Consider the following 52,691-nt stretch of genomic DNA (forward strand, 5'->3'; position numbering starts at 1 on the left):
GGGCGGCCGTTCCCGCGTTTCGGGTAGTACGGCTCGACCACCGCGCACAGTTCCGCCCACGGCACGAGCCTGTTCATCTCATCGAGAAATGCTTCACGTCGCGTTGGCTTACGCTGGGCGCCGAATCCCGCGCATTGATCGACAGCCATCGCCAGTGTCAGTTGCTTCATCGTTTTTTGCTTTCGCCGTTGCATGTCCACGCTATAACGCACGACAGCCATGAGCGGCGGACTTGATCAGCATTGCCCTAGACGAAAAAAACCATTTCGGCCCCATCAATCGCACCATTGTTCATCATCGCATCCGGGGCGACGGGGACCCGTTCCAACTATGCTCAGAGCGTCGAGCGCGCACTCGCCGATGAAGTGAAGCGGATCCAGCGTTCACCGCTTGATTTATTCCGCAACGGAATTTTAGCTATCGCCGCCAACCGCTACCCGACGAGACGCCTCGATGGAATGCTTCACGGCGCGACTCATCCAGGAGGAAAGCAGCGTGAACAGACTTCAAGGCAAGACGGCTGTCATCACCGGCGGCAGCAGTGGAATCGGCCTCGCGACGGCGCAGCGGTTCGTCGACGAAGGGGCCTTTGTATTCATCGTCGGCAGGCGCCAGGCGGAGCTCGACAAGGCGCTCGCGCAAATCGGCCGCAACGTCACCGCCGTGCAGGCCGACGTCACACGCCCGGATGATCTCGATCGCCTGTTTTCGATCGTCAGGGAGCAACGTGGCCACGTCGATGTCCTGTTTGCCAATTCCGGTTCGATCGAGCATCGGACGATCGATGAGATTTCGCCCGAGCACTACGACGCGACGTTCGACGTCAATGTTCGCGGCCTGATTTTCACCGTTCAAAAGGCTCTGCCACTCATGCCGCGAGGGAGCAGCATCATCCTCACGAGCTCGATCGCCGGCGTGAAGGGCCTGCCGTCACACGGCACCTATAGCGCAGCCAAGGCCGCCGTCCGCTCGCTGGCGCGGACCTGGACCATGGAACTCAAGGATCGCGCAGTCCGCGTCAATGCAATCAGCCCTGGGGCGATCGACACACCAATCATCGATAGCCAGGTCTCGAACTCCGCAGAAGCCGACGAACTGCGCGCGAAGTTCGCCGCGGCCACGCCGCTTGGGCGGATCGGCCGCCCCGAAGAGATCGCCTCCGCCGTGCTGTTCCTCGCATCGGACGACAGCAGCTTCGTGGCGGGCATTGATCTATTTGTCGATGGCGGCATTGCGCAGGTGTGACACCGCTATCTGTTCTCGTACTCACTTTTCCCAAAAGGATCGCCTCATGTACCACGTCCACGCTTTCTCGACGCCCAACAGCATCAAGGCACTGATCGCGCTCGAGGAATTGTCGGTCAACTATGAACTCCATCCCGTCAATGTCCGCAAGGGCGAGCAACAGAGCGAAGCGTATCTGGCGCTGAATCCGAACGGCAAGGTTCCCGTTCTCGTTGACGATCACTTCGTGTTGACCGAATCCGCGGCCATCCTCGTCTATCTGGCCGAGCAACACGGCCGATTGCTGCCGCAGGAACCGCCTGCGCGCGCCCGCGTCTTCGAGCAACTGTTCATTCATGCCTCGGGGCTGAGCCCCGCGTTCGGTCAGGCGGGATACTTCCTGAAGACTGCGAAGGAAGGCAATGCACATGCGATCGAGCGGTTTACGACCGAAGCGAAACGGCAGTTGAAGCTGCTCGACGGTGTGCTCGCCTCGCACCGCTTCGTCGCCGGCGATGCCTATTCGATCGCCGATATCGCGCACTTCGGGTGGATCTGGCGCCGCAGCTATCCGGAGCTCGACCTCGCCGGCCTGCGCAACGTTGCGCGCTGGTACGAAGACGTGCTTGCGCGTCCGGCCGTGGCGCGCGCCATCAAGCGTGCCGAGTCCCTCGTGCCGGTTTCCGCGTAAATGTTCCGCCTGCGGTTCCGCGCCGCTGCCATAACGCGCTCGACGATGTCTCCTGGCGTCGCCAGTTGCAGTTCGTTGGCGAGCACGCGGCGATCGCAGAACCCACCGCATCTTCCCTTGGCCGGTGCCCGGATGCACTCACGAACCTCGACTTCGTCTACGCAAGAGCCTTCCGCACGCCGCCGCACGACTAACCCGCTTTCTCGCATTCGCACTCTGGTCGCTGCTGCGCCTATTAGGTGTTGGACCGTTAATACGGGGCCTCAACTCACTTACACGACCAAGGAATTATTTCAATGAAGTATCCCGTCATCAATGTAGCCGTTCTCGACGACTATCAAGGTGTTTCTCTCAGCCTGGCCGACTGGTCCCTGTTGGACGGACGCGCAAACGTCAGCGTGTTCAATGATCACGTTAGCGATTCTGGTGCTGTAGTTGAACGTCTAAGGCCGTTCGACGTCGTATGCGTGATGCGCGAGCGTACACCATTGTCACGCGACGTACTTGAAAAGCTTCCTAACCTCAAACTTATCGCTTCGACGGGACTTGCGAACGCGTCCCTCGATGAAGAGGCAGCCAAAGATCTTGGTATCGAGATTCGCCACACGGGATACTCGTCTACCCCCACGATCGAGTTCACGTGGGCCCTCCTTTTGTCGATGGCACGTAACGTTGTGCAGGAAAATCTGTCATTGCGCCAGGGTGGATGGCAACGCTCTGTGGGAGACGAACTGGCTGGAAAGACGCTGGGGCTGTTGGGCCTCGGGCGGGTCGGGTCGGCAGTCGGTGTGATCGGGCGCGCGTTCGGAATGGATGTCGCCGCGTGGAGCCAGAACCTGACGGCGGAAGCCGCCGCAAGACACGGCGTAAGGTACGTCACAAAAGACGAGTTGTTCTCGACGTCCGATTTTCTGTCCATTCACGTCCGTCTCAGTCCTCGCACCCATCATCTTGTCGGTACCGCTGAACTGGCGAGGATGAAGCCGACGAGCCGGCTAATCAATACCTCTCGTGGCCCAATCGTCGACGCTAGCGCACTGATCGAGGCGCTCAGGACTAACCGAATCGCCGGCGCGGCGTTGGACGTCTACGACGTCGAGCCGCTCGATAACCCTCATCCGCTGCGCCAGTTCGACAACGTGCTGGCTACGCCACACATCGGCTACGTCTCAAAGGAACAGTACCGCACGTTTTATGGTGATACCGTGCACAACATTGTTGGCTGGCTCGACGAAACCTTTGGAGTAACTAGATTGGAATCCGGAAAATCAACCAGATAACGTCCGAAATTGACAGGTTCCAATCATAAATCTTCCATCGTCCTGGATGGTCCTCATCATGCGTTGCAGCTAATCAACGGGAGCGCCCGTGGGCGCTCCCGGCCATGAACGTGCAAATCGAACGACTCATCGCTGAGCCGACGCTGTGGTGCGATGTCGTGCTCCAACTGGACCCTACGCGCAGATGCCATGCGCGTTCATGAACGGCTCGAACGGTCACCGAGGAGGTAATCGATTGAGATGAGGCCGGGTCCCCAAGCCGCAATTCCCAGGGCCATGGCGGCCCAGGTGATGTGGACTGGCCAGCCGTCCGGGACGGTCAGTTCGATGATGCACGTCATCAGCAGTAGCCCCACGGCGGCAAACCGCGTACCGATACCAAGTACGAGCAGAACAGGAAAGCCCACCTCGCCGCAGGCCGACAGGAACGCAAACACAGCTGGCGCTGGAAACGGGTACGGCCCGCCCGGCAAATGCAGCATGAATTCGTCCGTGAAAAGCGTGATTGCCGTATCGCTCAGATGAAAGAAGCCGTGCCATTTGAGGATACCGGACTTCCAGAACGGGACTGCCAGTGCAATACGTAACGCTAGTTGCACCAGCCACGGCTGCGCGAGCCGTTCGACGAGACGTCGGACGCACACGACGCCCGTTGCAGCAATACGCCGGACCGAGGGTCTGGGGTTTTCGGTGGTAGACATCATGTTCACACTCTGGGTTTGCTGAATGATATGGAATCCGAAATTAGCCTCGAGGCGCGCTTCTACTGTTCATTTCCTTGGACTACCGAACGGATGAACGACCTGGATCCAGGCGACTAAACTTCTGCCTCGTGGTGTGAGTTGGGGACGAGCTGCAAGGGTATGCATGCCGCCATGCAGGTGCAGTCCCGCATGGTCGTCCCCGCTCCTCTCGCTGATTGTCGGGGTGATCAGGACTTAATCGCTGTGAGCGAGCCGTGTCCGCCGCCTGGCACCTGGATGCTCGTGCAGGTGCCGCCCTGAACGAACTTCCAGGAGTTACCCTGGAAGTCCATCGTCGAGGTGCCCTGGCAGGTCGTTCCGGGACCGGCCGCGCAGTCATTCTGGCCCTTCAGCGCGACGCCGAAGCATTTCTCCTTGTGTGCCGCGATGGCGGCGCTCTCTTCAGCTTTGGTCAGCGGCGCGGCGTGAGCAACCGATGCAATCAGGCTCGCAACAGCGCTTGCGAGCAGGGCGGATGTGACAGTAGCTTTTGCGGACATGGCATATCTCCAGTAGGGGCTTGGGATGAAAGTACCCGCAGCGGGTACGCGTGTTAGTACGTTGGCGCCGGGGTACTGGTTACAGAGAGGCTCATCTTTTTACCTGATGCGATTGGTGGACCTGTATTGAGTCCAGTGCGTGAGCGGTAATCGCCGACGCCCGACGAGGTCGCAACACAAGGCGCGCCTTCGACTATCGGCGCGCAGGTCAACCGATGTTGGTTGGTAGAGCGGCGTGCCGCAAACAGCCGCTTGCCGGTTCGTCAACCTGGTGTCACAAGTCGTTTTCTGATGAGGTCGTGGTGATCAGGCGGGAACTGTGCCGATACGTGAGATAGGCCCAGAGCCAGTCGAGAATGACGGCAAACCGGTTGCGGCCTCCCACAAGGAAGGCGATATGCGCGGCCCCCCAGAACCACCACGCCATGGCTCCTGATATACGGATGCCACCGACGTCTGCGACCGCAGCCTGTCGTCCGATTGTCGCAAGGCTACCCAGATGCCGGTACTGGAACGGCAACGGGGAACGTAGACGACGGATCCGCGCGGTGATCACACGCGCGACGTATCGCCCTTGTTGCTTTGCTGCGGGAGCGAGTCCCGGCGCCGGCTTGCCGTGCCAGCTCAGGGTCAACGCGGTGTCGCCGATCGCGTAGATGTTCTGCAGTCCGGGTACGGACAGGTCGCTCCCGACGATCAATCTGCCCGATGCGTCGGCTGGCGCCCCGAGCCACCTGGCTGCGGGTGACCCGGTGACGCCTGCGGCCCACAACGTGGTACGCGCAGGAATGTATCGATCACCCGCGACGACCCCCGAGGCGTCGACAGCGGTGACCTTTGTTTCGAGACAGACCTCCACGCCGAGCGCGCGCAGGGACTGCGCTGCCGCTTCGGAAAGCGAGGCCGGAAACGCGGGAAGGACCCGGGGACCAGACTGCAGGAGGATCACCCTTGCCGCGGACGGATCTACCGAACGGTATTCTTGTTCCAAGCCGTGGCGCGCAAGTTCGGCGATGGCCCCCGCAAGCTCAATTCCGGTGGGGCCACCACCGACAATGACGAACGTCAGACACGCCTGGCGATCCGCTTCGTCCCCGGTGTTTTCCGCCTCCTCAAACGCCCTGAGGATGCGACTTCTGATGGACATCGCGTCCGGGATACTCTTGAGCCCGGGCGCAGACCGGGCCCAGTCGTCCCGGCCGAAGTAGCCATGACGTGCGCCAGTGGCAAGCACGAGGTAATCGTATCGGATCCGTGAAGCACCAAGCACGACTTCCTGAGCCTGAACATCGACTCCTGTGACTTCACCAAGCCGAACCTGAACATTGGGCTGGTTGCGGAACAGGCTGCGGATCGGCGTTGCGATCTGTGGCGCCGACAGTGCGGCCGTTGCCACCTGATAGAGTAAGGGCTGAAACAGATGATGGTTGTTCCGATCAATGAGGGTAATCCGGCAGCGCTCATGGCGCAGCCCCTGCACGACTGCGACACCTCCGAAACCACCGCCAACTACGACGATGTGGGGTGCGTCGCCCGATATCGCATCGTCTTCTGGTGGCACCAGGCGACTGACTATCCAGATCAACAAGGCGTCCAGTGAAAATGGACCGGGACCTTCGGCAGAGAGCAGCAGAAAGATCAGGAGAACGGCAAATCGATCATCCATCGACATGGCAATGCCCGCCAGCGGGATCATGGCGGCGGCGACACCCGAAAAAATGCGGGTCATGAATCCGGATGCGATGCAGCATGCACATAGCGCGGCAAGCCAGGCCATACCCGACGCCGGAAAGCCGCTACCGTCCTGAAGAACGGGCAGCATCGCTGACGCAAGACCTGCCGCGGCGCCGATACGCACGAGTATCAGGAAGCCTGCAGGGATGTATCGCCCGATCCACGCGTACAGGTTGCGAACGAGCCTGACTGGCGCGAGAGGAATCTCTCCCGCTCCCCTTCGCAGCAATGCGTCGAGCGAAAGCGCTCCCGGACCGAAAACAACCAGCCACGTGAGCAAGATGAGTTTCGCGCCTTCCGGATACAGTCCCACACCCTGCAGGCCGTGAAATTCGGAGAGAATGACCAGAACCAGGGACGTGGGACGAGTCAACAGACCCGCCGCAAGCAAGAGCGGTGCAATCCCGTGCAGCGCCGCATCAACGGAAGACGGCACATACAGTGTCGGGTTCGCGGATTGCAGCGCATGATGCGCCGTCGCCATTGTCATGATCTGATGGACAAACAGGCTCTGCCCAAACCACAAACGGCCAAACAGCAGGAGCCATGGTACAAGGACTTTTTGCAAGGTCGCGCCAATTGCAAGAGCACGCGAAACAACGATCCTGGTCATAGCGGTTCTCCAGGGGCAGCCGAGCCTGAACGCGGGTATCGGCACATAGGCATAACGTGATCGATACCAAGCCCTCTGAAAGTGCGGGATGAGATCGGTAAAGGCCACTATGCTCAGGAATACGAATCGATATGGATCTACGTAAACATTTCGGCAGTCCTGGCCAGAAATAGCTGCCCATCTGGAGAGGCCGGTGGACGCGCATCAGATGGGCAGACGGAATAAGCACATCTTCAGGCGAATGCGTTGACTCAGACGCGCACATGCGACCCAAGGCTGGCCGATTTAAGGAACAGAAAAGTCAATCCGATCGATAGCTCAAGATCCACGGACTATAGTTGCTCACGATGTTCAACGGGGCCTCGCGGTCGTGGTCAGTGTCGAATGCCGGTAAAGGCACCGACGGAGAGCATGCCTGCCAGATTGGCAGCAAGATCGAAGGAATCGGTTTCCTCGAAGGCCATCTGAACAGCAGCGCCAAGCGTTTCTCCCATGACGAGCGCACCAAGCAATACTGCACCGCCTGCCGGCAAACGCGAGACGATGACATCCTGGCCCGGACGTGTGACGAGCGCGTCCTCTGCATCGCTCGAACAGAGCGGAGAAACAGGCTCATCCTTGCGGTTCATCGCGAAGATTGAAACAGCCGGATAAGGAGACCGGACGATACGCGTGGCCGGATGCGGCTTGAACCGCAGCTGTCCCAGATCCGACAGGTCGATATGCGCAAGCGCTTCGGCCGCAAGGGCAGGCAGATCCTCGGCGTGATAGGCATCCAGCCATGCCCGTTCAATGCGCGCGGTATCGGCGAGCCATGGCATCTCGCGCGCATACTCGTAGGATGCGATGAAATCCGGAAAATCGCGTCCGTATTCGAACAGCAGCGGCGAAGCCGGCGGCCTGGCGCGAACGTAAAAGCGCGCCATCGCCCTGAAGAACTCCGTGCCTGTAATGCGCTGGACAGCCGGGTATATCGCGGCCAGCGCGTCAATGAGGCTGACGGTGACGTTATTGCGGTACACGTTGTAGCGATTGACGACGCCTTTGCCGTGTACCGCAATGACGTCGGCTGGCGCTGCGACTGCGGGGTTTGTCAGTCCCGGTGCAAACAAGCACGCGTAGGATGTGTCAAACATACGGGGCGGGTGCTCAGACTGCATGACCAAACGTCCCCGCAGCAGCTTTTGCTTGTCTCATGAGGATGCTGTGGGCCTTCTGCGCCTGTGCCCGTAGCCCAGGCCACTCGGGCAGCTTGCTGTCCCATTCGATGAGCGTGGGTATCGGTCCGGTGCGGGCGAGTACTTCCTCGTAGAGTTTCCAGACTTCGTCTGAAATCGCGCGGTCGTGGCTGTCGATCAGCAGTGGCGCATCTTCGTCATCGCGCTGCTCGCTGTGTCCGGCCAGATGGATTTCGCGGACATTTCCGAGCGGAAATTCTGCGAGGTATGCGGTCGCGGAATAGCCGTGATTGACCGCTGAGACGAAAACGTTGTTCACGTCCAGCAGCAGGCCGCAGCCCGTTCGTTGCGCGACCGCCTGGATAAACTCCGGCTCGCTCATGGTTGACGAGCCGAAAGCGACATAGGTGGACGGGTTTTCGAGCAGGAGCGGGCGTCTGATGGCCTCTTGCACCTGATCGATGTGTGCGCACACCCTGCGCAGTGTTTCACTTGTGTATGGCAGGGGCAGCAGGTCGTTGTAAAACGTGCCGGCGTGTGAGGACCATGCCAGATGCTCAGAGACGAATTCAGGCTCGTAGCGGCGTACGAGAGTTTCGAAGCGCCTCAGGTGCTGCGTGTCGAGTGCGTCATGCCCTCCTATTGACATGCACACACCGTGTATGGACAGTGGATAGTCCACGCGGATCGCCCCAAGCGCATGATGGGGCGGTCCGCCCGCGCCCATGTAGTTCTCGGCGTGAACTTCGAAGAACCCGTCCTGCAGCCCATTCTGGAGAATGGCCGCAAGGTGCTCATGCTTGAAGCTTGTACCGGCGAGCACTTGTCGAGCTGTCTCGGTGCGCGGCGGACCATACCTGTCAACCGTTGCTGTACTAATGGAATCGCTCATGGCCGTCTCAGCTCCTCTCGCATGTTGCCTGCGCGATCAGGACTTGATCGGGGGTCAATAAACCCTGCACGGGAACTGCGAGCATGGCAGTACCGACGTTGAGCCTTGCGGACATGAGACCCCTCCAGTGGCCGGAACGAAAAGTACCCGTGGCAGGTACACAGGCTAGTTCGTATCCGTGACGTCTCCGGTTACACGGGCCATGATTTTTTTACTCGGACTGCGCGTGACCTGACTTGTTGTCCAGGCCGACGCGGGGACTACTCCTCTTGTCTGCAGCGCAATCAATTCCTCTTGCACCATTTTCGAACTGGACTGCGTCGAAAGGTCGAAGCCAGGCGCGCTCAGAAAATCGACCCTGACGATAAAAAGTCTCGCACGTTCCCAAACATGCGTCCAGCGCAGCGCTTGCGGGAGGAATCAGGTATGTGCCGGGGACGATGAGTGTCGTCGGACATGATGGATTTGGTTCGTCAATCGGGACGCGCTGGTTACACCAACCCGGTATTCGTTCCCATGTGGGCATGGTGGCGATGGCGTGTCCCGAAAACTCGAAAAGAAAAGCGAAATCTGCTGTAACCAGAGCACCCGCACCCACGAATTAGGATAGGTATCCCTCGTGGATACTTCCTCCCAATATTCTGGAGAACTTCGATGTCCGCAAAGACAACTGTCAGTTCCGCCCTGCTCGCTGGCGCGGTCGCAAGCCTCCTGGCGTCGACAGCTCATGCAGCACCGCTCACGAAGGCGGAAATGGACGCCGCCCTCGCGGCTCACAAGGAGAAGTGCTTCGGCGTCGCACTGAAGGGGCAAAACGATTGTGCCGCCGGTCCGGGTACGACGTGCCAGGGTACGTCTACGATGGACTTCCAGGGCAACTCGTGGAAGTTCGTTCAGGGCGGCACCTGCGTGAGCATACAGGTACCGGGCGGTGGCCACGGTTCGCTGACGCCAATCAAGTCCTGATCGAACAAGCGACGAGAGCACACGGGAACAGCCATGAACGACTCCACCATGACCAGAGCGGCGCAAGAGCTTGGCTGTTCCCGTCGTACCTGCGCAAACGCTCAATGGTTCACTGGAACCTGCTGTTCGAGTACGGCCGGAATTTCCCGTCGTTCATTGAATCCTGCTAATACGCGCGCCGGAGCTCGGCCGGTGTGTTCACCTCAGTTCAACCCGGAGGTCAATCACGATGTCAACCCGACAAGATCCGAAGCCATCCGTCCTGGGTATGATCACGATGGCTATCGTACGTGCGCGGCATCTCGTCGAAAGGTTCGCGCAACCCTGGTTCGTGCAACTGGTAATGCGCATAGCGCTCGCCGTGCCTTTCTGGAAATCGGGCGTGCTCAAATGGCACGGCTTCTTGCAGCTCAACGACACGGCTATCGATCTGTTCACCGATGAATTTCGCCTTCACCTGCCAGGAGGCCCGTATCCTTTTCCGGCGCCCGCTGTCTTCGCATTTCTTTCGGCTTGCGGCGAGGTCACATTTCCCGCCCTGCTCGTGCTCGGTGTCGGCACGCGTTTCGCAGCAGTGGGCCTGCTGCTGATGACTTGCATGATCGAACTGACGGTTCCAGACGGCTGGCCGATTCACATCACCTGGGCGGCGATGGCGCTCGGTATTGCCGCATGGGGCCCTGGACGGATCTCGATCGACTATCTTCTTGGGGACCGTTCCCACAGGACATGAAAACGCGCGAACTTATCGTTCGGCTGGCTGGCGACATGTCGCCCGTCGACCGTAACGCTGTCCCGAAGCTGCTCAACCGTGCGCTGATGACCGGCCTCGCGGGTGGCACCGGATTGCTCGTCGCACTATACGGTATCCGAAGCGACATGCCGGAGCTGATCCTCACGTCGATGTTCTGGGCACGACTGGCCTTTCCCCTCGCGACGATCTTGACGGCCATGAAGCTCTCCGAACGGCTCGGACGCCCCGGTGCTCCGCTCAAGCTCGCCTGGATTGCAGTCGCGCTACCCATCATCTCAATGTCACTGGTCGCCCTCGGTATTCTGCTGGCGACGCCCCCTGGCTATCGCCTGCAACTGGTCCTCGGGACGACGTGGCGCAACACCACCGCGAGCGTCGTCCTGTTGTCTCTGCCGTCGCTGGCCGCCATGATGCACGCGATGAGGCGACTCGCGCCCACCCGGCTTGCGCTGGCCGGCGCGGGTTCGGGTCTGCTTGCCGGGGCTCAGGGTCTGCTTGTCTACTCCCTGTATTCACCCGAGATGGCCGTGCCGTTCTGGAGTGTCTGGTACGTACTCGCGGTCGCCATCACCGCGGGGATCGGCGCGTCCATTGCGCCGTGGTATCTGCGCTGGTGACGCCCTTTCATATCGTTCCAGTAAGGAACCGCATTCCCCCTGGAGAAATGCGGCTTCAATCCAATATCGACGATGCAATCGCGCACAAGGGGGCGCCCGCGGCGCTTACGCCTCAATGCGTCTGAGGAAACCCGCTGAGCGTCGTGTTTCATGTATTCCGGCACGAATCTCGCCTGCCGATTTCAGATCGGTATCCGCCATGGAGTCGTGGACCATCGAGCGCACAGTCCAGTCACGGTCGATCGGCAATCATTTGACCTTCCTGCCCGTCGAGCCGGGATCCAGAAGTGCCAGCGCCGGACGTACCATCCCCTCCAGCAAAGTGCGCTCCGGCCGCGAACGGGCCAGCACCCGCAGGCCGAGGTGCACACCCAGCAATAGCCGGGCGAGATCATCGGCGGAGTGCGCAGCCGCAATCTCGCCCGAGCGTTGCCCCGCCTGAACGCAGCGCAGAAAAAACGCTTCGACCTTCACCAGTACGTCGGCAATCATCGCCTGAAAGTCAGGATCATGTGGCGCGACTTCAAGCGCCGAATTGACAAGCAGACAGCCTTTGCGGTCGCTGTCACGGACCGAGCAATCGATGATCTCCTTAAAGAATCTCTTAATGGCTTCACGAGGCGGGAGATTCCGCTCGAATCGCGAAACCCTGTCTCCAAAGCTGTTTTCAACGTAGTGCGCCAGAGCACGCCGAAACAGCGATCGTTTGTCGCCAAACGCGTTGTAGAGGCTTGCGCTGGTCATCCCCATGTCCTGAGCCAGGTCACGGACGGAAGTCGCCTCATAGCCATACATCCAGAACCGGTGGACCGCCGCGTCAAGCACGGTGTTTTCGTCAAACTCCCGGGGTCGGGCCATGTCGCCTCCAGCATTACCCATCGTGCTACCAGCCACGATTACAGCGTCACGAATGTCACGATATTCTAAAACAAATGATCTAAAATGACGTAAACAGGGTAGCGAACGCATCGGTTGACCGGAGGCAGCAGTGACGCGCACTCCCAGTGGGTGAACGTAACGCACCCGCACATCATGATAGTCCTCCTGTTTGGTCCTGCTACCAATCGACCGCCGCGCGGCGATCCTCCCCAAGCGGCGCGCGCGAAAGCGGTCCTGGGCCAGGCTGCAGTATGACGGAGAGAAGGCCGTGCATTCCGCAGAGCTGCGTCTGAAAGCGTTGTTCGTCGGTGGTCAGGCAGGCAATGAGCCAGCGTACCGCTTGTTCCTGGAGGAGCTGACGCGATTCCTGAGGGGCTATCTACGCAAGCGGATTCCCCGGCATCAAGAGGATGTGGAGGATATCATCCAGGAAATCCTGTTGGCCGTGCACAATGCTCGTCATACCTACCATCCGGATGAACCGCTGACGGCATGGGTTCACGCGATAGCGAGGTATAAATTGATGGATTTCTTCAGGACGCGGGCAAAGCGAGAGTCGCTGCATGAGCCGCTCGACGACCACGAAGAACTCTTCTCAGAGTCCGACCACGAACCGCTCGAGGCCCGTCGCGATATCGAAAAATTGCTCGATCAGTTGCCTGACAAGCAACGGCTTTCGATTTTTCACGTCAAGCTGCAGGGACTATCGATCGCGGAAGCCGCCCAATTGAGCGGACTGTCGGAATCCGCCGTCAAGGTCAACATCCATAGGGGGCTCAAGGCGCTTGCGGCACACGTGCGGGTAATGGCATGAGAACCAATGACCTTGTCGGGGTGCTTACAGCGCACCGATGTGGCGGCGCCGGACAACTGGCGTCGCACACACTCATATCGCTCCCGGTCAACACCCTCGATCGACAGGCGAGCACCTGTCACCGACCCTGGTTTCGATGTGCCCCCTGCCACCAAAGGGCACCTTCGACGATGCTCACACCGCCAGCGACCCCACCAGGTTTGCGTTTAGCAAACTCCGAAGCCTATAGCCCCGGAACGTTCCGATGATGCGTTGCAGTCTCGTACGCATATGCCAAACCCAGAAGTTCTGCCTCGCACCATTCCCGACCGACAAAGATAAGTCCGAATGGAGAACCAGACGCATAATAACCCGCGGGCACCGTTATGCCCGGGAAGCCCGCAATATTAATTTCTCCGACGGTGGTCTCTTGGATCGTTTCTCCGCCAAAAAGTGGCGGTAGCTCGCAACGCATCTGGGGAAAGACAAGCGCGTCTAATTTTGCCTCCGACAAGACCTTGTTAAAGATGCGCATATAGCGCGCTTTTAACGTAATGAACGCAGAAATGTCAGGGGGACTCTCAGGGTCGGCAAGCGCAGCCGTAAATTGTGGCAGACTTTGCATGAAATTCAACATGCCATTGGGGCCAAAAACGTCTGCGTCAGCCACTAGCGACGCGAATTCGGAGAACGTTTTCACCGCGGATTTGCCTCCGAGCCGTCGAAAATATTGATGGAGGTCATAGGGAATCGACTCCATTCCACGAGCATCGAAGTTAGGGGTTGGGGGAGTCGGTTCCCGGAGATCAGCAAACCCCGAACCGGCAAACGGATCCTCGATCAACACTGCCCCCAAAGACTGGAGCTCGCGCTTTGCGCGTTCATATAACACCGCGGCCTCGTCAGACAGTGGCTGGTTACGCCAACCCGGCCCATAGAGACCAAGACGTTTGCCTTCAAGAGCATCCGCACTGAGTAACGATGTATAGCCGTGTTCCGGTTGATGCCCGACTGCAGCCAGCGTTTTCGGGTCTTCAGAACTGTAACCGGCGAGTACGTCAAGACAAAGTGCAGCGTCTCTTACCGTGCGGGCTATTGGGCCAACCACATCTCGATTGCCTGACAATGGAACGACACCAGCATTCGGGACAAGCCCCATAGTGGGCTTAATACTGACCAGGTCTTGAGCTGACGCGGGATTCTGAATGGAGCCCCCCGTCTCTTCTGCCAAACCGATAACTGCCATTCCCGACGCGACAGCGGCAGCCGAGCCGGCACTGCTTGCACCGGGCACCCGATCAGGCATCACAACATTGAAGGTGGGACCTGCCCAGCTATCATTGGCGTGAGTGCCCGACCTGCTCAAGATAGGAACATTCGTCTTTCCAAGCATAACTGCGCCGGCGGCACGCATGCGCGCAACAACCGGCGCATCCCTGGACGGCAGAAGGTCGATGCCGCCAGTTTTGCTATACAGCTTTGACCATCCAGCCGTGGTTGGAAACCCAACCATATCCATGGCATCTTTGATCACGACAGGAACACCCGCCAAAGGACCTAACGCCTCGCCTGCCGCCCGCCGCCTGTCAATTTCACGTGCGTCGTCGATCGCCGTCGGGTTAAGAAATATCAAAGCATTGTATTTCGGATTGTACTGCTCAATCCTTTTGAAACATGCTTTTGCGACTGACTCAGCCGTGAATTGTCCAGTCCGAAAGCCTTCCTGGAGGCTCTCTACGGTCAACGTTGCAAGATCAATGTCGACCTCATTACCCTCTGCGCAGAACATCACTCTCCTCCATTCGCTATCCAAAATTAATACTTCATGGACCGCCGGTCAACGCACAGCGGCGCACCAACACCCATTGCCTTTAGCGGGCGATTTCCTTCACGTGTCGCGCCTCGTCGACATGTAAAGAAGAATAGACAAGAGTCACGAGCGTGCGCAGCCCCGTTTATGCGTTTGAGAATGTGAAATTCGCATACCGAATTGTGCGGCGCAATATCACTACATCAGAGCATCCGGTTACTCAGGAATACTACGGTTATAACGATCACCGTAAGCACTGCTGCTCTCTGTCCCTATCCACCGGTCGGTGATGAAGCCTCGACAAATCCGCAGAGACATCAAACACGGATGTACGACCTTGACTCATTCATTGTCTGCATTCATAAACCAGTATAACCGGTTTATATATGACAGACGCAAATTGCTACTCAGTGTTTACCCCTGAAATCACATATTAAAGGTTACAGATGTGGGCAATCGATGGATGGTGCGCTTGTTCGACGAGCGCCGTCTCACTCCATCTCCTTTGATACGATCAATGAACCGCTCCGCTCCCTTGGAGAGGGCGTCGGAACAGCGGTGTTTGAGTTCTATCGTTCTACGTACGCGAATGCCCAGAACGGTTGACTCGTAAGGGGCCATAGATGGCAATCTGATCCCCACCGGAATTGAACTGAAACCCGAAAGTTGGACACCGAGATGTAAGGTTTATGGGAAGATACATGGAGCAAGCCAAGTGGCAGCAGTCAGGGACGAATGTTGGCGAGGGCGTCTGAAGTCCGTCGCGAGTCCGCTTCAACGTGACGGGCGAATACGAAGACAAATTCAATCAAGGCGGTCCGAACCCATTCGCTCGAGCGTCCGGCGACTGCCGCACGAAGATGACAAAGAGGACAGCACCCTGCAATGCGAAGCAACAGAACTTCGCTCGTGAACGGAGCGCCAAGACCACCTTGGCGAACTGAGCAATCCGCGGATGGAGAAGCCCTGGCTAACGAAGCTCGAAGCCTTGGCTCGCGTGTATTGTCGGCTACCGCAATAGGAGCGCACGCCGATCGTGATTGAACTGAGGCTCAAGGGACTGAGTCCAGCGGGATCGCTCGCTCGTCATCGAATTTCGTAGTGTCCGGAGGCAGGCCCGACTCCGTTGTGCTGCAGTTCGTTCTGGCGAGCCTGCTGGCTTTGTGATGTTGGTCTTGCCGGCCGGCACAAGGTTCTGGCACATGTGACCGACATGCACGCGGGCGTCAAATCTTGTGGTCGCGTCAAATTTGCGAGTCGGGTATGGCTTTTTTGGGGGGCTGCAGGCGATGATGTAACCAGTAAAGCTTTATTTTATGAGCATCAAACGCTCTGCCAGTTTTATTGGCCCGGGGACAGTTCATGCCTGCGCTTGAATGTGTGTGCTTTCGCGCGGCTGCCACAACGCTGCATCGAACACCATCGACGTTGTCCCGTCGGCGAAGTGTCCACGAATAGCATTGCGCAATCGGGTTGGTCACACGCTTTCACACGATGACGCAAAGGCCCGGTTACGAGCTCGATTGCATCGCGCGCAATAATTGAGAGCGTAGTCGCAAACGGATCCTCTGAAATGACGGAAACGGTGCCAGATACAGAATTCAGCTGCGGTGTGCCCAACGGATACCGTGCGGCATCATTTACTACTGCGACCGCGCCGTCCGGGAGATTGCCCTCCATCGAGCCTTTCACCAATCTCCAGATCGCTTCTCGCAACTCCAAGAGTTGCGCCTCACTCTCGCTCGATAGCTTCGGATAATCTGCAAAAAGGCCAGCCGCCCTCAACCACCGCCCACACGCGCCGGAAACTGCCAGGACGTCCTTTGGCACCGACGCACGCCGACGGACGGTTGCTGCCAAATCCAGTGACAGCCGCCCCGAGTTGAACCGAAATTCATTTTCCACAGATCGAGCGTGTACCATGCAGTCGTCCTGGTTGAGTTGACGAGAGCCCGCCTGCTTCCAGGCTCCAGAACACCAGTTTAACCGGTTAAGCTAATCAATGCACCCCCTGGTGGGCGGCGACGAAGGCGAGTCATCGGCGAACGCAACGCGTCGACCACAAAGCATTTAACAGACAAAGCTTGCACTGTTTGATAGTCAAATCTCGCGCACGAGCTATGGATGTTGAAATGAAACAACCCGAAACTGACAAACAACCGCAAGATACGTAATTCAAGCTGCTTGACATCGTCGACTGTGCCACGTCGAGCAAACGGCACGATCGTGGTGCCAACGGTTCAGATGGGCAAGAGAGAAGTGCATTTATAAGCTGCGAAAGCCTGAAGGGTACGAAGCGACAGGTCCCGGCGACATAAATTCGCGAACCAATGCCGGAGAGGGAAGCTTTTGCGATCATTTTGACGTGTCCGCCGGAGCGCGTCACCTGACCCGGCTCAAACAGACTGACGAGAATGCGCAGGTGCGGCAATTTCAAGCCGCAGGGGAAGGACCGTTCAGTCGGATCGTTGCCTACGCCGAGTATGTCCCTCGGGCGGAATAACTGAATGGTTATAACTGGTGCGGAAAAAGTGATTTGCCGTACTTTGCCGGGTCTAGCTAACCTCTGCTAACAGTTCCTTGGGCAAACGCATAGCCATCAACAAGCGTTACCCAATTGGTATAGCAAGCGTGATGCAAGCCCCTCAGAGCAGCGCCCGCAAGACCATCGGGCTCGCGGGCGGCGGCGCATAAGCGGCACATCAAACAGGAGGCAAGCATGAGCGACAGCTCTCGCGCCGGGTGAGCGGGCCGCGCCCACGACTCCAATGAAAAACCGGGAGGAAACCAATATGGCGTATTCCGAACTACCCGTCTGCATGATCACGGGTGCAGCCAGCGGCATAGGCGCCGCATGCGCACGGCGTTTCGCGCGCGCCGGTTGGGCGGTCGCGATCGGCAACTTCAACTACGACACGCGCGCCGCGGCGCTGACTGTCGCGGCGGAGTGTTGCACCGACGGGGCTCCGACGTTCGTATTCGACGCCGACGTCGGCAGGAACGACGATTGTCGCCGTGTGGCCGACGAAGTCTGCGCTCACTGGGGACGTGTCGATGCGCTGATCAACAGCGCGGGGACCACACGCGTCGTGCCACATGCGAACCTCGCGGAGATCGACGACGCCGAGTTCGAGCGCGTCTATCGCGTCAACCTGATCGGCATGTTCCAAATGACGCGAGCGGCCGCGCCTTTGTTGCGCCAGACCGCGATGCAGGAGCGCACGTCCAGCGTGATCAACATTTCGTCCCTGGCTGGACTCAACGGGACGGGTTCGTCGATCGCCTACGCGGCATCGAAAGGGGCAGCCAATACGCTGACGTTGTCGCTGGCGCGTAACCTGGCACCGCACATTCGCGTGAATGCGATCGCGCCGGGCATGGTCGACGACGGTCTGCTGCAAAACGTGCTCGACGCGCACGTTTATGAGCGTGTCGTCGCACGGTTGACCGAAGCGGCGCCGCTCAAGCGCGTCTCGCAGCCCGCCGAGGTCGCCGAACTGGCCTGGTTCCTCGCCACGCATGCCCCTGCGATCACCGGACAGGTGATCTCCATGGAAAACGGCTTGCTGCTCGCCGGCGGGTAGCCGTAGCAATTTCAGACAAAGGGAGCCCATCATGGCCGATTTGCACAAGCATCGTTCGCGCGCCATCGTTGACGGCGTGACGCGAGCGCCACATCGCGCTTTTCTGCGCGCCACCGGCATGGACGAAGCATCCATGCAAAAGTCATTCGTGGCGATCGTTGACACGTTCGGTGAGAACTCACCGTGCTCGATGTCGTTGAACCAGGTTTCGGACAACGTGCGGCTCGGTGTGGCCGCCGGTGGCGGGGTGCCGATCCGCGGCTCCGCAATTTCAGTCACCGACGGAACGTCGATGAATCATTCCGGCATGCGCATGAGTCTGGTTTCGCGCGAGATCGTCGCGGATAGCGTCGAGGTGTTCGTGCGCGCGCATGGATATGACGCGCTCGTTGGCGTGGCCGGTTGCGACAAATCGCTACCGGGCATTCTGATGGGGATGGTGCGCGTCAATCTCCCCGGCGTGTTTCTATTCGGCGGCGCGATGCTGCCGGGTGTCGCGCCCGGGCGGATTCCCGGCGACGCAGCATCGCCGCAGCAGGCGACGATTCTCACTACGATCGAGGCGGTGGGCACGACGCAGCGAGGCGGCATGTCGCGCGAGACGCTCGATGCCATTGAGCGGCAATGCACGCCAAGCGTGGGCGCCTGCCCCGGGCAGTTTACGGCAAACACGATGGCGATGGTCGCCGAGGCGCTCGGGCTCGCTCCGCTCGGATCGGCGATGGTGCCGGCGGTTTACAGCGAGCGCCTGGCGATTGCGCGGCGCGCGGGCGAGACCGTCATGCGCATGCTGCACGCGGGCGGGCCGCTGCCGCGCGATCTCGTCACGCGCAAGAGCCTCGAGAATGCATGTGCGGCAGTGGCGGCCACGGGCGGTTCGACCAACGCCGCGCTGCACATCCCAGCGATTGCCCACGAAGCGGGCCTGCGCTTCACGCTCGACGACGTTCAGCGCGTGTTCGAGCGGACTCCGCTGATCGGCGATCTGCAGCCGGGCGGACGCTATCTCGCGCAGGACCTGCATCATGCCGGAGGCGTGCCCGCCGTGCTCAACGCGCTGTTGGCAGGCGGCCATTTGCACGGCGAGGTCCTGACGCTCGAGGGCGTATCGCTCGAAGAGGCGCTGCGCGGCTTCGGCGGCCCCGATGGGACGGTAGTGCGCGGTTGCGACGAACCGCTCAGCAATAGCGGCGGCCTCGTCATTCTGCGCGGCAACCTCGCGCCGGACGGCGCCTGCCTGAAGACGGCCGGGCTCAAGTCTCTGGTGTTCTCGGGCACCGCGCGCGTCTTCGAATCCGAGGAGGACTGTATGGCGGTGGTAGCGCGGCACGCATATAAGGCCGGCGAGGTGCTTGTGATCCGCAACGAGGGGCCGAAGGGCGGACCGGGCATGCGCGAGATGCTGAGCGTGACGGCCGCCATCTACGGTCAAGGGATGGGTGAGAAAGTCGCGCTGCTCACGGACGGCCGGTTCTCTGGCGCCACGCGCGGCATGTGCGTTGGCTATGTCGGTCCGGAAGCTGCAGCTGGCGGGCCGATCGCGTTGCTGCGGGATGGTGATCATATTCAAATCGACGCACGCGCAGGCACCTTGCGGGTCGAACTCTCCGACGAGGAACTGGCGCGGCGCCGCGCGGCCGCCGTGCCGTTCGCGCGTGGGCGCCTGGGCGGCGTTCTCGAAAAATATCAGGCGCTGGTGCAACCCGCGCACCTCGGGGCGGTCACGCACTCGGGCGGTGTCCCTTGGCCCTACGAGGCGCCCACGCCGGGGGACGCGGCATGAAACCGATGCGGGTGGGTTTCTGCGGGCTGGGGCTGATGGGCGTACCTATGGCGCGCCGCCTGCTCGGGGCCGGCGTGGCGCTGCGCGTCTGGAACCGGTCGCCGAACAAGGCGTGGACGCTGGCGGCAGCGTCTCGGGCGAACTGTACGGTCTGTTCGACGCCAGCCGAGGTGGCACGGCAGGCGGACCTCATTGTGCTGTGCCTGACCGACGGCGCGGCGGTTGACGCAGTCACCTTCGGCGCAGAGGGGCTGGCGGTGGGCGCAGGCACGGCGGGCGCAGCGCCGCTCATCGTCGATCATTCGAGCGTGGCGCCGTCGTTGACGCGGACCCTGGCGGTGCGCTGGCACGCGGCAACCGGTGGCGCGTGGGTCGATGCTCCGGTGTCCGGGGGAACCTCTGGCGCGGCGGCCGGCACGCTGGCGATCATGGCCGGCGGCAACGAAGACGCCGTTAAGTCGATCGAACCGCTAGCCGCTCACTACGCCGCGCGCGTCACCCGCATGGGCGATATCGGCACGGGGCAGGCGACGAAGCTTGCCAACCAGACGATAGTCGCGACCGCGATCGCCGCGCTTGCGGAAGCGACGCTGCTGGCGCGGCGCGCGGGCATAGACGCGGGGCGGATACCGGAGGCGCTGCGGGGCGGCTGGGCTGACTCGGTGCTGCTGCAAACGGTGCAGCCGCGCATGCTGGCACCAGTCGCGCAGGCAACGGGAACGATCCGCACGATGCTCAAGGATTTCGACGCGATTCAGGCGCTGGCGCACGAAACGGGCGCGCCCTTGCCGCTTGCCGGCCTCGTGCGGCAATGGTTGGCGCGCGCGGTCGAAGCCGGCTACGGCGATGCGGATATTTCGCAGATCGTGCAAGTCCCCATGAGCGGCTAACCGATGCGTCCGTGCACTCATTGATGACGCCCGCAACCTGATCGACGGAAATCAAAAATGGACACTGCCGAACTTGCCGTCGTCGACGGCACACGGGCACAGAAACGTGTATTGGCCGCGACCCTGGTCGGCACCACGATCGAGTGGTATGACTTCTTTGTCTACGCGCAGGCCGCCGGCCTGGTATTCGGGCCAGCTTTCTTCGCGCCAGTCGAGAAGCATAGTCCCGGACTCGCGCAGATCCTGTCATTCGCTTCCATCGGAATCTCGTTCCTGTTCCGCCCTCTTGGCGCGGCCATCTGCGGGCATTTGGGCGACCGCTTCGGCAGGCGCATCGTCCTGGTCTTCACGTTAATAATGATGGGCGCCGCGACCGCGTTGATCGGCGTGCTGCCGACCTACGCGCAGATCGGTCCGTGGGCCCCGATGCTGCTGATCGCACTGCGCATTTTGCAAGGCTTCTCGGCCGGTGGCGAATGGGGGGGCGCGGCGCTGATGTCGGTCGAGCACGCTCCCAGGCAAAAGCGCAGTCTATTCGGTGCCGCGCCGCAGATCGGTACACCGCTAGGCATGATCATTTCTACCGGCGTGCTATGGGTCCTCACCGAGACGCTTGGCAAGCAGGCGATGGCCGCATGGGGCTGGCGGCTACCGTTCCTGCTCTCCATCGCGCTGATCTTTATCGGCGCGATCGTTCGCCGCACTCTCGAAGAGTCGCCCGTGTACGAGGCGATGCGGGCGCGCCACAGGCAATCTTCCGCGCCGCTCGGCGAGCTGATGCGCAGCCACGGCGGCCAGGTCCTCAGCGCGGCGCTGATTTTCATGGCCAACAACGCGGTGGGTTACGTCGTGATCGCCTTTTTTATCAGCTATGGCCAAAAGGCGCTTCATATATCGCCGGGCACCATGCTGCTGATCGGTACGCTGTCGGCGGGCGGCTGGTTTGTATTTACGCTACTTGGTGGTTGGTTGGGCGACCGGCTGGGCCGCGTGCCGACGTTTCAGGTGGGATACGGGCTGATGGCAGCGTGGACTGTTCCGATGTGGTTCCTGATCGATACGGGAAATCCGGCGCTCTTCCTGCTCGCAGCGCTCGTGCTGACCGCCGCGCTTGGCTTGTCGTACGGGCCGCAAGCGGCGTTGTACGCTGAAATGTTTCCGGCCCGGGTGCGCTATTCGGGCGTGTCGGTCGGGTACGCTCTCGGAGCGATCCTCGGCGGCGCTTTCGCACCGGCGATCGCGCAATGGTTGATCACCAGCATCGGCAAGTCGTGGACGATCGGCGTCTATCTGGCGGGACTGTCGGTCATCTCCCTGATCGCGGTCTCGCTGGTGAAACACACGACGGGTATCGATCTCGACGCCGCGTAGCGTTGCACCCTTACGTGGTTCCGCTCCGCACGCAAGGGGATGTGTGGCGTAGGGGTGGCGCATCCGGTGCAGGCTCACGCAACTCAGCTTGTCGGCCAGCTGCGGATGGTCATCTGCGACCTGATCTGCATACGTTTTAGAGACGCATCGCAGTGCCACGGGGGCAGCAATCGGACAGCCGCCGCGAGCGTCGCGATTGCGGACCACAGCCAGGTTAAAGAATCCTGGTCGGACACCTGAGAGTATGGCATTGCGTGCGTCCAACCGATGCACGGTGGTCGCGATCATTCAATCGACCTTCTATCGCGGTACAAGCCAAGAGCGACCATTCGTCACCGGAATAGCTGCTATTCCGGCTGCATCTCTACCTCGGTGCCTGGTGCGGCGGTCTAATACATCCTATGCGGCCTTGTGCTCTGGACTGCGTTTGTGTCAACGAAGGGCCTGCATTCGCGAGTTTGATGGGGGGCCGACCGCGCAGCAGATCGAGCCACGGGTGCCGCAACACGTATTCAACGAGATCGACGACGCGTACCGCGTGTCGTGGTGACAGGCCGTCCCGACTCGATGCGGGGCTTGCCGGGAGCTGACATGCTTGACCTCTATTACTGGACGACGCCTAATGGTCACAAAGTGACCATGTTTCTTGAAGAGGCGGAACTGCCCTACCGGATCGTTCCGGTCAATATCAGCCGCGGCGAGCAGTTCGCGCCGGAGTTTCTGCGGATCGCGCCCAACAACCGGATCCCGGCGCTCATCGACCACGCGCCAGCCGAGGGAAGCGCGCCGCTCGCACTATTTGAATCAGGCGCGATCCTGCTGTATCTCGCCGAGAAAGTCGGGCGTTTCATTGCCAACGATATTCGCGGGCGGAACATGACACTGCAATGGCTCTTCTGGCAAATGGGCGGACTCGGCCCGATGGCCGGACAGAACCACCACTTTGTGCAGTACGCTCCCGATCCCCTGCCCTACGCGATCGACCGGTACGTTCGGGAAACATCGAGGCTTTACGGTGTTCTTGACAAGCATCTTTCGGACGGTCGCGAATACATCGCGGACGCCTACTCGATCGCCGATATGGCGTGCTATCCGTGGATCGTGCCGCATGAGCGGCAACGACAGCGCCTTGAGGAGTTTCCTCATCTGGCCGCATGGTATGAGCGAACAGGCTCACGGCCGGCCACGATACGAGCTTATGCTCGTGCGCGTGAAATCAATATGGCGCCGACGGTCGACGCTCAGTCCCGGACCATTCTGTTTGGACAGGGCAGCCAGAAGGCAGCGTGATCGTTCGCGCGTCGCCCGCGTAGTTCGACATGTCGCGGCCGCAGATCTTGCGCATACCCAGACTGCCGAACTGGAGCAGGAGAAATCTCTCTGCCGGGCGCACGCAAAACGACGTTGAATTCCGGTCGGCGTCCGGAAAAATCGGCTTAAACCATAGCCTCTTGCGCACAGCGGTGATTACCCAAGCGGTGAGGTCCGGTCATTTGAGATGCTGAACCGCAGGTACTCTGCCGCTCGCACGTTTGATCATCTTTATAAGTCAGGTAAATGAAACGACTGCTCAGAATAGATTTCGTCTCAGATGTGGCGTGCCCATGGTGTGCTATCGCTTTATCTTCACTCGAACTGGCACTTTCGCATTTTGACGACACGGTCGATGTCGAATTGGTCATGCACCCGTTCGAGTTGAACCCTCACATGGTTGACGACGGCGAGCCTGTGATCGAGTACTTCGAAAGGAAATACGGCCGCACGGCGGAACAAGTAGCCCAGGTACAGGCAGAACTCCGCGAGCGAGGCGCGAAGGTGGGATTTACCTTTGGCCAGCGCTCCCGCGTGCATAACACTTTTGATGCGCACCGGCTCTTGCATTGGGCAGGAATTAAAGGCAAACAGGTAGCGCTCAAACGGGCACTACTTCAGGCGTATCATGGCGAAGACAAAGCGCCAGGCAACCGTGACGTTCTGGTCGAGGCTGCGGAATCTGTAGGCCTTAATGGTGCAGATGCTCGTGCTGTTTTGCAATGCAACGAGTACGCCCTTGAGGTACGTAAAAAAGAAGAAAAATATCAGGCGATGGGGATCAATTCGGTACCGTCAATCATCTTTGACGATCGGTATCTGGTAACTGGGGCGCGACCTGTTGAGTCTTTTGAACAAGCCATTAAAGAGATTCTGGCGGAACGTTAAACCAACCTCCAGGTCGCAACGAATCGTTGACTTGGAAAAGCCTTCAGACAACAGGGCTGGGCGGCAAGAATCCGCCGTTTGCTGTTCCGTATTGGGGAAGACCTACTCAGCGACGAACCGGTCGCGCGAACGCGGCGGAGTGGTCGAGCCTGCTGCTCATCTGGAAGTCAGATCGCGATAGACGTGGGCCTGGAGCGGCCCCATGCAGGCAAAGTCGCCTAGGTTTTTGGCGACGCCGCGTTGAGGAACTCGATAGCAATCTCACTTACTCGTTCGGGTGCCTCCTGTTGTACCCAATGACCAGCGTTTTTGATAATTTCGAATCTCTCAAGCCTCGAGCACGCACCTGCTCGCATCTTCTCCACAGCACCGGGCCTGCGGAACATGCCCCAATCGCTTTCTCCAGCTATGTAGCACGATGGAACGTCAATCGCTTTTCCAGAAAACAGTTCAAGCTCCGTTCTGCCAATTTCACCGGTATAGCATCTGAACCATTGCACTGCACCCTGAAAACTTGTGCGTTCGAACTCTTCACTATAAAACTTGAGCTCAGAATCAGTCAGCCATTTACAGCTTGCTATTTGATCCGTCGATGGCATATAGGGCGCCACCGTCTCCGGCATCGTCGCCTCCATGTCCATGTAGTAGTACGCGGGAACCTTAGCGAGCTCTTCTGCTGAAAACGCAGCAAGCGGTTGAGGCTTATTCTCCTTCCAGTCCGCGCTTTTAACGTGAAAGTATGCACGCAGGAAATCATGCAAACCCTGAGGACAGTTCATCATATCGTCATTTGCCCACCGAGACCCGAAATACACCTGATTGTCCTTGCGTGGACGCGGAAGCGACGCGAGATCTAAATAGATCTTCGATGACAAATTCCAACCCCCTGGGGACTCGTCAACCGTGTCGAATGGCAAATCCGGCGCACCGGCAAACGGAACACTCAACAGAACCAGCTTCCGGAAGAAATCGGGCCGAACCAACGTGCAGTATGACGCAATGACGGCGCCAAAATCATGTCCAATAACCCCGTCGACCTCACGAATCCCCATCGCCATAGACAAACCGAGCACGTCTCGCGCCATATTGTGCGTTCTGAACGCTGCAGGATTCTGATCGTAACTTCCTTTCCATCCCGTCGTCCTTCCGTACCCACGCTGATCAGGCGCAATCACGTGATACCCCGCAGCAGCGAGCGGCACCATGATTTTCCTCCAGCTATACGCGAGCTCGGGGAACCCATGCAGCAACATCAATACGGGTCGATTGTCATCCTCGAAGCCCGCTTCGAGCACATGGACCAACAACCCGTTGTGATTATTCACATAGCGCGACCGAATACCCGACGGCAATACAATTTCACTCAAGTTTTCTGACTTCATACCTGCGCTCCAATACAGATTGCTGGAACTGACACCGAGAGCCATTTGTGTTCCCGGCTACTCCGCAATGTAGCGTGTGGCCGTGGCACAAACCTATGTGGAATTATGGCGCTGAAGCCAAGACAAGCATGCTGGCATACCAGTGAAACACCGTGGAAGCCTGCTTTTGGAGATAACATCCATTCCTGACAGGAATAAATCCTGAAATACATCGCGATACGTGGTGAATCGATGCTGGATTTTGCGCGTACGCCGAATTTCCATAGATAGTTTCGTGCAGCATAGTCACGTCGCGCTGCCATACACGAAGCGTTTCTCAACCTTGCGTGTCTCTTGTTCTTCTGCGCCGCCATTCAGCGTGCCCAGGAGTCTTTGTAAAACCGTCTCCAGGGCGTCCATGTCTCACTGTTTCCTTGTCTCAGTTCGCCGGATTCGTGGCCACGAACGGCGGCGGGCGGAATAACAGCTATTCCGTACGAGACTAGCGTGACGTGATACGCGCGGTGGTCCAGATATTGAAGCGTGATAGATGGATCAGCGTCGCGCCGCGAACACCAGGAAAAGGTGAAATCACGCGCCTTGAGACAACCGATGAGCCGAAAGAGCTTTAAGTTTGCCTTTAAAGGGCTGAAAAATGCCATGAAACTGGCTGAACCTTGCAACCACGAAAGGCGGAAACGCGATGGGCAGTCCCGACGCATCTTCTTTCGAGTTCACTTGACAACGATGTTTCTGGCAACGATTCCCGATTGTTTGCGCACTGGGATTTCTCATTTCGGCCTGGACATCTGGATTTTTGATGTGGGTCTCGTAATCTTGCGTCAACGGTTGGTGTTGCATTTGGTTGCTATCCAAGCGGTTACCACCTCTTTTTATTTTGGAGCCCACTATGAAGATTCGTCTCGTACCCGTTTTTCTGATTGCGGTTAGTACCGTATTTGCTGCTCCTGCCTTCGCGAGCGGCTATGGACCGGCGCCATTCTACAACCCGGCAGTGGGTGCCCCGGCGTCGCAGCGAGGGCAGAACCTGCAAACTGTCGGGGCGGAGCGGGCTGACGCTACAGACGCGCAAAGCGGATACGGTGGCGTGGTCGCGGGAAAGCACGAGTCGGGTGGACGGATTTCCCGGGCTTGGCATGTGGACCCTTTTGGACGTCACTAAAGCCAGTTCTACCGGACGTCAGAGTCGGGTTGAGACGAATGGGCAGGATTTTGCGCCTTCGTGCGTAGTACCGGAGCGGGAAGTATTTGTAGACTGGAATCCAGATTTAGCGCTTCCCGACGGAAGTACCTTTGAACGATCTCTCGGAGATTAAATGATGAAAGCAAAGCTTGTTGTTTCCTTCCTCGTCGCAGTATCGGCGGTTGTTGCAGCACCGGCGTTCGCGAGCGGCTATGGACCGGCGCCATTTTACAACCCGGCGGTGGGTGCACCTGCGTCACAGCGAGGGCAGAATGTGCAAACTGTCGCCGCCGAGCGGGCTGAAGGTAGTGACGCGCAAAGCGCATACGGTGGCGTGACATCGGAAGTCCACGAGTCGGGTGGACGGGTGTCTCGGGCGTCGCATGTTGACCTGTTCTGGCATCACTGAAGTTTGGTCAGGTTTGGGGGCCGTCACCGATTGCGAGATTGAATCTCGCTCGCAATTGGGTCGCCCCGGAGGTTATGGCGTTCCGTCGCTCGCATAGCCGCCTTTGAAGGAACAGGATCACGTCTTCAATAAGCGGAGGATGAGACTTCAATTCGTAATGGACGACATCGCTATGACGCGCCGTTTCAACGGGAACCCCCGCCGCAGTCAGTTTTGCTGCGTAGGCTTCCACTTCCAGGCAGACCGGACCGGACGCGGCATAGGCCAGCAGCGCCGGCGGCAGGCCCCCGAGTCTTCGTGACTCGATGGGAGCTGTGTACGGATGCATCCGGAGGGCGACATCCGGAAGATAGGCGTGGAAATTGCGTGCGCACGCTTGTTGAGCTAGATCCTCGACATGACCATGCGCTGATGGGGCGCGGCGAGTGAGACTGGGATCGAGAAGCGGTTCGATGAGCACTTGCGCCTTAATATCATATTCGTTTCGATCCCGAGCAATCGCCGCAACACTCGCAGCGATGCTTCCACCGGCGTCGTGTCCCGCCACAGCGATACGCGTTGGATCTGCGCCGTAAGCGCGCGCGTGATTTGTAGCCCACGTCAGAGCGATGTAAGCATCTTCTGGTGCAGCGGGAAAGGGGAACCTTGGGGCTAGGGAATACTCTACAGATACCACCCAGGCCGGGACTTGCCGGGCGATATGCGACACGAGATTATCGGCTTCGTCGAGATCCCCCGCCGCGAACCCGCCGCCATGGAGATAGATCACTACCGGAAGCATCCGCTTCTCGCAAATCGGTCGATAGCTACGTAGCGTTAATGGTTTTACGTATCCACGGACTATCACGTCGCCAACTTTCAATTCAGGCTTCAACGGATGTTTTCCTACGTCAACGACACGACTGGTGCGCCAAGAGAGATTCTGTCTTCGTCCTAAAACGTAGACGCGCAAGAGGCATTCAACGTCATTCGCCAAGGGAAGAATCGTTATATGCGTCGATTGTACCCGCGTACTGCGATGCCCGTCGGTGCGCAATTCCCACTGATACCTTCTCGTGCGCGGGAACTGCCGATGCAAAGCCATCAAATTGCTTGCACCGGACAATTCCTCAAAGTATTAGAACGGGTAAGTGATTGGTGCGTGAAGAGCACTTATCCACTGCGTTTGTGTAAACTCGTGGAAGTTGGCTGCTCCCCCAAATCGGCTGCCGTTACCCGATGCGCCCATACCGCCGAAAGGTACATGGAACTCGTTGTTGACCGTCTGGTCATTGATGTGAACCATCCCAGACTTGATTCGCGATGACAGCGCCAACCCTCGTGCTAGCGAGCGGGTATGCACAGCGGCCGCGAGGCCAAACGGAGACCCGTTAGCCAGGTCGACTGCTTCGTCATCGGTGTCGAAGACGGTTATAGGAGCCACTGGTCCGAAGATCTCATCCTGGAACGCAGGCATGTCGGGGGTCACGCCGGACAGTACGGTTGGCTGATAGAACAGATTCGCATATTCGCCACCGGCGCGCAGCGTCGCGCCAGCCGCAACACTCCTACGTACAATGTCGTCGATCCTGTTCCGCTGCTTGTGGTTGATCAACGGCCCGAGATCGACCTGTTCCGTGTGGGGATTTCCAACCCGCAGGGTTTTCGCGCGCGCAGCCAATCTGGCAGCATACTGTTCAACCACAGAGCGATGTACAAGGTGGCGCCCTGTCTGCATGCAGATTTGTCCCTGGTGAAGGAACGATCCCCAAGCACCGCTCGAACTCGCCGCCTCGATGTCCGCATCGTCGAGGACGATGAGTGCGTTGTTGCCGCCGAGTTCGAGAGCGACCTTCTTCAGCATCTCCCCACAAATTCTCCCAATCGAGCGCCCAACGGCTGTTGAACCGGTAAACGAAATCATCCCTACTAGAGGATGACGAACCAGAGCGTCACCGGCTTCGGCGCCACCGGGTACGACGTGGAGAACACCCGCCGGCAATCCTGCGTCCTCGAAGACCTTCGCGAGCAGCAGGCCGCCCGCCACCGCGCTCTGGGGGTCTGGTTTGAGGACTACGGCGTTCCCGACGGCAAGCGCCGGTGCCACAGACCGTATCGCCAGGAGGAGCGGAAAGTTCCACGGTGCGATGACGCCGACCACACCGATGGGCACATGCCGACAAAGATTCATGCGGCCGGGCATTACAGACGGGTAGAAAGCACCGTCTGGTTGCATCAGCATGGCCGCTGCTGCGAGCAATTGCTCATACGTCGCGTGCAACTCCCACTGCGCTTTCGCTTGCGTCGAGCCGCACTCGCGAATATTCCATTCGTTGATTTCCGACCCTCGCTCCTTGAGCAGCCTGGCTGCTTCGCGCAATACCGCAGCGCGCTGGTCGAACGGTGTCGATGCCCATGCTGACTGGGCGCGTACTGCAGATTGTGCTGCTCGCTCTACGTCCTGAGCGTTCCCGAGTCCCACGTTGCCAAGGGTTTCTCCCGTTGACGGTTCGACAACCGGCGAAGACCCGCCTATCGCCGGTCTCCATCCGTCGGAGAAAATGCGGTTATCCCATTCCTCGTTTTGCTTGACGATATTCATGCTGTCCTCTTTTCGAATAGAGCCGTTCAGACGAAAAAGAAATGTTCTCTAATCCGGTTGCGTCACGGCCACGGCCACGTCGCTATTCACTGTCTTGCGTGTCTGTGTACTTGAAGTGAGCGCGATCGCCAATGCGGCAACGACGCCCGGAACGGCGAACACGACGAAGTTGACGTTTATGGGCAGATTCTGGCTGAACAGATACCCACCCAGCGCTGGGCCTGCGACGGCACCCAATCGGCCAGCAGCAGCAGCCCAGCCGACCCCTGTCGAGCGAATGCTCGCGGGATAGAACAAGGAGGCGAACGAATGCACGATGCACAAGGTGCCAATGGTGGTGGCTCCTGCAAGCATCAGCAAGATGTCGAGAACGATCGGAGTTTGCTTGTATCCAATCAAACTGATCGATGCAGCTGCAATACCGAAGAAGAGAATCAAAGTGCCTTTCCCGCCCCACCGGTCCGCAAGCCAGCCACTCAGGAGACCACCGATGACTGCACCAAAGTTCAGTGTAACCAGGAAGGTCAGGCTTGAGCCGAGTGTGTATCCATTGGCCGTCATCAGCTTCGGCAACCACGTACTCAGCCCATAGACCATCAGCATACACATGCCGAAGGCAATCCAGATCAGCAGCGTGTTCCGCCCGCGACCGTCTTCAAAAATGCGAAGCGCACGCGATTTGGCATGGTTTGTGGACGGTGCAGAACCCGTCGACGCCAACAATTCCGCAGTGCCGTTGTAGCCCGGAGCGAGTTTGCGCAGAAGGCGGTCTGCTTCCGCGAACATCCGGTTCGACAACAAAAAGGCAACCGACTCCGGGAGCCACCTGACCAGAATCGGCAATGCAAACAGAGGCAGCGCTGCGACGAAGAAGTTCGCACGCCAGCCGAAGGACGGCGTAATCATTTTGCTCGTCAGCGCGGCGACAATACCGCCGACCGAAAAGAAGCTCAACATGGCCGTAACCATAATGTTGCGCCTTGATCGGGGCGACATTTCGGTCATCAGTGCGACGATGTTCGGAATCATCCCGCCCAAGCCGATACCGGTAAAGAGCCGGCAGAAAATGAACTGGGTGGGGCTTTCGCAGAATCCGTTGGCCAGTCCTGCCAAGCCAATAACGACAAGGCAGGCGATAATCAACCTCCGTCGGCCGAAACGGTCGGCCGAACTTCCCAGTGTGAGCGCGCCTATCATCATGCCAAATAGTGCGCTGCTCCCGATGATCCCCGCCGTGACCGCGGACAGTTTCCATTCTGTCATCAGCGTGGGGAGCACGGAGCCGTAGACAACCAGGTCATAGCCATCGAAAAGCATAAGCATCGAGCCCCAGCAAAGAATCATCAGGTGGAACGAGTTGACGCGCGATTCCTCGACGACACTGTCGACGATGTTGATGCTCATGAATGTCTCCAAGATTATAAAAATTCGCCGCCTTTAAAGTAGCGTCTATAAATTAGTTATTCTAATTGAATTATTTATGTTCTGACTTGATTTGTATCTGCGCCAGCCATCCCTTATCAAACGATGTACCGCTCGATCTCTTGCTCTTTCCAGACGATGCCTGCGCCGGACACCTCGCCGAAGTGAGCCTGCCCGTCCTTGAACTTGAGCGTTGGTTCCAGGATGGGGCCGGCAAGGTCCATTCGCTCAAGCCAGTGGCAGGTAGGGCTGACAGACAGAAGATGGGCGCTAAACTCCTGGAAAATATGGCTAGAAATCGGCAAATGATTTTGCTCAGCAAGCGCGGACGCACGAATCCACCCGCTCACGCCGCCTATCTTCATCAGGTCGGGCATGCACAGGTCACTCGCACCGGCGGCGATTGCCAAAGCCATCTCATCAGGACTGAACCAGTTCTCGCCCATTTGGACGGGCACGTTCACAGCCTCACGAATCTTGGCGTGTCCTTGATAGTCCTGTTGCAACGTTGGCTCTTCGATCCATGACACGCCTTCTTGTTCAAGTGCATGGCCTCGGCGGATCGCCTCCGGGACGGTCAATCCCTGGTTGTAATCCACCAGTATATGAACATCCTCGCCGACCGCTTTCCGGATGCTGCGAACGACGTCGAGGTCGCCTTTCAGCGTCGGATATCCGATCTTGGTTTTGATAGCCGTGAACCCCTGCTCGGCTGAGCTCCTGGCACGCTCCGTCGCAAGGGCGACGCCGTCCATACTATGACTATCGTATGCACGGATAGGCCTTGCGACACCACCCAGAAGCTCTACGAGAGGTAGCCCGACAGCTTTCGCTTTCGCGTCCCAAACGGCCATATCAACACCGGCAGTCGCCATGCCGAACAGGCCAGCCTTTCCGAGCAACCTGAATCGTGACTGGAGTAACTGGTCGATATGGAACGGAGCGAGCGGCTCTCCGGCGATGACCACCGATAGTTCTTCCACCATGCGTTGTACCGGCTTCAAGGCCAGCGTCGTATAGGTGAAGAGATATGAATGTCCCACTACGCCTGCATTCGTCTGCAGATCAAGCAGCACCAAGGGCGAGGTAGCTACGGTACCAACCGCGGTTTTAACAGGATATTCTAGTGGTACGTTGACGGCTCGCGTGCGCAGCCCTGTGATAAGGACGTCGTTCATGCGTCTTCCTTGAGTTGGTTTGTGGCGCGGGGCGCAGTCGTGTCTCGGGTGTCAGCTGACCCGCTGCGCCAGAGATAGTCTTTCGAGAGCCTGGACACGGAAGGACAGCCGATTTGCGCGAGCGTTCTATCGATTTCGTCCCTCATGATTTCGAGGACAGCGTCCACCCCGTCCCCTCCTTTGGCCGCAAGCCCATAGAGCGTTGCACGACCGAGCAATACGGCGCTTGCCCCAAGCGCGAGCGCTTTCACGACATCAGAACCGCGGCGGATACCGCTATCCAGCAGCACCGGCGCCGATATTCGAGCAGTGGTCTCCTCGAGCGTTTCCAGAGGCGCTATAGCACTGTCGAGCTGACGACCGCCATGATTGGATAAAATTACGCCGTCTGCGCCGAGTTCGATACAGCGTGCAGCATCTGTGGGTCGGCTAAGCCCCTTGATCAGAAGCTTGTGGGGCCACAGACTCCGCAACCATCGAAGATCGTCAAAGGAAAAGCTCGCGTCCATCTGACGGCTCATAAGCGCGGCCTGCAATTCCGTGTCCTGTACCTGATCGCTCGCGAAATTCTCGAGCTTAGGCATGCCATGGCGCATCAGGTCGAAAGACCATCTGGGGTGAAGCGCACCATCGATGATGGTCCGGACGCTGTACTTCATGGGTAGCCCAAATCCATTCCGGAGATCACGTTCGCGCTTTCCGTTCACCCCCACGTCAGTAGTCAATATCAGTGTCGTATATCCGGAGTTCAGGGCACGTTTTACCAGCAATTCAGCGAGCTTTCGATGCACCACATAGAGCTGAAACCAAAGCTCGCCGTCGCTTGCCTTGGCGACCGCCTCGATCGAGGCGTTCGAGGCGGTAGACAAGGCAAACGGAATGCCGAACCTCGCGGCGGCGCGCGCAAGGACCAAGTCCCCCTTGGGCCAGAAAATTTCGTTCAGCCCCGTGGGGGCGATAACGACAGGCACGCGCTGGTGCTTGCCCAGCAAATTCGTGGAAATATCGCGCGCGCTGACATCGACGAGACGATGCGGCTGAAACCGCACGCTTTCGAATACCCGGCGGTTGTGTTGCAACCCGAACTCGTCCTCCGCGCCGCCCTCCAGATAATCAAATACCATCCGCGGGAGACGCCTTCGCGCCAGAGTGCGAAAGTCTTCGACATTGACCGGCTTAGTCATACACTTTCCCCCTTACGCCGCACGAGTCTCAACTTCGATGAGCATCGGCTTCCTGCTCGCGAGCGCACGGCGAAGTGCATCGACCAGTTCGTCGCTCGAGCCTGCGTGCACAGCGTCTACGCCGTAACCCTGAGCAAGCGCGCAGAAGTCCAGTCCCGGAACGTCGAGACCCGGTACTTTCTCGGCTTCCAGCACACCGGCAAACCAGCGCAGGGCGCCGTAGGTGCCGTTTTTCATGATGACGAAAATTGCCGGGATGTTGTATTGGGCCGCAGTCCAGAGCGCCTGAATTCCGTAGTTCGCGGAACCATCGCCGATAACGCCAATGACCTGGCGGTCGGGCTTTGCGAGCTGGATTCCCACAGCTGCCGGCAGAGCAAAGCCCAATCCCCCGGCGGCCGCAAAGTAATAGCTGCCTTGCCCGGTCATGCGAAGCCGTTGCCACAGGATGTTTGTCGTCGAAGTCGACTCATTTACGTAGATGGCGTCACGCGGAGCCATCTCGTCGAGAATGTCGAAGACGCGCTCTGGAGTCAAACGCCCCGGTTCCTCGGGCGCCGGCTCGGGCATTTGCCTCGCAGCGGGCATCGATCGCGACATGCTGGCCACCCTTTCGCCGAGCGTGCCGAGCGCGAGACGAATATCGGCCACAATGGCGTCGCCCATCGGAGCGCGGGTTGCCTCGTTGACGTCGCAGGTGATGGCTATGAGGCGGGCCCCCAACGGCAGGTACTCGCCGGGCTCGTACTGGTGGTACCGGAAAACCGGCGCACCGACGACGAGAATGAGATCGTGGCCTTTCAGGATTCGGCTGATGCTGGCGATGCCAGCAGGCAGCAATCCACGAAAGCATGGATGCGTGGTCGGGAACGAGCAGCGCGGCGCGGACGGCGCCATCCAGACTGGCATCGCGAGTTTTTCGGCGAGCTTCGCGGCGTGGCCATTCGCTTCGCTCGCGTCGACGTCCGGGCCGACGACCATCACTGGGTTGCTCGCGCCTTCCAGTGCTGCGACCAGCTTTGAGATCAGCGCCTCGGAGAGCGCACCTGCCGACTGCACGCTGCGCTTTGCCAAGTGCTCGACACCGGGGCCCGCTTGCCTACCCCAGTCGTCATAAGGCACCGAGACATAAACTGGCCCCGCGGCCGGCGATGTGGCCATGTGGATAGCGCGGCTCAAGGCAAGCGGCACATCTTGTGCGCTGCTCGGCTCGCAACTCCACTTCACGAGCGGCCGCGGCAGCGTAACGGAATCGACATTGGTCAGCAGCGCCTCGACGCCCATCATGGCACGCACTTGCTGCCCTGCCGTCACGACGAGCGGCGTGTGGGAGTTCCACGCATTGGCAAGAGCGCCCATCGCATTACCGGTACCAGCGGCGGAATGGAGATTGACGAAACCCGGGCGACCCGTCGCCTGTGCATAGCCGTCCGCCATTCCCAGAACGACGGCCTCCTGGAGGCCGAGGATGTACCGGAAGTCTTCCGGAAAGTTCTTGAGGAACGGCAACTCGTTCGAACCCGGGTTACCAAAGAACGTGGTGAGCCCCTGCTCACGCAGGATTTCGTAGCAAGCTTGGTGAACTGTGGTCATGAGGTTTTCCTGTCAACAGGAGGATGCTACGCAGTGGTATAAAATTAATCCAATCATCTATTTTTTGTTTCTAAAATAGACATCGTCTATATATGGAGACGTCGTGACCACTACCGACCTGAACCTCATTCGGACGTTCGTCGCCATCTACGAGACAGGGAGCGTGAGCGGCGCCGCCAGGCGTCTGAACATCACACAGCCATCGGTCAGCCATTCCCTAAGCCGATTGCGCGACCTGTTGCACGACCCGCTGTTCACGCGAAAGCGTGAAGGCATGATCCCGACGTTCAACGCCATGCAGCTTTTCCGTGCATTCAAAGGCGCTCTCGACGACATCGAAGCCGCCATATCGGCGACGCGCCGCTTCGACCCGACGCAGTCGACCCGGTGCTTTCGTCTCGCAATGTCTGATCTTGGCGAGCTCTATTTCCTGCCCTTCCTGGTTCGCGAGTTTCAGAATGTCGCTCCCTCCATCGCTCTCGAGGTTGTGCAACTGGACAGCGAAAGGATCTCTGAATGGCTCACCACAGGCAGTGTGGACGCAGCCGTGGGCAATCTACAGCTCGTGGGAGGACACGCTCGAAAGAGGACGCTCTTCACGGAGACCTATTCATGCTTGTTGAGCGCGTCGCATTCCTCGATTGGCGAGACGCTGAGTATCGAAGATTACGTCGCCGCGACTCATGTCGTCGTCGCTCCGTTCACCGGGCACCATCTAGTCGAGGACGTGATGACGGAGATGGGCCTCGAGCGGAAAATCGGCCTTCGCGTGCCGCACTTCACCAACCTCGTGGAAGTCATCGCGTCGACCGACATGGTTCTGACCCTTCCCACGCGCGTTGCACGTGCCTTCGTTAGCGATGGCAGGATGCGAGCCTTGCCTGTACCGTTCCCCATTCCGAGCTTCGATGTGAATCTCTACTGGCAGCCGCATACAGAAGACTCTTCCGCTCAGCAGTGGTTGTGCGACACGATATCCCGCACGCTCGGCAGCGTGTGAGCACGAAAAGGAGAATACCCAAGCTATGACCGCGGATGCATAACGGATATGAACATTGCGAATAGCGATTTATTTCCGTTTCGCCTTACAGGCGCACCTGCGTACTATGAACGTGTTGGTATTGGAGGGAACAAGCAATGACGCACGAAATCGACATCGAACGTCGCACCCTGCTCCGCACAATCACCGCGGCCTCCGGTATTGCCTTGACATCAGTAATCCTGCCGCAACATGCGATCGCTCAAGCTGCAGGCAAACCTGAAAACTTCAAAAAGGCTGACGTCAAGGTTGGCGACAACACGATCTTCATAAGGCGCTACGGTAAGGGATCCCCATTGCTGATGGTGCATGGCTTTCCTCGTACGAGCCTGATGTGGCGATATGTGGCCCCACAACTAGCGTCTGATCATACTGTGATTTGCGTGGACCTACGCGGCTATGGGCATAGTGGGATCCCCGCCTCGACCAGCGATCACTACCCTTATTCAAAACGGGCGATGGCAAATGAGTTAGTCGACGTCATGGAGACGCTTGGCTTTTCTAAATTTGACCTCGTCGGACATGACCGCGGTGGACGGGTCGCTTACCGCCTTGCCCTTGATCATCCGGAGCGGGTGCAACGCCTTGCCGTATTCGACGTCATCCCGATCTCCGAGGGATGGGGTCATGCCGATGCACAATTTGCGATGACATATTGGCCTTGGGTGCTGCTGTCACAGCGGGCGCCTCTTCCGGAACGGTATCTTTCCGGTGCTCCCAGCGCCGTTTTCGACGATCCGTTCGGCAAAGGCTCCTTCGGACCCGAAATCAAAGCGGAGTACGTCGAGACGTATCGTGATCCAGCCCGGGTCCACGCGATCTGCGAAGAATATCGAGCCGCGGCAAGTATAGATATCGAACACGACAACAAAGACCGAGAGGCGTCCCGGCGGATCACATGCCCGATGTTGCATCTGTGGGCTAGCGGCGGACCGCTCGATCGATTTTATGAGAAGGACGGCGGCTCATTGGGGATCTGGAGAAAGTGGGCCGTCAATGTGCAGGGGCAGTCGATAACGGGAGGGCACTTTTTCCCCGAAGAGAACCCTACCGAAACAACCCACATTCTTACTACGTTCCTGGCGACCTGACGCCGAAGGTTCCGGCGGAGCTGCTCAGAATGTCTTATCCTTTCATTCCCGGCTTGAGAAACGGCGCAAATGCCATCATCGCGAAACCAAAGATGAGCAAGCCCAGCATCGGAATGCCGAATCCACCGGTCAAGTCGCGCAAAATCCCGACGCCCAATGGCCCTGCAGCAGCAATCAGATAGGCAACCAGCATTGCAAATGCAGTCCAAGAGTTCGCTTCCTCCGCGCTATTTGTATTGTCAAGCGGCAATGTCATGCCCAATGTGAACGCGCCTCCCAGGCCCAGTGCGATCAAACCGACCCACAACACTGGCATGACGTTCGGGGCAAGCGCGATACCGGCCAATCCTCCGACGACCAGCGCCCCACACACCAGCAACCAACCGCGTCGGTCGTGACCTTTGCTCAACCAACCGATCACCGGGTTCGCGCAGGTAAAAACAATCATGAAGCTCGCCAGTACAAAACCCGCTTTCTTCGTGGACAGCCCTAACTCCTGATACATCGGAGCGATCCACGACACAAGTGCATAGAACAAAAAATTTACGCAAGCAAAAAACAACGCAATCATCCATGCGGTAAAGTTAGTGAACGGCAACCCCGGCTTGGGGCTCACTACCGGCTGCGTACCGCCATTTACATCGGAACTGCCGACCATACGCCAGCCAATGATGCCGACAATACTCAATAACCCCCAGATTCCCGCCGCAGTTCTCCATCCCCCAGGTAACACGTTCGCCAGCACACCTGTTGACGCCGCCGCGACCGCTCCACCCAACGATAACGCCGTCGCATAAATCCCCATCAATAGCGCCGATTTGGTGGGAAATCGCTCCTTGATCAAACCGCCAAACAGGGAGCCCGAGATTGCAATACCCGCCCCCACACCCCCTGTCGTAGCAAGCAAAGTTATCGTATTCGGTGCAAGCCCTCGAATAACGGTCGACGCCAAAAGTATGATAAGCGCCGACAAAAGAACACTGCTACGTCCGAAACGGCGTGCCAACCACGGAGTCGGCAGCGCCAATAGTCCCATCAACAGATCGGGTATTGCAGTCAACAACGACGCTGTCGCATGCGTCAGTCCAAAGCTTGCCTGTATCGCGGGCAGAATAGGCCCAATCGACACGATTCCAGGACGCAGATTGATCGCTACCAAAACGATCGCACCGGTCAGAATCCATTGCGGCCGATTTGCGGAAAAAGCCGCTCTCGACGAACCTTCAGGGCCAGCGCTACTTCCATCAAGTCGTCCCTGTCCATTTTGAGCCGCCGCTATCGCGTCTACTCGAGACCTGCCCACGCTTTCCATCTCTCAGTCCTTATTCCGGTAGTGCCACCGACTGGGACAAAGTATCAGGCAAAGGGAACGCCGAAGCCATCAAGCGCGAGTCATAGCAGCTATGTGGCCCAACCGCGGAGCAATCTTTCATCATACCTTCGCCGCAGGCCCGGTCACCGACAGCTTAACCGGGAGTTCGCGAATCCGTTGGCAGCACCGGAATGCGCAAGCCGTTTAATGTCAGGACTCGATATGGGCACCTCCCGCTTTGCGTCTACGTGCTGCATTCCGGCGCACGTTGTGCGAACACATCCTTGTCCTTGGGGTACAGGTTACTCGCGCGCGCATACCAGATATGTATAGAAAGCATGTGCATTTTCGAACAATTGATTGACCGTCCGCGTTACGGTTTCGGGCGCTGCGCACTAACAGTCATAGCTGCCATTCTTGTTAGCGAACGAACGACGATTGTGCAACCATCCGTCATCGCGAAACATGCCATGGATAAGACTGCACGGAGCCACTACACTGTCGCTTAGGAGGCGTCCGCGCATCGTATGGTGCGACGAGAATATAGCCGGCGCGGTAATTTCTTGTATCGTTCCGTTATAACGGTTACGTAAGGTCGGGAGACTGAAGGAGATCGCTGTGGACTCGATTCGCGCCTGTGTCTTTGATGCCTATGGCACGCTGCTGGACGTTCATTCCGCGGTGAAGCGCTATGCCGATTTAGTCGGCGTGGACGCCACTGTCGTGTCGGCGTTGTGGAGGCAGCGCCAATTGGAGTATTCGTGGACCCGGACGATGATGGGCCGGTATGCAGACTTCTGGCAGCTTACGGAAGAGTCGTTGGATTTCGCCCTGCTCAGTCATGGTCTCGCTGGACGCGTGGGATTGAAGGAACGCTTGCTTGAGGCGTATTTCGAACTCGACGCGTATCCCGATGCAGCCGAGACGCTTCAAGCACTGCGTGAGCATGGATTCCTCACGGCAATCCTTTCGAATGGTAGTCAAGGAATGCTGCAAGCGGCGCTGAAGGCCAGCAATCTGACTGACCTCCTTGACGTGTGTATCTCAGTGGACGAAATAAGGATCTACAAGCCCGATCCGCGTGCTTACCAACTCGCATGCGATCGTTTGAGCGTCTCGCCACAAGAGATCTGTTTTGTGTCCTCGAATGCGTGGGACCTCGGAGGAGCAGGAACGTTCGGATTCGAAACGATACGGGTGAATCGGCTGAATGGCCCACAGGAATATGCGTTCGCGGCGCTGCGCCATCAAGTACAAAGCCTAAGCGAACTCGCGCGTCTTCTGGGCGATTCCCGAGCCGCCAGGACATAGACACGACGACGGCGTTCGAATTAACGCGTTGACGTGAATGCCCGCCATTTGCACCGGTGGAAAATTGACTGGACAGGGAACGTCGCACATGTCGGAGCGAATAGTGGGTCGCGTGCAGGTTGAACGACAATGGCTGGCGTACTCGCGTAGCGCGCCTGCCCCGTCCGTTGTTCTGTTGCACGGCATCCCAACCAGCAGGTACCTTTGGCGCAACATTACTAAACTTCTCTCGGCGGCGGGGCACGGGTGGATCGCGTTCGACCTCCTCGGATACGGCGAGTCGGACAAGCCGCTCGGCGTCGATCCAGGCATCAGGGAGCAGGCTCGTTTCATCTCCTCGGCGCTGCATCAGCTAGGGTGGGCTGGCGGGACAATTGTGGGCCACGATATCGGCGGCGGTGTTGCTCAGCTTCTGGGATTGGATGAGTCGCTAAAGATCGATCGTCTGGTACTCGTTGACAGTGTTGCGTACGACTCGTTTCCTGAACCGGGGATTGCCAGACTGAAGGAGCCTGTTTGGGAACAGATTCTGGGCGCGCCCGACTTTGATCTCAAAAAGGGACTCCTGAAGGGGTTGCAAAAGGGTATCGTGCATTCCGACAAGGTGACTCTCGAGTTGGTCGACCAGTATGAGAGGCCGTTCTCCGGCGTTGCAGGCCGCCTGGCGTATCTGAGGGCAGCACGCTCCCTGCGAAGCGAGGACTTGGTCTCCAGATCGCACGAAATTGAGCGCCTCGCGATACCCGTGCTGCTGGTCTGGGGGAGCATGGACGCGTTTCAACCTTTGAGATTTGCGCAGCGGCTCGCCACTGCCCTGCCAAACGCGCGTCTCGAGGTGATCGAATCTGCCGGGCATTTTCTGCCAGAGGATGTGCCGGATGCGTTGGGCGAATTGATTGTGAACTTCCTGGAAGCAGCGGAATAGCGCCGTCTTTGACTCGCACGCGAGCCGAAAGTCAGACGTTACATTCCGGACTCCACGTATCGAAGACTTATCACGTTGTGGAATACCGATGAAAATTGCGATATTGGGATCAGGCGGTGTCGGCGGGTACTTCGGCGCACGGTTGGCGGCTGCGGGGTACGACGTCACGTTTGTTGCTCGCGGCAAACACCTGGAAGCCATCCGGCGGAACGGTCTGCGCGTCGTCAGCCCGATGGGCGATATTGAAATTCCGAACGCGAGAACCGTCGATGCCGTCGATGGCGTCGGCAAAGTCGACCTTGTACTCGTTGCTGTGAAGCTTTGGGATACCGAATCCGCTGCACAGTCGCTCAAGCCGCTTGTCGATCAAGGTGCCGCCGTCGTGTCCTTTCAAAACGGCGTGCACAAGGACGAAGTCCTTGCCAGGCATCTCCCGCTGCAATCGATCTTTGGCGGCGTGTGCTATATTGCTTCGGTGATTTCCGAGCCCGGCGTCATCACGCACAGCGGCACCATGCAAAAACTGACGTTCGGCGAATACGACGGAAGCCAGTCACCTCGCGTTACGGCGTTCTACGACGCCTGCCAGATTGCCAAAATCACTGCTGAAATCACCCGTGATATCAGGCGACTGATTTGGGAGAAGTTCGTTTTCCTCGTTGGCCTGTCGGGAACCACAGCATCGATTCGGAAACCGATTGGCCCGATACGGGAAAATCCCCGCACTCGAGAGTTCCTCCTTCAGGTGATGGAGGAAGTCGTGGCAGTCGGGCGAGCGAAAGGTGTCGACCTTCCCGCCGATTTCGCGCAAGACCGTCTGGCATTCTGCGATAGTATCCCTGCAACAATGACATCGTCGATGCACCATGATCTCGAGCGGGGTAATCGATTGGAACTGCCGTGGCTCAGTCGAGGCGTCGCCGAATTCGGTGCGGAATTGAATATCGCAACGCCCAGAAACCGCGCAATCGCGGATATTCTCGAGCTCTATACGCCGGGCACGCCGCAGTAATGCATGCAGGATTGGCTGGCAACACGCCAGGGCCATGAGGTACTGCATTTCATATCTGCCATGAACCTTGACGCATAGCTTGAAAGCCTCTTTTACACAAGGCCCATTTCTTGCTTGACTGTTTAGGTAACCTAAGTTGAACGCTGGAAATCTCGTTCAGCGGCCGGAGGCGTAACTCAGGTCAACGCCCTATAGAAAAAGCGAACCAGGTCACGCTTCTGAGCGGATGCTAATTCGTTTTTCTGTTGTACCGATTTCGCCGCGCTCACTCGCAGTCGTGCGTCCTCGTATTCTGGTCACCTCCATGGCGGTATGAGCGGGTGTGATGCCTCCATCCTGGCGAGGCCACGGCTAAACGTATAGCTCTACAATGAAGAATATGTCTTGAACGCCTCGAATGTACTCGTTCAAAGGCTATTGCAAAGTTGGCGGGATCAGCGTTCTCAGTGGGACGTTGGCTTTTTCCAAGCGCAGGAACGGATCCTGGCGGGAACGTCAGCGATTGTCCGGCTACGATTCCAAACGAGATCCCGGAGGAGAAAATGAGCTTCGCTTACGACGAACGGATCGATGGGAAGCTTCCCGACTTTGACCGTGATGCGACTATTGCGGCGTTACAGGCCGCCGTGCCGGACTTGGCCATTCTTCATAGCACCGAGCACTTGCGTCCGTTTGAATGCGATGGCCTGTCCGCCTACCGTACGTTGCCGCTGTGCGTCGTGCTGCCCGAAACGATCGAGCAGGTTCGCGGAGTGCTGCGATGCGCCAAGGCCCGGGGCATACCGGTTGTTGCTCGAGGCGCGGGCACGGGCCTTTCGGGCGGTGCAATGCCGCTCGCAAAGGGAATTCTCCTGGTGATGGCGAAGTTCAATCGAATCCTCGAGATTGATCCGATCGCATGCACGGCACGCGTCGAGCCAGGTGTCCGGAATCTGGCGATTTCGCAGGCGGTTGCCCGGCATGGCCTCTACTATGCACCCGACCCGTCTTCCCAGATCGCGTGTTCGATCGGCGGCAACGTCGCAGAAAACGCAGGCGGGGTTCACTGCCTGAAATACGGGCTTACCGTTCACAATATCCTGCGGGTCGATATCGTGACCATCGACGGCGAGTTGATCACGCTGGGCTCGGACGCGCTCGACAGCCCAGGCTTCGACCTGCTGGCGCTTTTTACGGGCTCGGAAGGCCTGCTGGGGGTCGTGGTATCGGTTACGGTCAAGTTGCTTAAGATACCCCTACGCGCGAAGGTTCTTCTTGCGAGCTTCAACGATGTGCAAAAGGCCGGTGCCGCGGTCGCGAGCATCATCGGCGCGGGAATCATCCCAGGGGGACTCGAGATGATGGACAACCTCGCGATTCGCGCGGCCGAGGACTTCATCAAGGCCGGCTACCCTATTGATGCCGAAGCCATTCTGCTCTGCGAGTTGGACGGGACGCCGAGCGACGTCGACGAAGACATGCAGCGTGTCGAAGCAATTCTTGGCGAGGCGGGAGCCACCGACATCCGGATTGCACGGGACGAGGCCGAACGCACGAAGTTCTGGGCGGGACGCAAGAATGCGTTCCCGGCCGTGGGCCGGATTTCCCCAGACTATTACTGCATGGACGGCACGATCCCCCGACGCGAGCTACCGAAAGTTCTCACCGGAATTGCGAAGCTTTCGAAGGAGTATGGACTGCGGGTTGCGAACGTGTTCCATGCGGGCGACGGAAATATGCATCCGCTGATTCTGTTTGATGCCAACACGCCGGGAGAACTCGATCGAGCCGAAGGCATTGGCGGCAAGATCCTCGAACTGTGCGTGGAGGTTGGCGGCAGTATTACGGGCGAGCATGGGGTTGGCCGAGAGAAGATCAATCAGATGTGCGTCCAATTTTCGGCGGACGAGATCGTCTTTTTCCATGCGGTCAAGGCGGCGTTTGATCCCTATGGGCTGCTCAACCCGGGAAAGAATATCCCAACCCTGCATCGCTGCGCTGAATTCGGCTCGATGCATGTCCATCACGGTCAAGTGCCATTCCCTGATCTGGAGCGGTTCTGATGGATGCGACAATTCAGGATGCAGACAGCAGCGCGATGCTGATCGAGGAAGTGCAGTCTGCCATCTCGCGCAACTGTCCGGTGCGCATTCGAGGTGGAGACACCAAGCGGTTCCTCGGTCGGTCGACCGACGGAGAAACAGTCGATACGCGCTGCCATCGTGGGATTGTCAAATATGACCCGACCGAGCTCGTCGTAACGGTCAGAGCGGGAACGACAGTGACGGAGCTCGACGCGGAGCTCGACGCCTCGGGTCAGATGCTGCCCTCGGAATCACCGACGTTCGACGGCGTCGCAACCGTCGGCGGCATGGTTGCCAGCGGCCTATCCGGGCCGAGGCGCCCCTACGGTGGAGCGGTACGGGACTTCGTCCTCGGCTGTCGGATCATAACCGGCCAGGGCAAGCACTTGAGGTTCGGCGGCGAAGTGATGAAGAACGTTGCGGGGTACGACGTGTCGCGGCTCATGGCGGGGAGCTTCGGCTCCTTGGCGGTGATCACCGAGGTTTCGTTGAAAGTGCTCCCGAAACCCCGTTCGACGCTCAGCCTTGGTCTGACCATGACGGCCCAAGCGGCCCTTGAGACTCTTTCGAAATGGCGCCTGGAAGGCGTACCCCTCGCCGGCGCCTGTCACGTCGATGGCATGCTGTACGTCAGAATCGAAGGCGGGGACGGCTCCGTCAGGGCTGCCCGTGAGCGCATCGGAGGAGAGCCGACGGCCGTCGATTTCTGGGGCTCGCTGCGTGAGTTCAGGTTGCCATTCTTTGCCGACAGGCGCCCACTTTGGCGCCTTTCCTTGCCTGCAGCAACTCCCTACATCGATCTTCCGGGCTCCGCAATCACAGACTGGGGCGGCTCGCAACGGTGGATCAAGACCGACGCTTCGCCCGAGACCATCAGGGAACTCGCCGTTCAGCACGGCGGTCACGCAACTTGTTTCACGCCAAACGTCACTGATTCCCCGTTCCACCCGCTGCCCGCTCCGTTGATGTTGCTGCATCAACGGTTAAAGAGGCAAATCGACCCACAATCGATTTTCAACCCGGGCAGGTTTTATGCCGAACTCTGAGGGGGGAACATTCTTATGCAGACGAATCTAAGCCCAGACGCGCAATCATTGCCGCGGGCCAGCGAAGCTGAAGCCATTTTGCGATCATGTGTGCATTGCGGGTTTTGCAACGCAACCTGCCCAACGTATCAAATACTCGGAAATGAGCTCGACGGGCCTCGGGGTCGCATTTACCTGATTAAACAGATGCTGGAGGGCCAAGACGTCAGCGACAAAACACAGACGCACCTTGATCGCTGCCTCAGTTGCCGAAACTGCGAGACGTCCTGCCCGTCCGGTGTCAAATACCACACTCTGCTCGACATAGGCAGGGCCGAACTCGAACGCCGTATCGATCGACCTTTCGCTGAGCGCGCGTTGCGTGCGGGGTTGCGATACGTCATCCCGCGAAGAAAGGTGTTTTCGACGCTGCTCGCGGCAGGTCGATCTGTGCGTCCATTGATGCCCGAAGCCATTCGCCAAAAAATTCCTTCGGAGATTGTCCACAGCGGCCCGCGCCCGGCACCGCGTCATGCGCGGCGTGTTTTGATGCTTGAAGGCTGTGTTCAACCTTCGCTTTCTCCGAATACGAACGTGGCTGCGGCGCGGGTGCTCGATCGTCTGGGAATAAGCGTCATGGCGAGCGACAACGCTGGATGCTGTGGTGCCACCGATTACCACTTGAGCGCACACGAGGCCGGGCTGAACCGTGCGCGGCACAATATCGACACTTGGTGGCCCGCCCTCGAACAAGGCGCGGAGGCAATCGTCATCGCAGCAAGCGGCTGCGGAGCGTTCGTCAAGGAGTATGGGGATCTTCTGGCGCAAGACAGGAATTACGCAGAGAAAGCCCGCACAGTTAGCCATGCTGCCAAGGACCTGTCGGAAGTCATCGGAAGTGAGCCGCTTGAAAGGCTACAACAGGTTGAACCCAAGCGAATCGCGTTTCACTGTCCCTGTACCCTGCAGCATGCGCAAAAGTTGAATGGCTCGGTAGAAAGCATTCTCGAAAAGCTGGGATTTGAACTGGCTCCTGTCGTCGACCCGCATTTGTGTTGTGGTTCCGCCGGTACTTATTCGTTCACCCAACCCGAGCTCGCGAAGAAGTTGCGCGACAATAAACTCGACTCGCTGGAGGCCGGTAAGCCCTCGGAAATCGTGACGGCAAACATCGGCTGCCAGGTGCATCTGAACGGCGCTCGTCGAACACCCGTGAGGCACTGGATCGAGCTTGTCGAAGAGGCCCTTGCTATGACCACGGGAGTCGGGCCATGAAAGGCAAGTCTCTCACGTCTCAGCAACACAAGGACATATTCAAAAACGTGCGCGTTGCAAAGTGCGTCGCTGGCGGCCGCGTTGGCGGCAGCGCCCAACTGATTGGGCTCGGTCAGCGAATCTGAGCTGTCGGCGTTTCCGACGCCAAATCGAATGAAGACGCGTTGTTCGCAAAGCCCGGCGTTCACGCTATCTCGTCATTACATGACCAACCGACAAAGGAGAGATGCATGTCCTACCTTGAAGTCAGTCGCGCCTTTGCGGTTGCAACGCCGCTTGTTCGATTCATCGAGGAAGAAGCGCTCCCTGGAACGGGTCTGAGTGCTCCGGACTTTTGGAAAGGCTTCGCATCGCTAGTCCAGGATCTCGCGCCAGAAAATCTCAGACTCCTCGATGAGCGTGAGCGCATGCAGCGCTTGCTCGATGAATGGCATCGCAAGAACCCTGGACCGGTGACGAACGTTACTCCATATCGTCAGTTTCTGGAATCGGTCGGGTACGTCTTGCCGCCCGTTTACGGCGTCAAGGTCACGACCACGAATGTCGATGAGGAACTCGCGAACCAGGCCGGTCCTCAGTTGGTGGTGCCGTTATCGAATGCACGCTATGCTCTAAATGCCGCCAACGCCCGTTGGGGTAGCCTCTACGACGCACTCTACGGTACCGACGCACTGCCCGAAGATGATGGCGCCGAGCGTCGCGCAGCGTTCAACCCGATACGCGGCCAGCGCGTAATCGATTTTTCCAGGCGTTTTCTCGATACTGTTGCGCCATTGAACGATGGTTCGCACACAGATGCTACGCGTTACTCTGTTTCGAACGGGCAATTGGCTGTGGCATTGGGTGACCGCACGACGGGACTGCGGGACCCGGCACAGTTCGCAGGCTATCAGGGGGACGCCCGAAACCCGTCTGCAGTACTGCTCAAACATAACGGCTTGTACATCGAAATCCAGGTGGATCCAGATCACCTGATTGGCAGGATGGACCGTGCGAATGTAAAGGACGTCGTGATCGAAGCGGCAATCAGCACGATCGTCGATTGCGAAGACTCGGTTGCGGTTGTTGACGCAGAAGACAAGGTCCATTTGTATCGGAACTGGCTCGGTCTCATGCAGGGCACGCTCTCAGAGATGGTTGCAAAAGGCGACAGGTCGTTCATGCGCCAGTTGAACAAGGATCGCCGCTATCGAGGGCCGGACGACGCGGAGTTCCAGGTTCACGGCCGGTCGCTGCTCTTTATCCGCAATGTCGGTCATTTAATGACCAGCAATGCGGTGCTCTATGATGAACGCTTTGAAATCCCGGAAGGGATTCTGGACGGAGTCGTGACGACGCTGTGTGCGCTGCACGACTTGCCGGTCAAACGCAATTCGCGGGCGGGATCGATCTATCTTGTCAAGCCGAAGATGCACGGTCCTGCAGAGGTGGCCTTTGCGGACCGGCTATTTTCCCGCATCGAGGACTTGTTCAAATTGCCCATTGGCACGTTGAAGATGGGCATCATGGACGAGGAGCGACGCACGAGTGTCAACCTGTCCGCGTGTATTGCTGCGGCAGCGGGCCGTGTAGTGTTCATCAACACAGGATTCCTCGATCGCACCGGCGATGAGATTCATTCAATCATGGAGGCGGGTCCTGCGCTGCGCAAAGCGGCGATGAAGTCCACGACATGGATTAGCGCATACGAACGCAACAATGTGCTGGCGGGTCTGGCGGCCGGGATGCGCGGCCGCGCGCAAATCGGCAAGGGGATGTGGGCGATGCCTGATCTGATGCGCGCGATGCTAGACGAGAAGATCGCACATCCGAAGGCCGGCGCAAATACGGCGTGGGTTCCGTCGCCGACTGCCGCCACCCTGCACGCGTTGCACTACCATCAGGTCGACGTACAGGACATTCAACGCCAGCTCGAAAAGATCGACTACGCCGCAGAGCGCGACACGCTCCTCGATGGGCTTCTCACCGCGCCGGTTTCGCCTTCGCCAAACTGGTCGGAAGCGGAGATCCGCAACGAAGTCGAAAACAATGCGCAGGGCATTCTTGGCTATGTCGTCCGCTGGATAGACCAAGGCATCGGCTGCTCGAAGGTTCCTGATATCGACAACGTCGCGCTGATGGAGGATCGCGCGACGCTGCGTATCTCGAGCCAACACATCGCAAACTGGCTCCGGCACGGTGTCGTGACGGAAACGTTCGTCAAAGAGACGTTCAGGCGCATGGCCCAAGTCGTCGATCGACAGAACGCCGGAGACCCGGCATACCGGCCGATGGCGGTCAATTTTGACGCGTCACTTGCCTTCCGTACGGCCTGTGCGCTGGCGCTCGAGGGTCAAACGCAGCCGAGTGGATACACTGAACCGTTACTGCATAAATTCCGCGCGGAGGCCAAGAAGAGGACGAATTAATTTCCACGCGTTTGGAGTACGAAATGGCTAATACAAAGTCTTCGCGGACGGATAGCGCGGCCCTTGACGCCGATATCGACCTCACGAACCTGACGATTGAAAGCGTTCAGGATGGGTTTCGCACTGGGCGGTTTACGGCCGAGTCGCTGGCGCTTGCCTGCTTCAAGCAAATCGAGCGGTACAACGGGAAGTACAACGCTTTCATCTTTCTGAACCCGTCGTCAATCGACGACGCGCGAGAAATTGACCGCCGCCGCGCTGCCGGTGAGGCGCTGGGTCCGCTCGCAGGCGTGCCGGTCGCGATCAAGGACGCGATGGATATGGTCGGATTCCCGACCACGGGCGGCTGGTCCAAGCTCTACAGCAAGACTGGGGGCGTCGACCTGATGCCGGATAGAGACGCACCGGTGGTGGCACGTATGCGGGCTGCGGGAACCGTGATGCTCGGTAAGACCAATGTGCCCGTGCTCAGCCACTCGGGCACACACGCCAACGATAGCTGGGCTGGTCCAACGCTCAACGTCGTGATACCCGATCGGGTCCCTGGGGCTAGCAGCGCGGGCACCGCAGCTGCGGTCGCATCGAACATGGTCGTTCTGGGGTTAGGCGAGGAAACGGGCGGTTCGATTCAGAACCCGGCGGCAGCGCAGGACCTGGCAAGCATAAAGCCGACCATGGGGCTTGTGCCCAACGCAGGCGTGGTGCCATTGTCCGGCAACCGTGACGTCGTCGGACCCATTGCCCGGACGGTGCGCGACGCCGCGCTCTGCCTCGATGTGCTGGCCGGTTATCATGGAGAGGATCCGAAGACGCTCGCATCAGTCGGACAGGTGCCAGAGGGCGGATACACGTCCCAGCTCAGCAAGGACGCTCTGAATGGGAAGCGGCTCGGCCTGTACGGAGCAGGCTGGCGAAACCAGCCGTTGTCTCCGGAAACCGTGGCGCTCTATGAGCGCGCGAGGAGGGAACTGAAGTCGCTCGGTGCAGTGCTGGTGGAGGATCCGTTTGCAGGATCAGGTTTTGCCGACTTGCGGGAGCCCACGCCACCGACTGCAAATTTTGATGCCCGCGGCATGGAATCGATCCCGTATGACGTTCAGATGTACCTCGAACGGCTTGGGCCGAACTCACCTCTGAAGACGTTCGCCGACTTCGCCATGGCGACGGCGGACGAAAACGCGTTCGGACCGACCGGTGTGCTCAACTTCATGCCCAACCTGCGGCAGTTTCCGGCTGCACTGGCGGATCCGTCGTATCCGCCGGATATCTCGGACTTCATTGCATTGAAGGCAAAATATCTGCGTATCTTCGCGGAGGTGTTTGACAAGGCGGACCTCGACGCGGTTGTGTATCCTCAGATGCGTTGCGAACTCCCCTTGCTTCACAGCGGAGAAACGATTCAGGAAACGACGGTCGGCGAGATCAACATTGCGGGGCTTCCCGGCGTCACGGTGCCTGCCGGCTATTACGCGTCGGGTTCCCCTTTCAGCCTGATTTTCGTCGGACGCCAATGGGCCGAGGCTGAGCTCGTGGCCTTGGCCTATGCATATGAGCAAGCAACGAATCATCGCAAGTCGCCACGCCTCTTGTGAGCGCCGTTGCGATTTCGACTCTGCGAATTGCCGGTCCTCCACGCGCCAGCAACGGCAACGAACTCCGTTTCATCGCTTGCTTGCAGAAATGAAAGGAGCATGTCTATGGGGCTCTCGTGGCAACAAGGTCCGCTGGGCGAAACATCGCTGGGACGCTTTCTCACTTCCGAACCAATGCCGAAGCGACTCGTTTTCGCCGAACCGTTGCGCCGGCGGCTGCGTGTCAAATTGGCCCGCGAGTGGATTGCCGACAGCGAGGGCGTGATCCTTCTCCACGAACCCGGACGCTATCCGGTAGCTTTCTTCCCGCTCGTCGACGTGCGGAGGGACTTGCTCATTAGCGAGAGCCGGACGACTCAGCACCGCGACTTCGGCGATACCGGCTGGTACACCGTAGCGGTCGAAGACAGACGGGCTGCCCACGCAGCATGGCAGTATATGAAGTTGCCCGAGCACGCCAGCGAACTGAGGGACCGCGTGGCCTTCGCCTGGCGGGCAATGGATGCGTTCTATGAGGAGGACGAGCGCATCGTCGGTCACGCCGCCGACCCGTATCACCGCATTGACATCCGGCAAACGTCTCGTCACCTTGTGGTCAAGGACGGCCTGAAGGTAATCGCCGACACGAAACGCCCAATCGTGCTGTACGAGTCTGGCTTCGCGCCGCGCTGGTACGTTCGGCGTGAGGACATCGACGAGACAGCACTGACGCTGGTCGAGGGTCAAACATTCTGCCCCTATAAAGGTTTAGCGAGCTACTACGATATTGGTGATCGCCAGAAAGCGGCATGGTGCTATCAAGAGGCATGGCCGGAGGTTGCACGCATCGCCAACCTCATTTCGTTCGAACCCGACAAGATCGACGTGCAACTTGATAGCAGGAGACTCGTCCTCGAGCCGGGACAAGCAGTCACGCCGCACGGAATCGACCGGGGCCTCGATCCGGGCGAGATTCTTGCACGGGGCGACGACGCCGCGTTCCCGCGCGAATGAGCGGGTGTGTTGTGATCGACGGGTGTGGCACTTTCGGCGCCGGCCCAAATGTGCGTCCTCGGACGACCTTGCACGCAAGGATATGTGTGCAACGTGGCAAACTCGCTGCCGCAGCGGGCCCATGAGCAACGCTATGCGCCAACCGTCACTCCGGCTCACGCGCCTTGAACGACAGGATCTCGTTTGCGTTGATGATCGCGGAAGCGATGTCCTCCGCGGTCACGCGCTTGCTCATCGCCTGTTCGCGGATCACCTTGTAGGCATCGTCTTTCGTAATGCCACGCTGCTGGCACAGAATGTCCTGCGCCTCGGCGATCTTCCGAACGCCGACAAGCTTCTCTTCGAGCCTGCTGATGCGCCTGCGCTGCTTCACAAGCTCGGTGGTCAGCTCGCGCGCGAGCACGAGCGAGCTGAGCAGACCGAATGAGCGCACCGGCGAAGCGACAACACCTTTTGCGCCAATCCGCAGCACCGCTTCGATGATCGTCGGGTTCTCATAGGTGATGACCGCAATGACCGGCGGTGCGCTGTCACCTGCGCACCAGCTGAAGTCGTGCTGGAGAATGTTCGGATGCAGCGCCATGAAGACGAGGTCGGTCCCCGCGGGCGGGAGTGGCAACGGCGGCCAGAACGCCTGCACCTGGCATCCGATGCGTTGCAACTGACGCGTCAGCCCTTCTCCGTCCTGGTCCTGCGGGTGAAACACGCAAACGCGTAACGAGCGCAAGTCCTTGAGGATCTGGGGAATGGCCCGGGCCGAAGGTTGCACCGCCCGTGCAACGTTGCGTGTGCGGTTCATTCACGCCTCCAGCGAACCGAGGGCAACGGTCCAATCGCCGAGCGAATGGGTGACCAGATACGGGTCCGGGCTCACGGCACGCTTGGACGCCCGCACGATCGTGAACTCGCCTTTCGAGTTGACGCGGCCGATGCGCGGGTACAAGCACGTGTGATGATTGCTCGGCTCGATGCGCACGCGCCCCTGCGGGGCGATGAACTCGGCCCCCAGCAGCTCCGGCATCAGCGCGTCGATGTCGTCGCTGCCGCTCGCGCGCATCGCATTGGCGAACAGATGCACCTGGAAATAAGCCGCTTCCCAGCACGCGTTCGGCACGGCTTTTCCTTCGAAGCGATCGCGAAATTTCGACAGGCAAGCGTGATTCTCGTCCGTGTCAATTGTCTGAAAATACGGCGCCGAGGTGAAATGTCCGG

Annotated in this window: 45 protein-coding genes and 1 pseudogene; 27 read left to right on the plus strand and 19 right to left on the minus strand. The window is 58.9% G+C overall.

The features are described 5' to 3' along the window. A pseudogene (locus BO1_RS61430) lies at positions 1 to 170 on the minus strand (IS5/IS1182 family transposase); the annotation flags it as partial. Positions 171 to 495: 325 nt separating this feature from the next. Here BO1_RS61430 and BO1_RS32225 point away from each other — a divergent pair. From BO1_RS32225 to BO1_RS53670, 3 genes are all read left to right on the plus strand, one after another. Next, complete coding sequence (locus BO1_RS32225) at positions 496 to 1,245, plus strand: SDR family NAD(P)-dependent oxidoreductase (RefSeq protein ID WP_028221078.1); 750 nt, start codon at positions 496 to 498, stop codon at positions 1,243 to 1,245. Between the two features lie 46 nt (positions 1,246 to 1,291). After that, positions 1,292 to 1,915 (plus strand): glutathione S-transferase family protein, encoded by a 624-nt coding sequence (locus BO1_RS32230; RefSeq protein WP_028221079.1) that lies wholly within the window; start codon positions 1,292 to 1,294, stop codon positions 1,913 to 1,915. Between the two features lie 296 nt (positions 1,916 to 2,211). Continuing rightward, the gene (locus BO1_RS53670) at positions 2,212 to 3,195 is read left to right on the plus strand and encodes a D-2-hydroxyacid dehydrogenase family protein (protein WP_043287483.1); all 984 of its coding nucleotides are present in this window, start codon (positions 2,212 to 2,214) and stop codon (positions 3,193 to 3,195) included. A gap of 197 nt (positions 3,196 to 3,392) precedes the next feature. Here BO1_RS53670 and BO1_RS32240 read toward each other — a convergent pair whose 3' ends face one another. From BO1_RS32240 to bufB, 5 genes are all read right to left on the minus strand, one after another. Next, the gene (locus tag BO1_RS32240; RefSeq protein WP_028221080.1) at positions 3,393 to 3,896 is read right to left on the minus strand and encodes a DoxX family protein; all 504 of its coding nucleotides are present in this window, start codon (positions 3,894 to 3,896) and stop codon (positions 3,393 to 3,395) included. A 230-nt stretch (positions 3,897 to 4,126) separates the two neighbouring features. Beyond that, the gene (locus BO1_RS32245; RefSeq protein ID WP_028221081.1) at positions 4,127 to 4,438 is read right to left on the minus strand and encodes a BufA1 family periplasmic bufferin-type metallophore; all 312 of its coding nucleotides are present in this window, start codon (positions 4,436 to 4,438) and stop codon (positions 4,127 to 4,129) included. A gap of 274 nt (positions 4,439 to 4,712) precedes the next feature. After that, the gene (locus BO1_RS58220) at positions 4,713 to 6,785 is read right to left on the minus strand and encodes an FAD-dependent oxidoreductase (RefSeq protein WP_084688335.1); all 2,073 of its coding nucleotides are present in this window, start codon (positions 6,783 to 6,785) and stop codon (positions 4,713 to 4,715) included. 374 nt (positions 6,786 to 7,159) lie between these two features. After that, positions 7,160 to 7,921 (minus strand): HvfC/BufC N-terminal domain-containing protein, encoded by a 762-nt coding sequence (locus BO1_RS32255; RefSeq protein WP_245643963.1) that lies wholly within the window; start codon positions 7,919 to 7,921, stop codon positions 7,160 to 7,162. Positions 7,922 to 7,934: 13 nt separating this feature from the next. Further along, the gene (bufB, locus tag BO1_RS32260) at positions 7,935 to 8,855 is read right to left on the minus strand and encodes an MNIO family bufferin maturase (RefSeq protein ID WP_028221084.1); all 921 of its coding nucleotides are present in this window, start codon (positions 8,853 to 8,855) and stop codon (positions 7,935 to 7,937) included. A gap of 654 nt (positions 8,856 to 9,509) precedes the next feature. Between bufB and BO1_RS32265 the strand changes: the two genes are divergently transcribed. The 3 genes from BO1_RS32265 (at position 9,510) to BO1_RS32275 (ending at position 11,192) form a co-directional block, all read left to right on the plus strand. Then, positions 9,510 to 9,821, plus strand: coding sequence for a BufA1 family periplasmic bufferin-type metallophore (locus BO1_RS32265; protein WP_028221085.1), 312 nt, complete (start codon positions 9,510 to 9,512; stop codon positions 9,819 to 9,821). 229 nt (positions 9,822 to 10,050) lie between these two features. Next, positions 10,051 to 10,554, plus strand: coding sequence for a DoxX family protein (locus BO1_RS32270; RefSeq protein ID WP_028221086.1), 504 nt, complete (start codon positions 10,051 to 10,053; stop codon positions 10,552 to 10,554). Continuing rightward, a complete protein-coding gene (locus tag BO1_RS32275) occupies positions 10,551 to 11,192 on the plus strand; it encodes a DUF1109 domain-containing protein (protein ID WP_028221087.1) in 642 nt (213 codons plus the stop codon). Before BO1_RS32270 ends, BO1_RS32275 begins: the two co-directional genes overlap by 4 nt. A 249-nt stretch (positions 11,193 to 11,441) precedes the next feature. Here BO1_RS32275 and BO1_RS32280 read toward each other — a convergent pair whose 3' ends face one another. Further along, complete coding sequence (locus BO1_RS32280) at positions 11,442 to 12,050, minus strand: TetR/AcrR family transcriptional regulator (protein ID WP_028221088.1); 609 nt, start codon at positions 12,048 to 12,050, stop codon at positions 11,442 to 11,444. 265 nt (positions 12,051 to 12,315) lie between these two features. On the opposite strand from BO1_RS32280, the gene BO1_RS32285 reads away from it, so the two are divergent. Then, complete coding sequence (locus BO1_RS32285) at positions 12,316 to 12,885, plus strand: sigma-70 family RNA polymerase sigma factor (protein WP_281179222.1); 570 nt, start codon at positions 12,316 to 12,318, stop codon at positions 12,883 to 12,885. A 223-nt stretch (positions 12,886 to 13,108) separates the two neighbouring features. Here the strand turns inward: BO1_RS32285 and BO1_RS32290 are convergent, their stop codons facing one another. Then, positions 13,109 to 14,653: an amidase gene (locus tag BO1_RS32290; protein WP_043287487.1), complete on the minus strand. Its 1,545-nt coding sequence runs from the start codon at positions 14,651 to 14,653 to the stop codon at positions 13,109 to 13,111. A gap of 1,362 nt (positions 14,654 to 16,015) precedes the next feature. Then, on the minus strand, positions 16,016 to 16,597 hold the full coding sequence (locus BO1_RS62140; RefSeq protein ID WP_084688337.1) for a CGNR zinc finger domain-containing protein: 582 nt from the start codon (positions 16,595 to 16,597) through the stop codon (positions 16,016 to 16,018). A gap of 869 nt (positions 16,598 to 17,466) precedes the next feature. Here BO1_RS62140 and BO1_RS32295 point away from each other — a divergent pair. The 6 genes from BO1_RS32295 to BO1_RS58230 all read left to right on the plus strand — a co-directional run bounded on the left by BO1_RS32295 (position 17,467) and on the right by BO1_RS58230 (position 24,501). Next, the gene (locus BO1_RS32295) at positions 17,467 to 18,258 is read left to right on the plus strand and encodes an SDR family NAD(P)-dependent oxidoreductase (RefSeq protein ID WP_028221091.1); all 792 of its coding nucleotides are present in this window, start codon (positions 17,467 to 17,469) and stop codon (positions 18,256 to 18,258) included. Between the two features lie 31 nt (positions 18,259 to 18,289). Continuing rightward, positions 18,290 to 20,041 carry a dihydroxy-acid dehydratase gene (gene ilvD, locus BO1_RS32300; protein WP_028221092.1) on the plus strand — a complete coding sequence of 584 codons (1,752 nt, stop codon included), beginning with the start codon at positions 18,290 to 18,292 and terminating at the stop codon, positions 20,039 to 20,041. Beyond that, positions 20,038 to 20,931 (plus strand): NAD(P)-dependent oxidoreductase, encoded by an 894-nt coding sequence (locus BO1_RS32305; RefSeq protein WP_028221093.1) that lies wholly within the window; start codon positions 20,038 to 20,040, stop codon positions 20,929 to 20,931. The genes ilvD and BO1_RS32305 overlap by 4 nt, the downstream gene beginning before the upstream one ends. A gap of 57 nt (positions 20,932 to 20,988) precedes the next feature. Beyond that, on the plus strand, positions 20,989 to 22,302 hold the full coding sequence (locus BO1_RS32310; RefSeq protein ID WP_028221094.1) for an MFS transporter: 1,314 nt from the start codon (positions 20,989 to 20,991) through the stop codon (positions 22,300 to 22,302). A gap of 591 nt (positions 22,303 to 22,893) precedes the next feature. Then, positions 22,894 to 23,592: a glutathione S-transferase N-terminal domain-containing protein gene (locus BO1_RS32320; protein ID WP_028221096.1), complete on the plus strand. Its 699-nt coding sequence runs from the start codon at positions 22,894 to 22,896 to the stop codon at positions 23,590 to 23,592. A 267-nt stretch (positions 23,593 to 23,859) separates the two neighbouring features. Continuing rightward, positions 23,860 to 24,501: a DsbA family oxidoreductase gene (locus BO1_RS58230; RefSeq protein ID WP_028221097.1), complete on the plus strand. Its 642-nt coding sequence runs from the start codon at positions 23,860 to 23,862 to the stop codon at positions 24,499 to 24,501. A 218-nt stretch (positions 24,502 to 24,719) separates the two neighbouring features. Here BO1_RS58230 and BO1_RS32330 read toward each other — a convergent pair whose 3' ends face one another. Further along, positions 24,720 to 25,883, minus strand: a complete 1,164-nt coding sequence (locus BO1_RS32330; protein WP_043287490.1) for an alpha/beta hydrolase — start codon at positions 25,881 to 25,883, stop codon at positions 24,720 to 24,722. Positions 25,884 to 26,474: 591 nt separating this feature from the next. On the opposite strand from BO1_RS32330, the gene BO1_RS59645 reads away from it, so the two are divergent. The 3 genes from BO1_RS59645 to BO1_RS58240 all read left to right on the plus strand — a co-directional run bounded on the left by BO1_RS59645 (position 26,475) and on the right by BO1_RS58240 (position 27,475). After that, on the plus strand, positions 26,475 to 26,813 hold the full coding sequence (locus tag BO1_RS59645; RefSeq protein ID WP_156992512.1) for a hypothetical protein: 339 nt from the start codon (positions 26,475 to 26,477) through the stop codon (positions 26,811 to 26,813). Next, positions 26,773 to 27,045 carry a hypothetical protein gene (locus BO1_RS61435; protein WP_084688339.1) on the plus strand — a complete coding sequence of 91 codons (273 nt, stop codon included), beginning with the start codon at positions 26,773 to 26,775 and terminating at the stop codon, positions 27,043 to 27,045. Before BO1_RS59645 ends, BO1_RS61435 begins: the two co-directional genes overlap by 41 nt. A gap of 157 nt (positions 27,046 to 27,202) precedes the next feature. Further along, a complete protein-coding gene (locus BO1_RS58240) occupies positions 27,203 to 27,475 on the plus strand; it encodes a hypothetical protein (protein ID WP_084688351.1) in 273 nt (90 codons plus the stop codon). 7 nt (positions 27,476 to 27,482) lie between these two features. On the opposite strand, the gene BO1_RS58245 is transcribed toward BO1_RS58240, so the two are convergent. The 6 genes from BO1_RS58245 to mdlC all read right to left on the minus strand — a co-directional run bounded on the left by BO1_RS58245 (position 27,483) and on the right by mdlC (position 35,433). After that, positions 27,483 to 28,349 (minus strand): alpha/beta hydrolase, encoded by an 867-nt coding sequence (locus BO1_RS58245; RefSeq protein WP_245643964.1) that lies wholly within the window; start codon positions 28,347 to 28,349, stop codon positions 27,483 to 27,485. A 243-nt stretch (positions 28,350 to 28,592) separates the two neighbouring features. After that, entirely contained in the window at positions 28,593 to 30,056 is a 1,464-nt protein-coding gene (locus tag BO1_RS32345; RefSeq protein ID WP_028221099.1) for a benzaldehyde dehydrogenase, read from the minus strand. Between the two features lie 48 nt (positions 30,057 to 30,104). Next, positions 30,105 to 31,460 carry an MFS transporter gene (locus tag BO1_RS32350; protein ID WP_028221100.1) on the minus strand — a complete coding sequence of 452 codons (1,356 nt, stop codon included), beginning with the start codon at positions 31,458 to 31,460 and terminating at the stop codon, positions 30,105 to 30,107. A gap of 116 nt (positions 31,461 to 31,576) precedes the next feature. Beyond that, complete coding sequence (locus tag BO1_RS32355; RefSeq protein ID WP_028221101.1) at positions 31,577 to 32,656, minus strand: enolase C-terminal domain-like protein; 1,080 nt, start codon at positions 32,654 to 32,656, stop codon at positions 31,577 to 31,579. Beyond that, the gene (locus tag BO1_RS32360; RefSeq protein WP_028221102.1) at positions 32,653 to 33,840 is read right to left on the minus strand and encodes an alpha-hydroxy-acid oxidizing protein; all 1,188 of its coding nucleotides are present in this window, start codon (positions 33,838 to 33,840) and stop codon (positions 32,653 to 32,655) included. The genes BO1_RS32355 and BO1_RS32360 overlap by 4 nt, the downstream gene beginning before the upstream one ends. A 12-nt stretch (positions 33,841 to 33,852) precedes the next feature. Continuing rightward, positions 33,853 to 35,433, minus strand: coding sequence for a benzoylformate decarboxylase (mdlC, locus tag BO1_RS32365; protein WP_028221103.1), 1,581 nt, complete (start codon positions 35,431 to 35,433; stop codon positions 33,853 to 33,855). A gap of 103 nt (positions 35,434 to 35,536) precedes the next feature. Between mdlC and BO1_RS32370 the strand changes: the two genes are divergently transcribed. Together BO1_RS32370 and BO1_RS32375 are read left to right on the plus strand one after the other, a co-directional pair. Then, complete coding sequence (locus tag BO1_RS32370) at positions 35,537 to 36,433, plus strand: LysR family transcriptional regulator (protein ID WP_028221104.1); 897 nt, start codon at positions 35,537 to 35,539, stop codon at positions 36,431 to 36,433. A gap of 137 nt (positions 36,434 to 36,570) precedes the next feature. Then, positions 36,571 to 37,563, plus strand: a complete 993-nt coding sequence (locus BO1_RS32375; protein ID WP_084688343.1) for an alpha/beta fold hydrolase — start codon at positions 36,571 to 36,573, stop codon at positions 37,561 to 37,563. Between the two features lie 34 nt (positions 37,564 to 37,597). Here BO1_RS32375 and BO1_RS53680 read toward each other — a convergent pair whose 3' ends face one another. Continuing rightward, entirely contained in the window at positions 37,598 to 38,875 is a 1,278-nt protein-coding gene (locus tag BO1_RS53680) for an MFS transporter (RefSeq protein WP_084688345.1), read from the minus strand. A 618-nt stretch (positions 38,876 to 39,493) separates the two neighbouring features. On the opposite strand from BO1_RS53680, the gene BO1_RS53685 reads away from it, so the two are divergent. The 9 genes from BO1_RS53685 to BO1_RS32425 all read left to right on the plus strand — a co-directional run bounded on the left by BO1_RS53685 (position 39,494) and on the right by BO1_RS32425 (position 51,479). Next, entirely contained in the window at positions 39,494 to 40,186 is a 693-nt protein-coding gene (locus BO1_RS53685) for a haloacid dehalogenase type II (protein WP_043287495.1), read from the plus strand. A gap of 88 nt (positions 40,187 to 40,274) precedes the next feature. Next, positions 40,275 to 41,111, plus strand: coding sequence for an alpha/beta fold hydrolase (locus BO1_RS53690; protein ID WP_052409686.1), 837 nt, complete (start codon positions 40,275 to 40,277; stop codon positions 41,109 to 41,111). A gap of 88 nt (positions 41,112 to 41,199) precedes the next feature. Next, positions 41,200 to 42,123 carry a ketopantoate reductase family protein gene (locus BO1_RS32395; protein ID WP_028221106.1) on the plus strand — a complete coding sequence of 308 codons (924 nt, stop codon included), beginning with the start codon at positions 41,200 to 41,202 and terminating at the stop codon, positions 42,121 to 42,123. A 542-nt stretch (positions 42,124 to 42,665) separates the two neighbouring features. Continuing rightward, positions 42,666 to 44,165 (plus strand): glycolate oxidase subunit GlcD, encoded by a 1,500-nt coding sequence (gene glcD, locus BO1_RS32400; protein WP_028221107.1) that lies wholly within the window; start codon positions 42,666 to 42,668, stop codon positions 44,163 to 44,165. Further along, on the plus strand, positions 44,165 to 45,232 hold the full coding sequence (gene glcE / locus BO1_RS32405; RefSeq protein WP_028221108.1) for a glycolate oxidase subunit GlcE: 1,068 nt from the start codon (positions 44,165 to 44,167) through the stop codon (positions 45,230 to 45,232). Before glcD ends, glcE begins: the two co-directional genes overlap by 1 nt. Before the next feature lie 15 nt (positions 45,233 to 45,247). Beyond that, complete coding sequence (gene glcF, locus BO1_RS32410; RefSeq protein WP_028221109.1) at positions 45,248 to 46,486, plus strand: glycolate oxidase subunit GlcF; 1,239 nt, start codon at positions 45,248 to 45,250, stop codon at positions 46,484 to 46,486. A gap of 230 nt (positions 46,487 to 46,716) precedes the next feature. Beyond that, positions 46,717 to 48,894 (plus strand): malate synthase G, encoded by a 2,178-nt coding sequence (locus tag BO1_RS32415; RefSeq protein ID WP_028221110.1) that lies wholly within the window; start codon positions 46,717 to 46,719, stop codon positions 48,892 to 48,894. Positions 48,895 to 48,917: 23 nt separating this feature from the next. Next, positions 48,918 to 50,486: an amidase gene (locus BO1_RS32420; RefSeq protein ID WP_043287498.1), complete on the plus strand. Its 1,569-nt coding sequence runs from the start codon at positions 48,918 to 48,920 to the stop codon at positions 50,484 to 50,486. Between the two features lie 99 nt (positions 50,487 to 50,585). After that, positions 50,586 to 51,479 carry a DUF427 domain-containing protein gene (locus tag BO1_RS32425; protein ID WP_218002840.1) on the plus strand — a complete coding sequence of 298 codons (894 nt, stop codon included), beginning with the start codon at positions 50,586 to 50,588 and terminating at the stop codon, positions 51,477 to 51,479. A 145-nt stretch (positions 51,480 to 51,624) separates the two neighbouring features. Here the strand turns inward: BO1_RS32425 and BO1_RS32430 are convergent, their stop codons facing one another. Continuing rightward, positions 51,625 to 52,278, minus strand: coding sequence for an ANTAR domain-containing response regulator (locus BO1_RS32430; protein ID WP_028221113.1), 654 nt, complete (start codon positions 52,276 to 52,278; stop codon positions 51,625 to 51,627). Then, on the minus strand, positions 52,279 to 52,691 hold a 413-nt coding region (locus BO1_RS32435), incomplete at its 5' end, for a transporter substrate-binding protein (RefSeq protein ID WP_028221114.1). It lies immediately after the preceding gene.

This window comes from Paraburkholderia oxyphila NBRC 105797, from assembly GCF_000685075.1.
GTDB classification, from domain to species: domain Bacteria; phylum Pseudomonadota; class Gammaproteobacteria; order Burkholderiales; family Burkholderiaceae; genus Paraburkholderia; species Paraburkholderia oxyphila.

Excerpts from the sequence above, each read along its gene's own strand:
- BO1_RS32350 (WP_028221100.1), bottom strand. The coding sequence starts at position 31,460 with ATGAGCATCAACATCGTCGACAGTGTCGTCGAGGAATCGCGCGTCAAC.
- bufB (WP_028221084.1), bottom strand. The coding sequence starts at position 8,855 with ATGAGCGATTCCATTAGTACAGCAACGGTTGACAGGTATGGTCCGCCG.
- BO1_RS32295 (WP_028221091.1), top strand. The coding sequence starts at position 17,467 with ATGGCGTATTCCGAACTACCCGTCTGCATGATCACGGGTGCAGCCAGC.
- BO1_RS32265 (WP_028221085.1), top strand. The coding sequence starts at position 9,510 with ATGTCCGCAAAGACAACTGTCAGTTCCGCCCTGCTCGCTGGCGCGGTC.
- BO1_RS32280 (WP_028221088.1), bottom strand. The coding sequence starts at position 12,050 with ATGGCCCGACCCCGGGAGTTTGACGAAAACACCGTGCTTGACGCGGCG.
- BO1_RS32240 (WP_028221080.1), bottom strand. The coding sequence starts at position 3,896 with ATGTCTACCACCGAAAACCCCAGACCCTCGGTCCGGCGTATTGCTGCA.
- BO1_RS32275 (WP_028221087.1), top strand. The coding sequence starts at position 10,551 with ATGAAAACGCGCGAACTTATCGTTCGGCTGGCTGGCGACATGTCGCCC.
- BO1_RS32245 (WP_028221081.1), bottom strand. The coding sequence starts at position 4,438 with ATGTCCGCAAAAGCTACTGTCACATCCGCCCTGCTCGCAAGCGCTGTT.
- BO1_RS32270 (WP_028221086.1), top strand. The coding sequence starts at position 10,051 with ATGTCAACCCGACAAGATCCGAAGCCATCCGTCCTGGGTATGATCACG.
- BO1_RS58220 (WP_084688335.1), bottom strand. The coding sequence starts at position 6,785 with ATGACCAGGATCGTTGTTTCGCGTGCTCTTGCAATTGGCGCGACCTTG.
- BO1_RS59645 (WP_156992512.1), top strand. The coding sequence starts at position 26,475 with ATGAGCCGAAAGAGCTTTAAGTTTGCCTTTAAAGGGCTGAAAAATGCC.
- BO1_RS32355 (WP_028221101.1), bottom strand. The coding sequence starts at position 32,656 with ATGAACGACGTCCTTATCACAGGGCTGCGCACGCGAGCCGTCAACGTA.
- BO1_RS53680 (WP_084688345.1), bottom strand. The coding sequence starts at position 38,875 with ATGGAAAGCGTGGGCAGGTCTCGAGTAGACGCGATAGCGGCGGCTCAA.
- BO1_RS32375 (WP_084688343.1), top strand. The coding sequence starts at position 36,571 with ATGACGCACGAAATCGACATCGAACGTCGCACCCTGCTCCGCACAATC.
- BO1_RS61435 (WP_084688339.1), top strand. The coding sequence starts at position 26,773 with ATGAAGATTCGTCTCGTACCCGTTTTTCTGATTGCGGTTAGTACCGTA.
- BO1_RS32305 (WP_028221093.1), top strand. The coding sequence starts at position 20,038 with ATGAAACCGATGCGGGTGGGTTTCTGCGGGCTGGGGCTGATGGGCGTA.
- BO1_RS58230 (WP_028221097.1), top strand. The coding sequence starts at position 23,860 with ATGAAACGACTGCTCAGAATAGATTTCGTCTCAGATGTGGCGTGCCCA.
- BO1_RS32430 (WP_028221113.1), bottom strand. The coding sequence starts at position 52,278 with ATGAACCGCACACGCAACGTTGCACGGGCGGTGCAACCTTCGGCCCGG.
- BO1_RS32420 (WP_043287498.1), top strand. The coding sequence starts at position 48,918 with ATGGCTAATACAAAGTCTTCGCGGACGGATAGCGCGGCCCTTGACGCC.
- BO1_RS32395 (WP_028221106.1), top strand. The coding sequence starts at position 41,200 with ATGAAAATTGCGATATTGGGATCAGGCGGTGTCGGCGGGTACTTCGGC.
- ilvD (WP_028221092.1), top strand. The coding sequence starts at position 18,290 with ATGGCCGATTTGCACAAGCATCGTTCGCGCGCCATCGTTGACGGCGTG.
- mdlC (WP_028221103.1), bottom strand. The coding sequence starts at position 35,433 with ATGACCACAGTTCACCAAGCTTGCTACGAAATCCTGCGTGAGCAGGGG.
- BO1_RS32320 (WP_028221096.1), top strand. The coding sequence starts at position 22,894 with ATGCTTGACCTCTATTACTGGACGACGCCTAATGGTCACAAAGTGACC.
- glcD (WP_028221107.1), top strand. The coding sequence starts at position 42,666 with ATGAGCTTCGCTTACGACGAACGGATCGATGGGAAGCTTCCCGACTTT.
- BO1_RS58240 (WP_084688351.1), top strand. The coding sequence starts at position 27,203 with ATGAAAGCAAAGCTTGTTGTTTCCTTCCTCGTCGCAGTATCGGCGGTT.
- BO1_RS32345 (WP_028221099.1), bottom strand. The coding sequence starts at position 30,056 with ATGAATATCGTCAAGCAAAACGAGGAATGGGATAACCGCATTTTCTCC.
- BO1_RS62140 (WP_084688337.1), bottom strand. The coding sequence starts at position 16,597 with ATGGTACACGCTCGATCTGTGGAAAATGAATTTCGGTTCAACTCGGGG.
- glcE (WP_028221108.1), top strand. The coding sequence starts at position 44,165 with ATGGATGCGACAATTCAGGATGCAGACAGCAGCGCGATGCTGATCGAG.
- glcF (WP_028221109.1), top strand. The coding sequence starts at position 45,248 with ATGCAGACGAATCTAAGCCCAGACGCGCAATCATTGCCGCGGGCCAGC.
- BO1_RS53670 (WP_043287483.1), top strand. The coding sequence starts at position 2,212 with ATGAAGTATCCCGTCATCAATGTAGCCGTTCTCGACGACTATCAAGGT.
- BO1_RS32230 (WP_028221079.1), top strand. The coding sequence starts at position 1,292 with ATGTACCACGTCCACGCTTTCTCGACGCCCAACAGCATCAAGGCACTG.
- BO1_RS32290 (WP_043287487.1), bottom strand. The coding sequence starts at position 14,653 with ATGTTCTGCGCAGAGGGTAATGAGGTCGACATTGATCTTGCAACGTTG.
- BO1_RS53690 (WP_052409686.1), top strand. The coding sequence starts at position 40,275 with ATGTCGGAGCGAATAGTGGGTCGCGTGCAGGTTGAACGACAATGGCTG.
- BO1_RS32330 (WP_043287490.1), bottom strand. The coding sequence starts at position 25,883 with ATGAAGTCAGAAAACTTGAGTGAAATTGTATTGCCGTCGGGTATTCGG.
- BO1_RS32255 (WP_245643963.1), bottom strand. The coding sequence starts at position 7,921 with ATGTTTGACACATCCTACGCGTGCTTGTTTGCACCGGGACTGACAAAC.
- BO1_RS32360 (WP_028221102.1), bottom strand. The coding sequence starts at position 33,840 with ATGACTAAGCCGGTCAATGTCGAAGACTTTCGCACTCTGGCGCGAAGG.
- BO1_RS32415 (WP_028221110.1), top strand. The coding sequence starts at position 46,717 with ATGTCCTACCTTGAAGTCAGTCGCGCCTTTGCGGTTGCAACGCCGCTT.
- BO1_RS32425 (WP_218002840.1), top strand. The coding sequence starts at position 50,586 with ATGTCTATGGGGCTCTCGTGGCAACAAGGTCCGCTGGGCGAAACATCG.
- BO1_RS32310 (WP_028221094.1), top strand. The coding sequence starts at position 20,989 with ATGGACACTGCCGAACTTGCCGTCGTCGACGGCACACGGGCACAGAAA.